At 69.1% G+C, this 53,870-nt stretch carries 61 protein-coding genes, 4 tRNA genes and 1 pseudogene (2 of these 66 cut by a window edge); 15 read left to right on the top strand and 51 right to left on the bottom strand.

The window, feature by feature from the left end; translation table 11 throughout:
* The 23 genes and pseudogenes from rplF to rpsL form a co-directional block, all read right to left on the bottom strand.
* Positions 1–507: the 5' portion of a 50S ribosomal protein L6 gene (gene rplF, locus ACIP94_RS07265; RefSeq protein ID WP_402420792.1), read on the bottom strand. It extends 33 nt beyond the left edge of the window; 507 of the gene's 540 nt are visible here — the first part of the coding sequence; its start codon is at positions 505–507; its stop codon lies beyond the left edge, outside the window.
* 24 nt (positions 508–531) lie between these two features.
* A complete protein-coding gene (gene rpsH, locus ACIP94_RS07260; protein ID WP_030046382.1) occupies positions 532–930 on the bottom strand; it encodes a 30S ribosomal protein S8 in 399 nt (132 codons plus the stop codon).
* Between the two features lie 209 nt (positions 931–1,139).
* Entirely contained in the window at positions 1,140–1,325 is a 186-nt protein-coding gene (locus tag ACIP94_RS07255) for a type Z 30S ribosomal protein S14 (RefSeq protein ID WP_003956452.1), read from the bottom strand.
* A gap of 5 nt (positions 1,326–1,330) precedes the next feature.
* Positions 1,331–1,888, bottom strand: coding sequence for a 50S ribosomal protein L5 (gene rplE / locus ACIP94_RS07250; protein WP_164587869.1), 558 nt, complete (start codon positions 1,886–1,888; stop codon positions 1,331–1,333).
* Positions 1,888–2,211: a 50S ribosomal protein L24 gene (gene rplX / locus ACIP94_RS07245; RefSeq protein ID WP_402420790.1), complete on the bottom strand. Its 324-nt coding sequence runs from the start codon at positions 2,209–2,211 to the stop codon at positions 1,888–1,890. The genes rplE and rplX overlap by 1 nt, the downstream gene beginning before the upstream one ends.
* A 2-nt stretch (positions 2,212–2,213) precedes the next feature.
* Positions 2,214–2,582 (bottom strand): 50S ribosomal protein L14, encoded by a 369-nt coding sequence (rplN, locus tag ACIP94_RS07240; protein ID WP_003998823.1) that lies wholly within the window; start codon positions 2,580–2,582, stop codon positions 2,214–2,216.
* 99 nt (positions 2,583–2,681) lie between these two features.
* Positions 2,682–2,966: a 30S ribosomal protein S17 gene (gene rpsQ, locus ACIP94_RS07235; protein WP_004984524.1), complete on the bottom strand. Its 285-nt coding sequence runs from the start codon at positions 2,964–2,966 to the stop codon at positions 2,682–2,684.
* Complete coding sequence (gene rpmC, locus ACIP94_RS07230) at positions 2,966–3,190, bottom strand: 50S ribosomal protein L29 (RefSeq protein WP_018564811.1); 225 nt, start codon at positions 3,188–3,190, stop codon at positions 2,966–2,968. Before rpmC ends, rpsQ begins: the two co-directional genes overlap by 1 nt.
* Positions 3,190–3,609, bottom strand: a complete 420-nt coding sequence (rplP, locus tag ACIP94_RS07225; RefSeq protein ID WP_018564810.1) for a 50S ribosomal protein L16 — start codon at positions 3,607–3,609, stop codon at positions 3,190–3,192. Before rplP ends, rpmC begins: the two co-directional genes overlap by 1 nt.
* A 5-nt stretch (positions 3,610–3,614) precedes the next feature.
* Positions 3,615–4,436: a 30S ribosomal protein S3 gene (gene rpsC / locus ACIP94_RS07220; protein WP_003998826.1), complete on the bottom strand. Its 822-nt coding sequence runs from the start codon at positions 4,434–4,436 to the stop codon at positions 3,615–3,617.
* A complete protein-coding gene (rplV, locus tag ACIP94_RS07215; RefSeq protein WP_019329637.1) occupies positions 4,436–4,783 on the bottom strand; it encodes a 50S ribosomal protein L22 in 348 nt (115 codons plus the stop codon). Before rplV ends, rpsC begins: the two co-directional genes overlap by 1 nt.
* A gap of 41 nt (positions 4,784–4,824) precedes the next feature.
* On the bottom strand, positions 4,825–5,106 hold the full coding sequence (rpsS, locus tag ACIP94_RS07210) for a 30S ribosomal protein S19 (protein ID WP_311696773.1): 282 nt from the start codon (positions 5,104–5,106) through the stop codon (positions 4,825–4,827).
* Positions 5,107–5,118: 12 nt separating this feature from the next.
* Positions 5,119–5,955, bottom strand: coding sequence for a 50S ribosomal protein L2 (gene rplB / locus ACIP94_RS07205; RefSeq protein WP_402420784.1), 837 nt, complete (start codon positions 5,953–5,955; stop codon positions 5,119–5,121).
* Between the two features lie 40 nt (positions 5,956–5,995).
* Entirely contained in the window at positions 5,996–6,415 is a 420-nt protein-coding gene (rplW, locus tag ACIP94_RS07200) for a 50S ribosomal protein L23 (RefSeq protein ID WP_402420781.1), read from the bottom strand.
* The gene (gene rplD / locus ACIP94_RS07195) at positions 6,415–7,071 is read right to left on the bottom strand and encodes a 50S ribosomal protein L4 (protein WP_329507998.1); all 657 of its coding nucleotides are present in this window, start codon (positions 7,069–7,071) and stop codon (positions 6,415–6,417) included. The genes rplW and rplD overlap by 1 nt, the downstream gene beginning before the upstream one ends.
* A gap of 8 nt (positions 7,072–7,079) precedes the next feature.
* Positions 7,080–7,724 (bottom strand): 50S ribosomal protein L3, encoded by a 645-nt coding sequence (gene rplC / locus ACIP94_RS07190; protein WP_311696777.1) that lies wholly within the window; start codon positions 7,722–7,724, stop codon positions 7,080–7,082.
* A gap of 16 nt (positions 7,725–7,740) precedes the next feature.
* Positions 7,741–8,049 carry a 30S ribosomal protein S10 gene (gene rpsJ / locus ACIP94_RS07185; RefSeq protein ID WP_003948644.1) on the bottom strand — a complete coding sequence of 103 codons (309 nt, stop codon included), beginning with the start codon at positions 8,047–8,049 and terminating at the stop codon, positions 7,741–7,743.
* A gap of 443 nt (positions 8,050–8,492) precedes the next feature.
* Positions 8,493–8,702, bottom strand: a complete 210-nt coding sequence (locus tag ACIP94_RS07180; RefSeq protein WP_402420777.1) for a DUF397 domain-containing protein — start codon at positions 8,700–8,702, stop codon at positions 8,493–8,495.
* Positions 8,699–9,004: pseudogene (locus ACIP94_RS07175) on the bottom strand (Scr1 family TA system antitoxin-like transcriptional regulator); the annotation flags it as partial. The pseudogene ACIP94_RS07175 and the gene ACIP94_RS07180, both read right to left, overlap by 4 nt.
* Positions 9,005–9,312: 308 nt before the next feature.
* Entirely contained in the window at positions 9,313–10,506 is a 1,194-nt protein-coding gene (tuf, locus tag ACIP94_RS07170; protein WP_234513447.1) for an elongation factor Tu, read from the bottom strand.
* A 142-nt stretch (positions 10,507–10,648) separates the two neighbouring features.
* The gene (gene fusA, locus ACIP94_RS07165) at positions 10,649–12,775 is read right to left on the bottom strand and encodes an elongation factor G (RefSeq protein ID WP_402420774.1); all 2,127 of its coding nucleotides are present in this window, start codon (positions 12,773–12,775) and stop codon (positions 10,649–10,651) included.
* A 39-nt stretch (positions 12,776–12,814) separates the two neighbouring features.
* Positions 12,815–13,285 (bottom strand): 30S ribosomal protein S7, encoded by a 471-nt coding sequence (rpsG, locus tag ACIP94_RS07160; protein WP_009330725.1) that lies wholly within the window; start codon positions 13,283–13,285, stop codon positions 12,815–12,817.
* 2 nt (positions 13,286–13,287) lie between these two features.
* On the bottom strand, positions 13,288–13,659 hold the full coding sequence (gene rpsL / locus ACIP94_RS07155; RefSeq protein ID WP_003948652.1) for a 30S ribosomal protein S12: 372 nt from the start codon (positions 13,657–13,659) through the stop codon (positions 13,288–13,290).
* A 454-nt stretch (positions 13,660–14,113) separates the two neighbouring features.
* On the opposite strand from rpsL, the gene ACIP94_RS07150 reads away from it, so the two are divergent.
* The 5 genes from ACIP94_RS07150 to ACIP94_RS07130 all read left to right on the top strand — a co-directional run bounded on the left by ACIP94_RS07150 (position 14,114) and on the right by ACIP94_RS07130 (position 20,879).
* A complete protein-coding gene (locus ACIP94_RS07150) occupies positions 14,114–14,878 on the top strand; it encodes a Crp/Fnr family transcriptional regulator (protein ID WP_402420771.1) in 765 nt (254 codons plus the stop codon).
* Between the two features lie 365 nt (positions 14,879–15,243).
* Positions 15,244–16,146, top strand: a complete 903-nt coding sequence (locus ACIP94_RS07145) for a hypothetical protein (protein WP_402420768.1) — start codon at positions 15,244–15,246, stop codon at positions 16,144–16,146.
* Positions 16,143–18,356, top strand: coding sequence for a hypothetical protein (locus ACIP94_RS07140; protein ID WP_402420765.1), 2,214 nt, complete (start codon positions 16,143–16,145; stop codon positions 18,354–18,356). The genes ACIP94_RS07145 and ACIP94_RS07140 overlap by 4 nt, the downstream gene beginning before the upstream one ends.
* A gap of 133 nt (positions 18,357–18,489) precedes the next feature.
* On the top strand, positions 18,490–20,337 hold the full coding sequence (locus ACIP94_RS07135) for a hypothetical protein (RefSeq protein ID WP_402420763.1): 1,848 nt from the start codon (positions 18,490–18,492) through the stop codon (positions 20,335–20,337).
* Positions 20,334–20,879 (top strand): Pycsar system effector family protein, encoded by a 546-nt coding sequence (locus ACIP94_RS07130; protein WP_402420760.1) that lies wholly within the window; start codon positions 20,334–20,336, stop codon positions 20,877–20,879. The genes ACIP94_RS07135 and ACIP94_RS07130 overlap by 4 nt, the downstream gene beginning before the upstream one ends.
* Positions 20,880–20,971: 92 nt before the next feature.
* Here ACIP94_RS07130 and ACIP94_RS07125 read toward each other — a convergent pair whose 3' ends face one another.
* Positions 20,972–21,175: a hypothetical protein gene (locus tag ACIP94_RS07125; RefSeq protein WP_402420758.1), complete on the bottom strand. Its 204-nt coding sequence runs from the start codon at positions 21,173–21,175 to the stop codon at positions 20,972–20,974.
* A 114-nt stretch (positions 21,176–21,289) separates the two neighbouring features.
* Between ACIP94_RS07125 and ACIP94_RS07120 the strand changes: the two genes are divergently transcribed.
* The gene (locus tag ACIP94_RS07120) at positions 21,290–22,273 is read left to right on the top strand and encodes a M48 family metalloprotease (RefSeq protein ID WP_402420755.1); all 984 of its coding nucleotides are present in this window, start codon (positions 21,290–21,292) and stop codon (positions 22,271–22,273) included.
* 81 nt (positions 22,274–22,354) lie between these two features.
* Here ACIP94_RS07120 and ACIP94_RS07115 read toward each other — a convergent pair whose 3' ends face one another.
* The 11 genes from ACIP94_RS07115 to ACIP94_RS07065 form a co-directional block, all read right to left on the bottom strand.
* Complete coding sequence (locus tag ACIP94_RS07115) at positions 22,355–26,254, bottom strand: DNA-directed RNA polymerase subunit beta' (RefSeq protein ID WP_402420752.1); 3,900 nt, start codon at positions 26,252–26,254, stop codon at positions 22,355–22,357.
* Positions 26,255–26,347: 93 nt separating this feature from the next.
* Positions 26,348–29,833, bottom strand: a complete 3,486-nt coding sequence (gene rpoB / locus ACIP94_RS07110) for a DNA-directed RNA polymerase subunit beta (RefSeq protein WP_402420750.1) — start codon at positions 29,831–29,833, stop codon at positions 26,348–26,350.
* A gap of 706 nt (positions 29,834–30,539) precedes the next feature.
* The gene (gene rplL / locus ACIP94_RS07105; RefSeq protein ID WP_402420747.1) at positions 30,540–30,926 is read right to left on the bottom strand and encodes a 50S ribosomal protein L7/L12; all 387 of its coding nucleotides are present in this window, start codon (positions 30,924–30,926) and stop codon (positions 30,540–30,542) included.
* A gap of 111 nt (positions 30,927–31,037) precedes the next feature.
* On the bottom strand, positions 31,038–31,568 hold the full coding sequence (rplJ, locus tag ACIP94_RS07100; protein WP_234513459.1) for a 50S ribosomal protein L10: 531 nt from the start codon (positions 31,566–31,568) through the stop codon (positions 31,038–31,040).
* 322 nt (positions 31,569–31,890) lie between these two features.
* A complete protein-coding gene (locus ACIP94_RS07095) occupies positions 31,891–32,760 on the bottom strand; it encodes a DUF1396 domain-containing protein (protein ID WP_402420744.1) in 870 nt (289 codons plus the stop codon).
* Positions 32,761–32,869: 109 nt separating this feature from the next.
* Positions 32,870–33,751 carry a hypothetical protein gene (locus ACIP94_RS07090; RefSeq protein ID WP_402420741.1) on the bottom strand — a complete coding sequence of 294 codons (882 nt, stop codon included), beginning with the start codon at positions 33,749–33,751 and terminating at the stop codon, positions 32,870–32,872.
* Positions 33,752–33,941: 190 nt separating this feature from the next.
* The gene (rplA, locus tag ACIP94_RS07085) at positions 33,942–34,667 is read right to left on the bottom strand and encodes a 50S ribosomal protein L1 (protein WP_402420739.1); all 726 of its coding nucleotides are present in this window, start codon (positions 34,665–34,667) and stop codon (positions 33,942–33,944) included.
* 97 nt (positions 34,668–34,764) lie between these two features.
* On the bottom strand, positions 34,765–35,199 hold the full coding sequence (gene rplK, locus ACIP94_RS07080) for a 50S ribosomal protein L11 (RefSeq protein ID WP_365161978.1): 435 nt from the start codon (positions 35,197–35,199) through the stop codon (positions 34,765–34,767).
* Positions 35,200–35,367: 168 nt separating this feature from the next.
* On the bottom strand, positions 35,368–36,195 hold the full coding sequence (nusG, locus tag ACIP94_RS07075; protein ID WP_402420735.1) for a transcription termination/antitermination protein NusG: 828 nt from the start codon (positions 36,193–36,195) through the stop codon (positions 35,368–35,370).
* A gap of 80 nt (positions 36,196–36,275) precedes the next feature.
* Positions 36,276–36,560, bottom strand: coding sequence for a preprotein translocase subunit SecE (gene secE, locus ACIP94_RS07070; RefSeq protein WP_402420732.1), 285 nt, complete (start codon positions 36,558–36,560; stop codon positions 36,276–36,278).
* A 109-nt stretch (positions 36,561–36,669) separates the two neighbouring features.
* Positions 36,670–36,742 (bottom strand) — tRNA-Trp (locus tag ACIP94_RS07065).
* A 263-nt stretch (positions 36,743–37,005) separates the two neighbouring features.
* Between ACIP94_RS07065 and ACIP94_RS07060 the strand changes: the two genes are divergently transcribed.
* From ACIP94_RS07060 to ACIP94_RS07050, 3 genes are all read left to right on the top strand, one after another.
* Positions 37,006–38,232, top strand: coding sequence for a pyridoxal phosphate-dependent aminotransferase (locus tag ACIP94_RS07060; RefSeq protein WP_402420729.1), 1,227 nt, complete (start codon positions 37,006–37,008; stop codon positions 38,230–38,232).
* Positions 38,233–38,324: 92 nt separating this feature from the next.
* Positions 38,325–38,513, top strand: coding sequence for a pentapeptide repeat-containing protein (locus tag ACIP94_RS07055; protein ID WP_402420726.1), 189 nt, complete (start codon positions 38,325–38,327; stop codon positions 38,511–38,513).
* The gene (locus ACIP94_RS07050; RefSeq protein WP_402420723.1) at positions 38,497–39,537 is read left to right on the top strand and encodes an adenosine deaminase; all 1,041 of its coding nucleotides are present in this window, start codon (positions 38,497–38,499) and stop codon (positions 39,535–39,537) included. The genes ACIP94_RS07055 and ACIP94_RS07050 overlap by 17 nt, the downstream gene beginning before the upstream one ends.
* 115 nt (positions 39,538–39,652) lie before the next feature.
* Here the strand turns inward: ACIP94_RS07050 and ACIP94_RS07045 are convergent, their stop codons facing one another.
* Positions 39,653–40,285, bottom strand: a complete 633-nt coding sequence (locus ACIP94_RS07045) for a TetR/AcrR family transcriptional regulator (RefSeq protein ID WP_402420721.1) — start codon at positions 40,283–40,285, stop codon at positions 39,653–39,655.
* A gap of 122 nt (positions 40,286–40,407) precedes the next feature.
* On the opposite strand from ACIP94_RS07045, the gene ACIP94_RS07040 reads away from it, so the two are divergent.
* Positions 40,408–41,040, top strand: a complete 633-nt coding sequence (locus ACIP94_RS07040; RefSeq protein WP_402420718.1) for an NAD(P)-dependent oxidoreductase — start codon at positions 40,408–40,410, stop codon at positions 41,038–41,040.
* A gap of 25 nt (positions 41,041–41,065) precedes the next feature.
* Here the strand turns inward: ACIP94_RS07040 and ACIP94_RS07035 are convergent, their stop codons facing one another.
* The 6 genes from ACIP94_RS07035 to ACIP94_RS07010 form a co-directional block, all read right to left on the bottom strand.
* Positions 41,066–42,121, bottom strand: a complete 1,056-nt coding sequence (locus ACIP94_RS07035; protein WP_402420715.1) for a UDP-N-acetylmuramate dehydrogenase — start codon at positions 42,119–42,121, stop codon at positions 41,066–41,068.
* 140 nt (positions 42,122–42,261) lie between these two features.
* Positions 42,262–42,690: a MaoC family dehydratase gene (locus ACIP94_RS07030; protein ID WP_402420712.1), complete on the bottom strand. Its 429-nt coding sequence runs from the start codon at positions 42,688–42,690 to the stop codon at positions 42,262–42,264.
* Between the two features lie 5 nt (positions 42,691–42,695).
* Positions 42,696–43,151 (bottom strand): MaoC family dehydratase N-terminal domain-containing protein, encoded by a 456-nt coding sequence (locus ACIP94_RS07025; protein ID WP_402420709.1) that lies wholly within the window; start codon positions 43,149–43,151, stop codon positions 42,696–42,698.
* A 206-nt stretch (positions 43,152–43,357) separates the two neighbouring features.
* Positions 43,358–43,522: a 50S ribosomal protein L33 gene (rpmG, locus tag ACIP94_RS07020; RefSeq protein WP_003948671.1), complete on the bottom strand. Its 165-nt coding sequence runs from the start codon at positions 43,520–43,522 to the stop codon at positions 43,358–43,360.
* A gap of 95 nt (positions 43,523–43,617) precedes the next feature.
* A tRNA-Met gene (locus ACIP94_RS07015) sits at positions 43,618–43,690 on the bottom strand.
* Positions 43,691–43,736: 46 nt separating this feature from the next.
* Positions 43,737–43,809: transfer RNA gene (locus tag ACIP94_RS07010), tRNA-Thr, on the bottom strand.
* A 210-nt stretch (positions 43,810–44,019) separates the two neighbouring features.
* Here ACIP94_RS07010 and ACIP94_RS07005 point away from each other — a divergent pair.
* Both ACIP94_RS07005 and ACIP94_RS07000 read left to right on the top strand, forming a co-directional pair.
* Positions 44,020–45,267 (top strand): amidohydrolase family protein, encoded by a 1,248-nt coding sequence (locus ACIP94_RS07005; protein ID WP_402420707.1) that lies wholly within the window; start codon positions 44,020–44,022, stop codon positions 45,265–45,267.
* 309 nt (positions 45,268–45,576) lie between these two features.
* The gene (locus ACIP94_RS07000) at positions 45,577–46,233 is read left to right on the top strand and encodes an SDR family oxidoreductase (protein ID WP_402420704.1); all 657 of its coding nucleotides are present in this window, start codon (positions 45,577–45,579) and stop codon (positions 46,231–46,233) included.
* A gap of 64 nt (positions 46,234–46,297) precedes the next feature.
* Here the strand turns inward: ACIP94_RS07000 and ACIP94_RS06995 are convergent, their stop codons facing one another.
* From ACIP94_RS06995 to ACIP94_RS06970, 6 genes are all read right to left on the bottom strand, one after another.
* Positions 46,298–46,510, bottom strand: coding sequence for a hypothetical protein (locus tag ACIP94_RS06995; protein WP_402420702.1), 213 nt, complete (start codon positions 46,508–46,510; stop codon positions 46,298–46,300).
* A 54-nt stretch (positions 46,511–46,564) separates the two neighbouring features.
* Positions 46,565–47,038 (bottom strand): NUDIX domain-containing protein, encoded by a 474-nt coding sequence (locus tag ACIP94_RS06990; protein WP_402420700.1) that lies wholly within the window; start codon positions 47,036–47,038, stop codon positions 46,565–46,567.
* Between the two features lie 609 nt (positions 47,039–47,647).
* A complete protein-coding gene (locus tag ACIP94_RS06985) occupies positions 47,648–47,854 on the bottom strand; it encodes a hypothetical protein (protein ID WP_402420697.1) in 207 nt (68 codons plus the stop codon).
* A 319-nt stretch (positions 47,855–48,173) separates the two neighbouring features.
* Positions 48,174–48,377: an excisionase family DNA-binding protein gene (locus tag ACIP94_RS06980; protein ID WP_402420694.1), complete on the bottom strand. Its 204-nt coding sequence runs from the start codon at positions 48,375–48,377 to the stop codon at positions 48,174–48,176.
* 382 nt (positions 48,378–48,759) lie between these two features.
* Positions 48,760–49,089: a hypothetical protein gene (locus ACIP94_RS06975; protein WP_402420692.1), complete on the bottom strand. Its 330-nt coding sequence runs from the start codon at positions 49,087–49,089 to the stop codon at positions 48,760–48,762.
* A gap of 233 nt (positions 49,090–49,322) precedes the next feature.
* Positions 49,323–49,404 (bottom strand) — tRNA-Tyr (locus ACIP94_RS06970).
* A 225-nt stretch (positions 49,405–49,629) separates the two neighbouring features.
* Between ACIP94_RS06970 and ACIP94_RS06965 the strand changes: the two genes are divergently transcribed.
* A complete protein-coding gene (locus tag ACIP94_RS06965; protein WP_234513495.1) occupies positions 49,630–50,118 on the top strand; it encodes a YajQ family cyclic di-GMP-binding protein in 489 nt (162 codons plus the stop codon).
* A gap of 97 nt (positions 50,119–50,215) precedes the next feature.
* On the opposite strand, the gene ACIP94_RS06960 is transcribed toward ACIP94_RS06965, so the two are convergent.
* The gene (locus tag ACIP94_RS06960; RefSeq protein WP_402420690.1) at positions 50,216–50,482 is read right to left on the bottom strand and encodes a GlsB/YeaQ/YmgE family stress response membrane protein; all 267 of its coding nucleotides are present in this window, start codon (positions 50,480–50,482) and stop codon (positions 50,216–50,218) included.
* A gap of 178 nt (positions 50,483–50,660) precedes the next feature.
* Here ACIP94_RS06960 and ACIP94_RS06955 point away from each other — a divergent pair, with 178 nt between their 5' ends.
* Positions 50,661–51,923, top strand: coding sequence for an APC family permease (locus tag ACIP94_RS06955; RefSeq protein WP_402420687.1), 1,263 nt, complete (start codon positions 50,661–50,663; stop codon positions 51,921–51,923).
* A gap of 115 nt (positions 51,924–52,038) precedes the next feature.
* Here the strand turns inward: ACIP94_RS06955 and ACIP94_RS06950 are convergent, their stop codons facing one another.
* Complete coding sequence (locus ACIP94_RS06950; protein WP_402420684.1) at positions 52,039–52,605, bottom strand: SMI1/KNR4 family protein; 567 nt, start codon at positions 52,603–52,605, stop codon at positions 52,039–52,041.
* A gap of 396 nt (positions 52,606–53,001) precedes the next feature.
* Here ACIP94_RS06950 and ACIP94_RS06945 point away from each other — a divergent pair, with 396 nt between their 5' ends.
* Complete coding sequence (locus ACIP94_RS06945) at positions 53,002–53,403, top strand: YccF domain-containing protein (RefSeq protein WP_402420681.1); 402 nt, start codon at positions 53,002–53,004, stop codon at positions 53,401–53,403.
* A gap of 389 nt (positions 53,404–53,792) precedes the next feature.
* Here ACIP94_RS06945 and htpX read toward each other — a convergent pair whose 3' ends face one another.
* Positions 53,793–53,870 carry the end of a zinc metalloprotease HtpX gene (gene htpX, locus ACIP94_RS06940; RefSeq protein ID WP_402420679.1) on the bottom strand. It continues 786 nt past the right edge of the window, so only the last 78 of its 864 coding nucleotides appear in the window; the start codon falls outside the window, past its right edge; the stop codon is at positions 53,793–53,795.

Raw genomic sequence — 53,870 nt, 5'->3', positions numbered from 1 at the left:
GACTTCGCCCTCGTACTTGACGCCCTTGGCCTTGTACGGGTCGGGCTTGCGCAGCTTGCGGATGTTGGCCGCAACCTCGCCGACCTTCTGCTTGTCGATGCCCTCGACCTGGAAGCGGGTCGGGGTCTCCACCTTGAAGGTGATGCCCTCGGGGGCCTCGACCAGGATCGGGTGGCTGTAGCCGAGGGCGAACTCGAGGTTCGAACCCTTGGCGGTCACGCGGTAACCGACACCGCTGATCTCGAGCTTCTTCACGTAACCCTGGGTCACGCCGGTGATCATGTTCGCCACCAGCGTGCGGGACAGGCCGTGGAGGGCCTTGTTCTGACGCTCGTCGTTGGGGCGGGTCACCTGGAGGGCGCCGTCCTCGTTCTTGACGATCTCGATCGGCGCGACGAGGGTGTGGGTCAGCTCGCCCTTGGGGCCCTTGACCGAAACCGTGTTGCCGTCGATGGTGACGTCCACGCCGGCGGGAACCGCGATGGGGAGCTTGCCGATGCGCGACATAGCTGTTTCCTCCGTTCCCTTCCGTTACCAGACGTAGGCGAGGACTTCCCCACCCACGCCCTTCTTGCCGGCCTGCTTGTCGGTGAGGAGCCCGTGGGACGTGGAGATGATCGCCACGCCCAGGCCGCCGAGCACCTTCGGCAGGTTGGTGGACTTCGCGTAGACCCGGAGACCGGGCTTGGAGATCCGCTTGATGCCCGCGATGGAGCGCTCACGGTTCGGGCCGAACTTCAGCTCGAGGACGAGGTTCTTGCCGACCTCGGCGTCCTCGACACGCCAGCCCGTGATGAAGCCCTCCTGCTGGAGGATCTCCGCGATGTGAGACTTGATCTTCGATGCCGGCATCGTCACGGAGTCGTGGTACGCCGAGTTCGCGTTCCGCAGACGCGTCAGCATGTCTGCGATCGGATCAGTCATGGTCATGAATTGGCCTTCGGCCTCTCTCGCCGGGGTTTCCTGGTGCGCCATCCCTCTCCCCGATCCGAGACGGGACGGGTGCGGCGCGGTGGACCTACGGCGTAGTAAGTCGTACGGGCGGCAGACGCCCAACCCCACAAGCCTAAGGCATGTGAGGTGGGTCGCCTGCCGACCCAGATGCTTACCGAGAGCCCGGTATCAACCCAACTGGGCTGTTACCAGGAGCTCTTGGTCACGCCCGGCAGCTCGCCACGGTGAGCCATCTCACGAAGGCACACGCGGCACAGGCCGAACTTGCGGTACACGGAGTGCGGACGGCCGCAGCGCTGGCAGCGGGTGTACGCGCGCACACCGAACTTGGGCTTGCGAGCAGCCTTGGCAATCAGAGCCTTCTTCGCCATCTCGCTCACGCCTCCTTGAACGGGAAGCCGAGGTGACGAAGGAGCGCGCGGCCCTCAGCGTCGTTGGTCGCCGTGGTGACCACGGTGATGTCCATACCCCGGACGCGGTCGATCTTGTCCTGGTCGATCTCGTGGAACATGACCTGCTCCGTGAGACCGAAGGTGTAGTTGCCACGGCCGTCGAACTGCTTGGGGGACAGGCCGCGGAAGTCGCGGATGCGCGGAAGCGCCAGCGACAGGGTGCGGTCCAGGAACTCCCACATGCGGTCGCCACGGAGCGTGACGTGGGCACCGATCGGCTGGCCCTCACGCAGCTTGAACTGCGCGATGGACTTGCGGGCCTTGGTGACGGCCGGCTTCTGACCGGTGATCGTGGTGAGGTCGCGGATGGCGCCCTCGATCAGCTTGGAGTCGCGGGCGGCGTCGCCCACACCCATGTTGACCACGATCTTGACGAGGCCCGGGATCTGCATGACGTTCTCGTACTTGAACTCGTCACGCAGCTTGCCGGCGATCTCGTCGCGGTACTTCTGCTTCAGACGCGGGGCAGTGGTGGTAGCCATCAGATGTCCTCACCCGTCCGCTTGGCAACGCGGATCTTGTTGCCTTCGTCGTCGAAGCGGTAACCGACACGCGTGACGACCTTCTGACCGTCCTTCTCCACGACGAGCTGAACGTTGCTCACGTGAATCGGGGCCTCGGTGGTCACGATGCCGCCGGCCTGGGAACCGCCGGCGGCCGGGCCGGCCTTGGTGTGCTTCTTGACCCGGTTGACACCCTCGACCAGGACACGCTCCTCGCGCGGGTAAGCGGCAATGACCTTGCCCTGCTTGCCCTTGTCCTTGCCGGTGATGACCTGGACCAGGTCGCCCTTCTTGATCTTCATGCTTACAGCACCTCCGGCGCGAGCGAGATGATCTTCATGAACTTCTTCTCGCGCAGCTCACGGCCGACGGGGCCGAAGATACGGGTGCCGCGAGGGTCGCCGTCGTTCTTCAGAATGACGGCGGCGTTCTCGTCGAAGCGGATGTACGAGCCGTCCGGACGGCGGCGCTCCTTGACGGTGCGAACGATGACCGCCTTGACGACGTCACCCTTCTTCACGTTGCCACCGGGGATCGCGTCCTTGACGGTGGCGACGATGACGTCACCGATGCCCGCGTAGCGGCGACCGGAGCCACCGAGCACACGGATGCAAAGGATCTCCTTCGCACCAGTGTTGTCGGCGACACGCAGTCGCGACTCCTGCTGGATCACGTCTATCTCCTGTTTGTCTGCCGGTTCCCCGGGGGCCGCTCGGCGAGCGGCCCCCGGAGCCTGGCGGAACTGTCCTGCGAGGGGTGCCTCGCAGGAGAATTACTTGGCCTTCTCGAGGATCTCGACGACGCGCCAGCGCTTGGTCGCGGACAGCGGCCGGGTCTCCATCAGGAGGACGCGGTCGCCGACACCCGCGGCGTTCTGCTCGTCGTGCGCCTTGAGCTTGTTCGTACGGCGGATGACCTTGCCGTACAGCGCGTGCTTGACACGGTCCTCGACGGCGACGACGACGGTCTTGTCCATCTTGTCGCTGACGACGAGACCCTCACGGGTCTTGCGGAAGCCGCGCGCCTCAGTGTTCTCAGTCACGTTGTTCTCGCTCATCAGGCGTTCTCCACCGTTTCGATGCCCAGCTCACGCTCGCGCATCAGGGTGTAGATCCGCGCGATGTCCTTGCGGACCGCCTTCAGACGGCCGTGGTTCTCCAGCTGGCCCGTCGCCGCCTGAAAGCGGAGGTTGAACAGCTCTTCCTTGGCCTCGCGGAGCTTGCCCAGAAGCTCCTCGTTGCCCAGCTCGCGCAGCTCGGACGCCTTGGTACCGGCCGACATCACGCTTCACCTGCCTCGCGCTTGACGATCCGGCACTTCATCGGCAGCTTGTGGGCCGCACGGGTCAGCGCCTCACGGGCGATCTTCTCGTTCGGGTAGGACAGCTCGAACATCACCCGACCGGGCTTGACGTTCGCGATCCACCACTCGGGGGAACCCTTACCGGAACCCATACGGGTCTCGGCGGGCTTCTTGGTCAGCGGACGGTCCGGGTAGATGTTGATCCAGACCTTGCCGCCACGCTTGATGTGGCGGGTCATCGCGATACGAGCCGCCTCGATCTGGCGGTTCGTGACATAGGCCGGGGTCAGCGCCTGGATGCCGTACTCGCCGAACGCAACCTGCGTTCCACCCTTGGCCATTCCATCGCGCTTCGGGTGGTGCTGCTTGCGGTGCTTGACCCTACGGGGGATCAGCATGTCGGTCAGGCCTCCGTTCCGGTGCTCTCAGCCGGAGCGGACGCGGGAGCCTCGGCCTTGGGGGCCTCGGCGCCGGCAGCCTGCTGCGGCTTGCGACCGCGCCGCTCGCCACCGCGGCCACCACGGGCCGGGCGGTCGGCGCCACCGCGGGCCGGGCGGTTACCCGCACGGGCGGCAGCGTTCTCGGCGCGGACCTCGGCGATGTTCTTGACGTCGCCCTTGTAGATCCAGACCTTCACGCCGATGCGGCCGAAGGTCGTCTTGGCCTCGAAGAAGCCGTAGTCCACGTTCGCACGGAGCGTGTGCAGGGGCACACGGCCCTCGCGGTAGAACTCCGAGCGGGACATCTCGGCGCCGCCGAGGCGGCCACCGCACTGGATCTTGATGCCCTTGGCGCCCGCCTTCATCGCCGACTGCATGCTCTTGCGCATGGCGCGGCGGAAGGAGACGCGGGAGGAGAGCTGCTCGGCGACGGCCTGAGCAACCAGCTGAGCGTCGGTCTCGGGGTTCTTGACCTCGAGGATGTTCAGCTGGACCTGCTTGCCCGTGAGCTTCTCGAGGTCGCCGCGGATGCGGTCGGCCTCGGCGCCACGGCGGCCGATGACGATGCCCGGACGCGCGGTGTGGATGTCCACGCGGACGCGGTCACGGGTGCGCTCGATCTCCACCTTGGAGATGCCGGCGCGCTCCATGCCGGACGTCATCATCCGACGGATGGCGACGTCTTCCTTGACGTAGTCCTTGTACAGCTTGTCGGCGTACCAACGCGACTTGAAGTCGGTCGTGACACCGAGCCGGAACCCATGCGGGTTTACCTTCTGGCCCATTACCGGGTTCCTTCCTTGCTGCTGACGACCACGGTGATGTGGCTGGTCCGCTTGCGGATCCGGTAGGCACGGCCCTGGGCACGCGGACGGAACCGCTTCAGGGTCGGGCCCTCGTCGACGTACGCCTCGGAGATGTAGAGGCTGTCGGCGTCGGTGTGGTCGTAGTTGTGCGCGGCGTTGGCGATGGCGCTGTCGAGCACCTTGCCGACCGGCACGGAGGCTGCCTGCGGAGCGAATCGCAGGACGGCCTGGGCCTCCGTGGCGTCCATGCCACGGATGAGGTCCACCACGCGGCGGGCCTTCATGGGCGTGACGCGGATGTACCGCGCCTGGGCCCTGGCTTCCATGGTTGTCCCTTCAGTTACTTACGTGTCTGAATGCGATCCGCTTAGCGGCGCTTCGACTTCCGGTCGTCCTTGACGTGGCCCCGGAAGGTGCGCGTCGGCGAGAACTCGCCGAGCTTGTGGCCGACCATCGACTCGGTGACGAACACCGGGATGTGGGTCTTGCCGTTGTGCACCGCCAGCGTGTGGCCCAGCATGGCCGGGACGATCATCGAGCGGCGGGACCAGGTCTTGATGACGTTCTTGGTGCCGGCTTCGTTCTGGACATCCACCTTCTTCATCAGGTGGTCGTCGACGAAGGGCCCCTTCTTCAGGCTACGAGGCATCTCAACCCGTCCTTAGCGCTTCTTGTTCGTCTTGCGGCGGCGGACGATGTACTTGTTGCTCGCCTTCTTGGCCGAACGAGTACGGCCTTCCTTCTTACCCCACGGGGACACCGGGTGGCGGCCACCGGAGGTACGGCCCTCACCACCACCGTGCGGGTGGTCGACAGGGTTCATGACCACACCACGCACGCTGGGGCGGACGCCCAGCCAGCGCTTGCGGCCGGCCTTGCCCCAGTTGATGTTCGACTGCTCGGCGTTGCCGACCTCGCCAACGGTGGCGCGGCAGCGGACGTCGACCAGGCGGATCTCACCGGACGGCATGCGCAGGTGGGCGTAGGCGCCCTCCTTCGCGAGCAGCTGCACGGACGCACCGGCCGAGCGGGCGAACTTGGCGCCGCCGCCCGGACGCAGCTCGATGGCGTGCAGGGTCGTACCGACCGGGATGTTGCGCAGGGCAAGGTTGTTGCCCGGCTTGATGTCGGCCCCGGGACCGTTCTCGACGCGGTCCCCCTGCTGCAGGTTGCGCGGGGCGAGGATGTAGCGCTTCTCGCCGTCGGCGTAGTGCAGCAGCGCGATACGCGCGGTGCGGTTGGGGTCGTACTCGATGTGCGCGACCTTCGCCGGCACGCCGTCCTTGTCGTGACGACGGAAGTCGATCACTCGGTAGGCGCGCTTGTGTCCGCCACCCTGGTGGCGAACGGTCACACGACCGGTGTTGTTACGGCCGCCCTTGCTGTGCAGGGGGCGGACCAGCGACTTCTCCGGCGTGGACCGCGTGACCTCGACGAAGTCGGCGACGCTGGCGCCACGACGGCCCGGCGTAGTCGGCTTGTACTTGCGGATTCCCATTTCTCAGTCCTCGTCCGATATCGGACGATCCGGACCGCCCTTAGGCGGTCGGACCGCCGAAGATGTCGATACGGTCGCCCTCGGCGAGGGTCACGATCGCGCGCTTGCTGCCGGCACGCTGACCGAAGCCGGTCTTCGTGCGCTTGCGCTTGCCCTGGCGGTTGATCGTGTTGACCCCGGTGACCTTGACCGAGAAGACCGCCTGGACGGCCTGCTTGATCTGGGTCTTGTTGGCGTTCGGGTCGACGATGAACGTGTACTTGTTCTCGTCCAGGAGCGCGTAGCTCTTCTCCGACACGACCGGCTTCAGCAGAACGTCACGGGGGTCCGTGTACGACTTGCTCACCGGGGTGACGACGGTGTTCTTGCCCTCGGCGGCGTGGCGACGCGCCTTGGCGACGCGGGCGGCCTTGGCGGCCTTGGCGGCCTTCGAGGCAATGGCGGGGTGACGGATAGCCATCAGGCCTCGCTCCCTTCGGTGTCAGTGGCCTTCGGGCCGGACACGAAGGACTCGAAAGCGGCCTGGGTGAAGACCACGTCGTCGGAGACGATCACGTCGTACGTGTTCAGCTGGCCCGGCTCCAGGATGTGGACCTGGGGCAGGTTGCGGGCGGACAGCCACGCGGCCTCGTCGGCGCGCTCGACGACCAGGAGCAGGTTCTTGCGCTCCGAGATCTTGCCGAACAGCGTCTTGGCGGCCTTGGTGGAGGGGGTCTCGCCCTCGATCACGCCGGTGACGACGTGGATGCGGTTGTGGCGGGCCCGGTCGGTGAGGGCGTGGCGCAGGGCGGCAGCCTTCATCTTCTTCGGGGTCCGCTGCGAGTAGTCACGCGGCACGGGACCGTGCACGACGCCACCACCGGCGAACTGCGGCGCGCGGGTCGAGCCCTGACGGGCGCGGCCGGTGCCCTTCTGGCGGTACGGCTTCCTGCCACCACCACGGACCTCGGCACGGGTCTTGGTCTTGTGCGTGCCCTGGCGGGCAGCCGCGTTCTGCGCGACGACGACCTGGTGGATCAGCGGAATGCTGACCTTCTCGACGCCGAAGATCTCCGCGGGGAGTTCGACGCTACCGGCCTTCTCGCCGGCAGGCGAAAGGATGTCAACAGTGCTCATCGGTTACCTCAGGCCCCCTTGGCCGCGGTGCGGACCAGGACGAGGCCGCCGTTCGGACCGGGAACCGCGCCCTTGATGAGCAGCAGACCCTTCTCCGCGTCAACGGCGTGGACGGTCAGGTTCTGGGTGGTGACGCGCTCATTGCCCATGCGACCCGCCATGCGGACGCCCTTGAACACACGGCCCGGGGTGGCGCAGCCACCGATGGAACCGGGAGAGCGGTGCTTGCGCTGAACGCCGTGACCGGCGCCGAGGCCCTTGAAGTTGTGACGCTTCATGACACCGGCGAAGCCCTTGCCCTTGCTCTTGCCGGTGACATCCACCTTCACACCGGCCTCGAACACCTCAGCGGTGATCTCCTGGCCGAGGGTGTACTCGGAGGCATCCGACGTGCGGAGCTCGACGAGGTGACGACGCGGGGTGACGTCCGCCTTGGCAAAGTGGCCCTTGAGGGGCTTGTTCACCTTGCGCGGGTCGATCTCGCCGAAGGCGATCTGGACGGACTCGTAGCCGTCGACGTCGTTCGTGCGGACCTGGGTCACGACATTCGGCCCGGCCTTGACGACGGTCACGGGAACAACGCGGTTGTTCTCGTCCCAGACCTGCGTCATGCCGAGCTTCTCGCCCAGGATGCCCTTGATCTGCTTAGCCATTCTCAGATCACCGGCCTCAGAGCTTGATCTCGATGTCGACACCGGCCGGGAGGTCGAGTCGCATCAGAGAGTCAACGGTCTTGGGGGTCGGGTCGAGGATGTCGATCAGGCGCTTGTGCGTGCGCATCTCGAAGTGCTCGCGCGAGTCCTTGTACTTGTGCGGCGACTTGATGACGCAGTACACGTTCTTCTCAGTGGGCAGCGGCACCGGGCCCGCGACCGACGCACCAGTGCGGGTCACCGTCTCGACGATCTTCTTCGCCGAGGAGTCGATGACCTCGTGGTCGTAGGCCTTGAGCCGGATGCGGATCTTCTGTCCCGCCATGGCTACTTCGTAGTCCTGTCTCTTCTTACGCTCTGGAACCCGGTGTTCCAGCCCTCTTCTCCGACCCACGCGGTCGGGCGTGTCGCACCCCCGCTGACATGAATGTCCCTTGTTCGAACATCCCTGCTCGGGGATTGCGCACGGCCCTGCCGGAACCGTGGGACCGAGGGCGGATGGCCCACCGGGTGCCTGGCCGGTGCCGCGCCCACGCTTCCCGGAAGATTCCCGTACGTCCGCCCCAGCGCTGCCGTGAGGCAGTTAGGGCGACGAGTACTGTGGGACTCGCTTCCGGTCCTCCCGGCGGGAGGCGCGCAGCATCAACACTCGACCGAGCAACCCCGCTAGTCTGCCATACGGCACGGGGGCCTGGCCAATCGGGCCGGGAAGAATACCCCGGGAGTGGCATAGGTCAAACTGCGGACCGGCGTGTCCCGCCCCGGAGATCAGCTCCCGGAGACATAGGGCACAAGGGCGGACCACGCGGCACGGGTCAGCGCCAGCCGGGGACCCTCGGACTGCTTGGAGTCACGGACGTGCACAGCACTGGGGGTGACGGCCAGCTCCACACAGGAGTGGCCGTCGTTTCCGCTGCTGTAACTGCTCTTGAACCACGCCGGCTCGGAGGGGTCCCCGGCCGTGGGCTTGCGGATCATGTCTCCCCCAGCAGTTGCTCGATATAGGCCAGCGACTCCCGAGGCGAGAGCGCCTGAGCCCGGATGGTGCCATACCGCAGCTCAAGGATGCGCAGGTGTTTGGGATCGGAGGTCGGTCGGCCGTTGAACGCACCGTCCGAGCGCCCGACTGCCGTGCCGTCTGCGAACTTCAGCAGTTCGATCTTGCCGTCCATCCCGGAGTGTGTCTCGCAGTTCAGCGGCATCACCTGGAGAACGACGTTGTGCAGTCGCCCCGCTTCCGGGAGACGGTCGAGCTGCCGGCGCCGCACCATCCACCTCCCACCCCGGCTCGTCCGCCTCCCCGCGGAGCTGCCCCGCCTCGCCGTCCACCGACATACCGCGCCCCTCCGTAGTCCCGCCGCGTACCGCGACGCTCTGCCCGTGGCAACGAGCCCGACACCCCGGACAGCACTGGACAACCCGCCGACGGTCACCGCACGCAACCGCTCGATCACCCCTCACGGTAGGCGCATTCGGCCACGTTGAGTGAGGTGATCCGAAAATCCGCCGTGGGAACGCGAAGAGGCCCGTACGACCGGAGTCGTACGGGCCTCTTCAGGTCAGCGGGTGACCCTCAAGCAAGCGGTACTTACTTGACGATCTTGGTGACCTGGCCGGCGCCCACGGTGCGGCCACCCTCACGGATGGCGAACTTCAGGCCCTCTTCCATGGCGACGGGCTGGATGAGCTCCACCTTCATCTCGGTGTTGTCACCCGGCATGACCATCTCGGTGCCCTCGGGGAGGGTCACGACGCCGGTCACGTCCGTCGTACGGAAGTAGAACTGCGGACGGTAGTTGTTGAAGAACGGCGTGTGGCGGCCACCCTCGTCCTTGGAGAGGATGTAGGCCTGCGCCTCGAACTCGGTGTGCGGGGTGACCGAGCCCGGCTTGATGATGACCTGGCCGCGCTCGACGTCCTCGCGCTTGATGCCGCGGAGCAGCAGACCGACGTTCTCACCGGCCTGGCCCTCGTCGAGCAGCTTGCGGAACATCTCGATGCCGGTGACCGTGGTGGAGGTCTTCTCCGGCTTGATGCCGATGATGTCGACGGTCTCGTTGACCTTGAGGACACCACGCTCGATACGACCGGTGACGACCGTGCCACGACCGGTGATCGTGAAGACGTCCTCGATCGGCATCAGGAACGGCTTGTCGACGTCGCGCTCCGGCTGCGGGATCGACTCGTCGACGGCGGCCATCAGGTTGAGGACGGAGTCCACCCACTCCTTCTCGCCCTCGAGGGCCTTGAGAGCGGAGACCTTGACGACCGGAACGTCGTCGCCCGGGAACTCGTACTCGGTGAGGAGCTCACGGACCTCGAGCTCGACGAGCTCCAGGATCTCCTCGTCGTCCACCATGTCGGCCTTGTTCAGGGCGACGACGATGTACGGAACGCCGACCTGGCGGGCCAGGAGCACGTGCTCCTTGGTCTGCGGCATCGGGCCGTCGGTCGCGGCGACCACCAGGATCGCGCCGTCCATCTGGGCGGCACCGGTGATCATGTTCTTGATGTAGTCCGCGTGACCCGGGCAGTCGACGTGGGCGTAGTGACGCGACTCGGTCTGGTACTCGACGTGCGCGATGGAGATGGTGATACCGCGCTGGCGCTCCTCGGGCGCCTTGTCGATGTTGTCGAACGGGGTGGCCTCGTTCAGGTCCGGGTACGCGTCGTGCAGCACCTTGGTAATGGCGGCCGTGAGGGTCGTCTTACCGTGGTCGATGTGACCGATGGTGCCGATGTTGACGTGCGGCTTAGTCCGCTCGAACTTCGCCTTCGCCACTGGGGTCCTCCTGTGGAGTGGTTCTGTACGCCTTACTCATCGGCGCCAGGTGATCTTTGCTGGGGTGCCGCCCGCCGGGGCCCTTCACGGGGAAGAATCCCCGGCGGTCGGTGTCAAGCCTAAAGCGTGTAAACGGGGTGCGTTACTCGCCCTTGGCCTTCGCGATGATCTCCTCGGCGACGTTCCGCGGAACCTCGGCGTAGGAGTCGAACTGCATCGAGTAGCTCGCGCGACCCGACGTCTTGCTGCGGAGGTCGCCGACGTAGCCGAACATCTCCGACAGCGGAACCAGGCCCTTCACGACACGGGCGCCGGCACGCTCCTCCATGGCCTGGATCTGGCCACGGCGGGAGTTGATGTCACCGATGACCTCGCCCATGTAGTCCTCGGGCGTGGTGACCTCGACGGCCATCATCGGCTCGAGCAGCACGGGGCTGGCCTTGCGGGCGGCCTCCTTGAAGGCCTGGGAACCGGCGATCTTGAACGCCAGCTCGGAGGAGTCGACCTCGTGGTAGCCACCGTCGAGCAGGATGACACGCACGCCGGTCATCTCGTAACCGGCGAGGATGCCGAACTGCATGGCCTCCTGGGCACCGGCGTCGACCGAAGGGATGTACTCCTTCGGGATACGGCCACCGGTCACCTTGTTCACGAACTCGTACGAGGTGTCGCCGGCCTCGAGCGGCTCGATGCCGATCTGCACCTTGGCAAACTGGCCGGTACCACCAGTCTGCTTCTTGTGCGTGTAGTCGATGCGCTCGACGGCCTTGCGGATCGTCTCACGGTACGCGACCTGAGGCTTGCCGACGTTGGCCTCGACCTTGAACTCACGGCGCATACGGTCGACCAGCACCTCGAGGTGCAGCTCGCCCATGCCACCGATGATGGTCTGGCCGGTCTCCTGGTCCGAGTGGACCTGGAACGACGGGTCCTCCTCGGCCAGGCGCTGGATCGCGATGCCCAGCTTCTCCTGGTCGCCCTTCGACTTGGGCTCGATGGCGACCTGGATCACCGGCGCCGGGAAGTCCATGGACTCCAGGATCACCGGGGCCTTGTCGTCGCACAGCGTCTCGCCCGTCGTGGTCTGCTTCAGACCCATGACGGCGACGATGTCGCCGGCGCCCACCGACTCGATCTCCTCACGCTTGTTGGCGTGCATACGGTAGATCTTGCCGATGCGCTCCTTCTTGCCCTTGACGGAGTTCAGCACCGAAGAGCCGGACTCCAGGCGGCCCGAGTAGACCCGGACGAAGGTGAGCTTGCCGAGGTGCGGGTCGCTCATGATCTTGAACGCCAGGGCGGAGAGGGGCTCCTCGTCGGACGGCTTGCGCTTGACGACCTCCTCCGGGTCGTTGACGGCGTGGCCCTCGATGGCCTCGACGTCGAGCGGGGAGGGGAGGTAGCGCACGACCGCGTCGAGCAGGGGCTGAACGCCCTTGTTCTTGAACGCGGTGCCGCAGAACACCGGGGTGACGGTGGTGCCCGTGCCCTTGCCGGAGGCGATGGTGATACGACGGATCGCCGCGTACAGCTGCTCCACGGAGGGCTCCTCGCCCTCCAGGTACAGCTCCATCAGCTCCTCGTCGTTCTCCGCGACGGCCTCGAGCAGCTTGCCGCGCCACTCCTCGGCAGCCTCGGTGTGCGTGGCCGGGATGTCGACGGTGTCGTACATCTCGCCCTTGGTCGCCTCGGCCGACCAGACCAGGGCCTTCATCGTCACCAGGTCGATGACGCCCTTGAAGTCCGCCTCGGCACCGATCGGCAGCTGCATGACCAGCGGCTGCGCACCCAGGCGGTCGGAGATCATGTCGACGCAGCGGTGGAACTCGGCACCGGTGCGGTCGAGCTTGTTGACGAAGCAGATACGCGGAACGCCGTAGCGGTCCGCCTGACGCCACACCGTCTCGGACTGGGGCTCAACGCCGGCGACGCCGTCGAACACCGTCACGGCACCGTCGAGCACGCGCAGGGAGCGCTCCACCTCGACGGTGAAGTCGACGTGACCCGGGGTGTCGATGATGTTGATGGTGTGGTCGACGTCTTCCAGCGGCCAGTGACAGGTGGTGGCAGCAGAGGTGATCGTGATGCCACGCTCCTGCTCCTGCTCCATCCAGTCCATGGTGGCAGCGCCGTCGTGGACCTCACCGATCTTGTAAGACACACCGGTGTAGAACAGGATCCGCTCGGTGGTGGTCGTCTTGCCCGCGTCGATGTGGGCCATGATGCCGATGTTGCGCACCTTGGCCAGGTCAAGTGAAGTGGTAGCCATAAGGCTTCAGTCTTCTCTCGGTCTCGATGTGGGTAGCGACTACCAGCGGTAGTGCGCGAAGGCCTTGTTGGACTCGGCCATCTTGTGGGTGTCCTCGCGCTTCTTCACGGCCGCACCGAGGCCGTTGGAGGCGTCGAGAAGCTCGTTGAGGAGACGCTCGGTCATGGTCTTCTCGCGACGGGCGCGGGAGTAACCGACCAGCCAGCGCAGCGCCAGGGTGTTGGCACGGCCGGGCTTGACCTCGACCGGGACCTGGTAGGTGGCGCCACCGACACGGCGGGACTTGACCTCGAGGGTCGGCTTGATGTTCTCGAGAGCGCGCTTCAGCGTGATGACCGGGTCGTTGCCCGTCTTGTCACGCAGGCCCTCCATGGCACCGTAAACGATCCGCTCGGCAGTCGAGCGCTTGCCGTTCAGCAGCACCTTGTTGATCAGGGAGGTCACCAGAGGAGAACCGTAGACCGGGTCGATGATGACCGGGCGCTTCGGGGCGGGGCCCTTACGAGGCATTCTTACTTCTCCTTCTTGGCGCCGTAACGGCTGCGAGCCTGCTTGCGGTTCTTGACACCCTGGGTGTCGAGCGAGCCGCGGATGATCTTGTAGCGAACACCCGGCAGGTCCTTCACACGGCCGCCGCGCACGAGCACGATCGAGTGCTCCTGCAGGTTGTGTCCCTCACCCGGAATGTAAGCGGTGACCTCGATGCCGCTGGTCAGACGCACACGCGCGACCTTGCGGAGGGCCGAGTTCGGCTTCTTCGGGGTGGTCGTGAACACACGCGTGCAGACGCCGCGACGCTGAGGGGAACCCTCGAGTGCGGGCGTCTTGTTCTTCTCGACCTTGTCCTGCCGGCCCTTGCGGACCAGCTGCTGGATCGTAGGCACTACTTCTCCGGTTTCTGTGTGCCGATGGGTACAGCTAACCTGGAACGTCTCCGACCCACGCGGTCGGGTGTGTCGAATCCCGCAAACTCCCGCCGCGAGGCGGAAAGGGCGCAGATTACGGTGGCCGGTCTTGACTCCCCGTGCGGTTTGGAGGCACGCGCGAGAGCCAGGGCACACCCCAGGCACAAGGTCTGAGCGTACCTACCGTACGGACTTCGGTCAAAACAAATGGAGTCCCTCCCGACACGCCGATCTCTCCACCTCCCCACCCGGGATTCGTCCTACTTGTCCCGGGACCCCGCCCGGGACGGCGCGGGCCGGCGGGCGGCAGGTCGAAGGCCGCCCCGCGCCCTTCGGACACCCTTGGCCGAATCGCGCGCTTCCCCGCCCCGCGGTCTTGCGCTTTGAGTACGTTGATCCGTCCGCTCGGGCGCGAGAAATCGGGGGACAGGGGATGGCGACGACACCGAGGAGACCGGCGGCGTATCCACCGGACGACGGCGGCCTGGACGACCGGGTGCCCTTTCTGGCGCGCCTGGAGGCCGAGGACCGCTCGGCACTGCTGGGACTCGGCCGTGAGCTGACCTTCAGCCCGCGCATGGTGCTGGTGCACCAGCACGAGCCCTCGTCCCATGTCCTCTTCCTCGTGCACGGCTGGACGAAGGTCACCGCCTCCGCGGCCAACGGCTACGAGGCGCTGCTCGCGCTGCGCGGGCCCGGCGACATCGTGGGCGAGTCGGCCGCGCTGACCGGCCGGCCGCGGTCGGCGACGGTGACCGCGCTGGAGCCGGTGCGGGCGACGGCCGTGGAGCACGAGCGGTTCAAGGAGTTCCTGAACCACTCCCCCGACGTCTCCTTCGCCCTGCTGGGACTGACCGCGGACCGCACCCGCGCGGCCGACCGGCGCCGGCTGGAATTCGCGTCCATGAGCGTGCGGGAGCGCTTCGCGGTCCTGCTGCTGGACCTCGCCCGCACCCACGGCCGCCGCACCGCCGACGGCATCGAGCTGTCCGTGCCGCTGAGCAAGCAGGAGCTGGCCGGATCGGTGGGTGCCTCGCGGGAGATGGTGCAGCGGCTGCTGCGCGAACTGCGCGACAGGGAAGCCGTCGTGACGGGCCGCCGCACCCTGCTGATCCTGCGCCCCGATCTCCTGCGCCGTATCGCGGCCGCGGGGCCCGCACCGGGCATTCCCGCACCGCCGGGGGCACTGGAGGGCTGACGGGCTGACGGGGCCGGCTCCGTCACCGGAGGGGTGAAGGGCCTCGGCATCGGAGGGGTGGAGGGCCTCCGTCACCGGAGGGGTGGAGGGGCTCCGTCACCGGAGGGGTGAAGGGGCTCCGTCACCGGAGGGGTGAGGGGGCCGGCTTCGCCGCCGGAGGGGTGAAGGGGCTCCGTCACCGGAGGGGTGAGGGGGCCGGCTTCGCCGCCGGAGGGGCTGCGGCGGGTGGGATCGGGTTCCCCGTCGTCCCGTCCGACGCTCTGTGCACACGGTCACACTCGGAGTGCGTCATCCGCCCTCACCACTCGGGAAGCCGCCCGGCCAGTCTGCTGCCCTGCACGGCGTTCCCCCCTCGAGAGGCGACCATGACCGATCCCGTGAGCCGCACGATCCTGCTGCTGGACATCGAGAGGTTCAGCGACCGGGACGATGTGGAGCAGGCGTATCTGCGGCGCATGCTCTACGACATCACCGACCGCACGCTGGAAGGCGCCGGCATCGACGAGACCCGGCGGCTGAGGGCCGACCGCGGCGACTCGGTGATGGCGCTCATCGACGCGAACGCCCCGGTCACGGCGCTGCTGCGGGCCCTGCTCACGGATGTCCCGGCGCATCTTCGGACGGTCAACCGCATGGCCTCCCGCTCCGCGCAGATCCGGCTGCGCGGCGTCGTCGCCACCGGCTATGTCGCGGTGGACGAGCACGACGGCTGGGTCGGCTCCGACCTGAACCACGCCTGCCGGCTGCTGGACGCCCGGCTGCTGCGCGAGGCACTGCGCGAGCGGGCCGACGACTTCGCGCTGTGCGTCTCGGACGCCCTCTACACCGGCGTCGTACGCCACGACCACGTCGGCGTCCCGGCCGCCGACTTCCACCCGGTGACGGTGGAGAGCAAGAACGGCCCCCTCAAGGCGTGGCTCCACGGACCGGTACCCGGCGCCACGGTCACGGACGGCCCGGAAGACCACGGTGACACGGGGGCGGGGGAGGCGCCGGGCGGATCGGGGGGCCGCCCGGCGCCGCGGGTGCCCCCACACGGCACCCGGGCCCCCGAGGACCGCCCGGCGCCGGACGGATCAGGGGGAGCCCCGGCGCCGGGCGGATCAGGGGCAGCCCCGGCGCCGGGCCCTGTCGTCACCATCCAGGGCGGCACGTTCAGCGGCGGAGTGATCGGCGGTCCCCAGTACGGCGGCATCAGCGGCGGTCACTTCTCCGGCGATGTCGTCCTCGGCGAGCGCGGCGGTCGTGAGCGGGGCGAACGCGCATGAGCACCTCCGAGGCACAGCCTCCCCCGCATCCCGTACCCGAGCCCGGGAGCGCGGCGAAGGACCAGCTTCCGGGCGACCCGGGTTCCGCCCACGACACCGGGCACGGCGACGAGGGGGAATCCGAGGAGCGCGACCAGCCGCAGAACGCCTGGTCGGCCCGGCGTGACCTGGTCGACCACAGCCCGCGGTCCATGAACGTCGGCGCCCGGGCCCGCTTCAGCGGCGGGCTGCTCGGCGGCGACCAGCACGGCGGCATCAGCGGCGGCCACTTCTCCGGCGATGTCTTCCTGGGCGGCAAGACGGAGATCTACCATCTCGCGGCCCCCGGCCCCACCGCCGCCGCCTCCGCCTCCGGCGAGATCCCGGGGGCCACCCTCGAGGAACTGGCGAGCAGTTTCGTCGCCGACGAGAGGCTCCTGTCCCGGCTGCTTGCCCGGCTGCGCGACGACCGCGTCCTGGTGCTGTCCGGCGGCCGGTTCACCGGGCGGCGCACCGCCGCCCTCGTGCTGCTGCACCGCCTGGGCGCCCTCCCGGTGCGCACCCTGGTGTGCGACACCGGCCCGGGCGGCCTGGCCGATCTGGTCACCGGTGAGCACCAGGCCCGCGGTCATGTCCTGTGCGACCTCGCCCCGCGCCGCGACGACCCGCTGCGCTGGACCCATCTGCTGGCCGCCCGCGACCGTCTCGCCGAACGGGACGCCTATCTGGTCGTCACCCTCGACCCCGGCGCCGCGCTGGACGACGTGACCGCCGAGGAGTGGCGCGCGCCGGCCGCCGCCGAAGTCCTCTCCGCGCATCTGCGCGCCCGCACCGACGAGGAGACCGCCGCCAAGCTGCTCGATCTGCCGCAGGTGGCCGACTTCCTCGGGCGCAGCCACCAGCCGCGCGAGGCCGCCGCGTTCGCACGGTTGCTCGGCGGGTATGCCGCCGGGGAGGTCACCGAGGACGCGATCGGCCGGTTCTCCCTGGTCTCGCTGGAATCCCAGGTCCAGGAGTGGTTCGAGGAGGACGACACCTCCCTGCATCTGCGGGACAAGGCGTTCCTCGTCGCGCTGGCCGCCTTCGACGGCGGCCCGTACGCGCTGACCGCCGAACTCAGCGACCTGCTCTACCGCTTCCTCCAGGAGACCGAGAACCCGGCCCTCGTCCCCGAGGTCCCCGTCTTCGGCACGCACGTCGGCAAGCGGCTCCAACAGGCGCGTGCCGAGCGGTACTCGGAGGACGAGCACACCGAGTGGGGCCCGGTCACCCAGCAGAAGGCGAGGTTCCGCGACGAGCGGGCCTCCCTGGTGCTGCTGCGCGAGGTGTGGGGTGGGCATCCCTCCGCCCGCCCGGCCCTGATCCGCTGGCTGCGGCGGCTCGCCGACGATGGCCGCCCTCTGGTCCGCACCCGCGCCGCCGCCACCGTCGCGGTCCTCGCCCGCACCGATCTGCCGTCGGCGATGGCCCTGGTCATCGAGCCCTGGGGGACCTCCAAGCTGTTCCGGCACCGGCTCGTCGCGGTCAACTCCCTCACCCTCGCCCACCTCATCGACACACCCAACATCCCGCGCGTCCTCGACACCTGGTGCGCGGGCGACGACCCACGGCTGCGCTGGGTTGCCGTGCGGGCGTACGGGCTGATCGGTCCGGAGCGCCCGGAACAGGCCCTGGCGGCGCTGCGCGGCGCCGTACGGCGGCTGTACGAGGACGCGCCCGACGACATCGACGGCGCGCTGGCACAGGAGCTCGCGCAGGCGGTGGAGCTGCTGCTGCTGTCGTCGGCGAGCGAGACGGTCCTCGCCGAGCTGCGCACCCACCTGGACGACGACCGGGCCGTACGCGACCTCACGCTCGGCGGGTTCGTCGGCGCCTGCAAACGCACCGACAACGACGACGAGCGCTACGGAACTCCGCTGGTCCTCGGCTGGTACGCCCGCTCGGCGACCGAGGGCGGGCCGGCCGCGCAGGGCGTTCCGTATCTCTGGCGCGCCGCCCTGGCCGATCCGCGCACCACCCGGCACGCGCTGGAGGCGCTGCGCGGGTGGGTGCTGATCGCCGACCGGTCCACGGCGGTCGAGTGGGCGCTGGCCGCGCTGCTGCCCACGCTCGTCACCACGGCCGCCGAGCACCAGCGGCTGAGCCATCTGCTGCGGACCATGCCCGGCGAGGACGGCGATCCACCGCCGCAGGTCGCGTCCCGTCTGCTCACCACGCTGCCCACCCGTTGAGCCCCCGCGCACCGCACATCCGTCCGCCCGTCCGCCTGCGGTTCGCCCGCACATCCGTCCACCCGTCCGCCTGCGGTTCGCCCGCGCGTTCGTCCGCACGCCCATCGGTACGTCCCGAGGAGCCACACGCACCATGCCCACCTTCCACCGCCAGCCCGAGTGGCAGCAGTCGGCGGACCGGCACACGCAGCTGGTCGACCCGGTGCTCACCGTGCGTCAGCTGTCGCGCTTCGAGTTCAATCTGAGACAGCTCGTCCGCATCGACCACGCACTTGTCTTCTCCACCCCGAAGGGCTCCTACGAGGCGTATCTGCCGCCTCGGCGCCCAACGCGCGCCGAGGTCGCCGCCCACCGGTACACCGCCGTGTACGAGGTGGACATGGGCGTGCATCCCTGGACGGCCGAACTCGCGCTGCCCAGCGACAACGACGCCTTCGAGTTCACGGCCGAGGTCGACCTCTCCTGGCAGGTCCTGGACCCGGCCCGGTTCGTGGCGAGCGGTCACCGGGACGTGCCGGGGCTGGTCCTCGGTGAACTCCAGCAGGCCGCCCGGCCGGTGACCCGCCGCTTCACCATCACCGACAGCGCGGCGGCCGAGCGGGAGCTGCTGGAGGCGGTCACCGTGCTGGGGCCGCTCGGGGCGCCCGCGGGGCTCCAGGTCACCTGGACCCTGCGCATCAAGCGCGACAGGGCCAACATCGAGCACCAGCAGCGGTTGCAGGCCATCGACCACTCCGCCGCCGAACAGGTCCGCGCGAACCGGCGCGGCATGGACGTCGACGCCGAGGCGGACCGCCGCCTGCGGCAACAGGACGCCCTCCAGATCGAGCGGGCGATGGCCTACGGCACACAGCAGCAGGAACTGATGATCCAGCAGCAGCGGTGGCAGTACGAGCAGGCCCTGCTGCACAGCGGACAGCAGCATCAGCTCGCTCTGCAACAGGGGCAGCAGCAACTGGAGCTTCAGCAACTCGAGGCCCAGAAGATCGCCTTCTACCAGTGGCACCTCCAGCAGGGCGGCGTCCACGCCTGGGCACTTCATCTCGCCCAGCACCCGGAGGACTCACGGCTCGTCATGTCCAGCATGCGCGAGGACCAACTCCGCATGATCCAGGCGCAGATGGAACTGGTGCGGCAGCTTCTGAACGGTGACGCGGCGGAGGGCTACGAGCTGGAGGGGCCCAAGCAGCTGGCCCTGCGCACGGTCAACGACATCCTCACCCAGCGGCTCCCGGGCGTCCCCCAGACCCCGGCCCCGCTGCCCGAGGGGGCGGGACCGGCGGGACCGGCCCATCCCGGCTCGCCCGAGCCGCCGGCACACCCGCCGGCGCCCACCCCACCGGCGGGTCCGCCCGTGGGTCCGCCCGCCGGGGCGTGGACGGCGTCGGCCGCCGCGGCGGCGGCCTCGGCAGTCGTTTCGGGCGCGGGAGCCGGCCCGGGAGCGGCCTCGCCGGACGGCGCCGCGCCGGTCGAGGCCCCACCGGCCGCGGCGGCGCCTCGACCGGATGCCCTGCACGGGTTCCCGGGTGCCCAGCCGGGGACGCCCCCGGGCGGGCCAGCGTTCCCACCACCGGTGCCGACCGCCGCCCGGTTCCCACCGCCGACGCCGGGCACGCCGCCCTTCACTCCGCCGCAGCCGGGCATGCCGCCCTTCACCCCGCCGCAGCCGGGCATGCCGCCCTTCACCCCGCCGCTCCCGGGCGTGCCACAGCCGTGGCAGACGGCCGTACCGTACGGAGCCGGCGGGCCACCGCAGGATCCGCGGCACGGCGCGTACGGTCCCCAGACCCCGGCCTGGCAGCCCCCGCCCGGATACGGCACCACACCCGCCGTGCCCCCCGGGCCGGCCCCGGGCGGGGCCATGGTCCCGGGCGCCGACGAGGGTCCCGGGAACACCGCAGACCCCGAGGACGGCGAGGACACCGGAACGTCCACGGGACCCGAGGGGACCGGGAGCGGAACCGAAAGTGGCGGCCCATGACCGCCCCCGGTCCGGCGCCCGCCCCGCCCACCGGCAGCCCCACCGATCCCGTCGCGCGCGCCCAGCTCTGCGAACGGCTCCTGACCGAGCTGCGGGCCGAGATCGCCCGGGCCGACAGCAAGGCGTCGGTCCTGGTCGCCGCCCTCGGCATGACCGCCGGTGTCTTCAGCGGTCTGCTCGCCGGGCGGAGGTGGACCCCCGCCGCGCTGTCCGGACCGGGCACCGTGCTGTGGTGGGCCGGAGCCGTCTGCCTCGCCCTCTCGCTGTTCGCCCTGCTGCTCGCCGTCCTGCCCCGCTACCGCTCCGGGACCTGGGCGCCGGGCCTTCCCCTGTCCTACTTCGGTGACATCCAACAGGCCGTCAGGCAGGGCCACTTGGAGAGCGCGCTCGCCGACACCGAACGCCTTGCCACGCCCGGTCTGACCAGGGCGCTCACCGAGACGAGCCGGATCGCCGCACGCAAGCACCAGTGGATCCGGGCGGGCCTCGTCGCCTTCGGCGCCGGCACGGTCCTGCTGCCCGCCTCCCTGTTGATCGGCTGACCCGCCACACCGCAGTCGTCCCCACACCCGCACCTGAAGGAAGAACGAGCATGTCCCAACCACCGCAACCGGTCCCGCCGGAGTACCCCGGCTCACCGGCGCAGACCCCCGCGCAGCAGCCGATAGCGCCGCAGTACCCGCAGCAGCCTCCCGTCCATCCGCAGCCGGGCCCGGCCCCGCAGTACCCCCAGCCGGGCCCCGCCGCGCAGTACCCTCAGCCGGGCCCCGCCGCGCAGTACCCTCAGCCGGCACCCATGCCCCCGTACCCGGCCTCCACCCAGGCCCCACCCGGCCACCCGCAGTCGGCTCCTCCCCCGTACCCCTCATCAGCCCCGCCCCCCTACCCCCAGGCGGCCACACCGCCCCACCCTCCGCAGGCCGGCCCGACTCCCCCATCCACCGCACCACCCATGACACCGCCCCCGTCCCCCGACGACCCCGCGCACCCGCACCACATCAGCACCGACCACGGTCGCGTGCACCTGTCGAAGGACCAGCGCCGCACGGACGCCACCGCCGTCGGCAACCTACTGCTGCACCTGCCGAACTTCCTGTGCAGCCTCTTCGTGGTCGCCCTTGTCTCGGCCTTCTTCGGCAACCTCGCGTTCCTGGTGATCCTCGCCTGGCTCGCCAGCGGCGCACTCGTGTTCCATCGCCCCACCGAAAGCGCCCTCGCGCGCCGTCTGCTCCGTCTGCGCTACCCCACCCCACAAGAACGAGCCAAACTCGAACCGGTGTGGCGTACGGTCACGGCCCGCGCCGGTATCGAGGGCCGCGCCTATGAGCTGTGGGTGGAGGACAGCGATGACCTCAACGCGGTCGCCGCGGCCGGCCATATCGTCGGCGTCACCCGCTTCGCCATGAACCAGCTGCCCAACGGCGAGCTGGCCGCCGTACTGGCGCACGAGCTGGGCCACCACGTCGGCGGCCACGCGTGGTCCTCGCTGCTCGGCTACTGGTACGCGCTGCCCGGCCGGGTGGCCTGGCGTCTCCTCAAGGCGTTCTCCGGATTCGCGTTCAAGGTGTCGCGGGCGTTCGGCTGCTTCGGCGTCGCCTTCGTGGTGCTGTTCATGGGCGGCCTCGCGCTGGCGACGATCAGCACCCTCTACGGACTGCCGCTGCTGCTCCTGGGCATCCCCTACGCGCTCGCCGCCGTCGGCCGCCGCTCGGAGCTGCGCGCCGACGAGCACGCGGCCGCCCTCGGCTTCGCGCCGATGCTGGCCGCCGTGCTGGACAAGCTGCACCAGCAGGAGCAGCGGACGGCGGCCGAGCTGGCCGCGCACAACGGGGGCGTCCCCGTGGAGGAGGGCGCCCTGGCCAAGCTGCTCTCCTCGCACCCGGACTACCACACCCGGCTGCATCACCTTCAGCCCTACCTCCAGCCGGGCCGCTGAGCCCGGCCGCGGGCCGGTCCCCGGACACGCCGAAGGGCGGTCACCCCACAAGGTGACCGCCCCTCGGTTCAGGCTGCTCGCTTACTGGTTGTACGGACCGTAGTCGTAGTCCTCCAGCGGCACCGCCTGGCCGGAGCCGGCGCCGAACGGCGAGTAGTCGATGTCGTCGTAGCCGACGGCCGAGTACATCGCGGCCTTGGCCTCCTCGGTGGGCTCGACCCGGATGTTGCGGTAACGGGACAGACCCGTACCGGCCGGGATGAGCTTACCGATGATGACGTTCTCCTTGAGGCCGATCAGGGAGTCGGACTTGGCGTTGATCGCCGCGTCCGTGAGGACCCTGGTCGTCTCCTGGAAGGACGCCGCCGACAGCCAGGACTCGGTCGCCAGCGAGGCCTTGGTGATACCCATGAGCTGCGGACGACCGGAGGCCGGGTGACCGCCCTCCTGGACCACACGACGGTTCTCCTGCTCGAACTTCGAGCGCTCGACCAGCTCGCCGGGCAGCAGCTCGGCGTCGCCGGACTCGATGATCGTCACACGGCGGAGCATCTGCCGGATGATGATCTCGATGTGCTTGTCGTGGATCGACACACCCTGCGAGTTGTACACCTTCTGGACCTCGCCGACCAGGTGGACCTGGACGGCACGCTGGCCCAGGATGCGCAGCACGTCGTGCGGGTTGGTGGCACCCACGGTGAGCTTCTGGCCCACCTCGACGTGCTCGCCCTCGCTGACCAGGAGTCGGGCGCGCTTCGAGATCGGGTAGGCCGTCTCGTCGCTGCCGTCGTCCGGCGTGATGACGATCTTCTTGGTCTTCTCGGTCTCCTCGATCCGCACGCGGCCCTGGGCCTCGGAGATCGGGGCGACACCCTTCGGGGTACGGGCCTCGAAGAGCTCGACGACACGCGGCAGACCCTGGGTGATGTCGTCACCGGCCACACCACCGGTGTGGAAGGTACGCATCGTCAGCTGGGTACCGGGCTCACCGATGGACTGGGCGGCGATGATGCCGACCGCCTCACCGATGTCGACCAGCTTGCCGGTGGCGAGCGAGCGGCCGTAGCACATGGCGCAGGTGCCGACGGCGGACTCACAGGTCAGGACCGAGCGGGTCTTGACCTCCGAGATGCCACGGGCGACAAGCTCCTCGATGAGGACGTCACCCAGGTCGGTACCGGCCGGGGCCAGCACCTGACCGTCGACGACGATGTCCTCGGCGAGGCAGCGCGCGTACACGGACGTCTCGACGTTGTCCGCCTTGCGCAGCACGCCGTCCGCGCCGACCTCCGCGATGTGGAGCTTGAGGCCACGGTCGGTGCCGCAGTCCTCCTCGCGGATGATGACGTCCTGGGAGACGTCGACGAGACGACGGGTCAGGTAGCCCGAGTCGGCGGTACGCAGAGCGGTGTCCGCGAGACCCTTACGGGCACCGTGCGTGGAGATGAAGTACTCCAGCACGGACAGGCCCTCACGGAACGACGCCTTGATCGGACGCGGGATCGTCTCGTTCTTCGCGTTCGACACCAGACCACGCATACCGGCAATCTGACGCATCTGCATCATGTTGCCTCGTGCACCCGAGTTCACCATCATGAAGATCGGGTTGGTCTTCGGGAAGTTGTCGTTCATCGCCTCGGCGACCTCGTTGGTCGCCTTGGTCCAGATGTTGATCAGTTCCTGAGTGCGCTCGTCCTTGGTGATCAGACCGCGCTCGTACTGCTTCTGGACCTTCTCGTCCTGGGCCTCGTAACCCTTGACGATCTCCTTCTTCGCCTCGGGAACGACGACGTCGGAGATGGCGACGGTGACGCCGGAACGGGTCGCCCAGTAGAAGCCGGCCGCCTTCAGGTTGTCGAGCGTCGCCGCCACGATGACCTTCGGGTAGCGCTCGGCGAGGTCGTTGACGATCTCGGAGAGCTGCTTCTTGCCGACCTCGTAGTCGACGAACGGGTAGTCCTCGGGCAGCAGCTCGTTGAAGAGCGCACGGCCCAGCGTGGTCTTCAGACGGAAGCTGTCACCCTGCTGCCACTCCGGCTCGCCCTCCTCCTGGGCCGGCGGGGTCCAGCCGCGCGGCGGGATGGTGCCCACCGGGAAGCGGATGTCCACGCGCGACTGCAGCGAGAGCTCGCCGGCGTCGAACGCCATGATCGCCTCGGCCACGGACGCGAAGGAGCGGTCCTCGCCCTTCACGTTCCGCATCTCGCCGTCCGTGGTCAGGAAGAACAGACCGAGGACCATGTCCTGGGTCGGCATCGTGACCGGGCGGCCGTCGGCCGGCTTGAGGATGTTGTTCGAGGACAGCATCAGGATGCGGGCCTCGGCCTGCGCCTCCGCGGACAGCGGCAGGTGCACGGCCATCTGGTCACCGTCGAAGTCCGCGTTGAACGCGGTGCAGACGAGCGGGTGGATCTGGATGGCCTTGCCCTCGACCAGCTGCGGCTCGAAGGCCTGGATGCCGAGACGGTGCAGGGTGGGCGCACGGTTCAGCAGCACCGGGTGCTCGGCGATGACCTCTTCGAGGACGTCGTACACGACGGTGCGGCCGCGCTCCACCATGCGCTTGGCCGACTTGATGTTCTGCGCGTGGTTCAGGTCGACCAGGCGCTTCATCACGAACGGCTTGAACAGCTCCAGCGCCATCGCCTTCGGCAGACCGCACTGGTGCAGCTTCAGCTGCGGACCGACGACGATCACGGAACGCGCCGAGTAGTCGACACGCTTGCCGAGCAGGTTCTGACGGAAGCGACCCTGCTTGCCCTTCAGCATGTCGCTGAGGGACTTCAGCGGGCGGTTGCCGGGGCCCGTGACCGGGCGGCCGCGACGACCGTTGTCGAAGAGGGCGTCAACAGCCTCCTGAAGCATGCGCTTCTCGTTGTTGACGATGATCTCGGGCGCGCCGAGGTCGAGCAGCCTCTTCAGACGGTTGTTGCGGTTGATCACACGGCGGTACAGGTCGTTCAGGTCGGATGTCGCGAAGCGGCCACCGTCCAGCTGCACCATCGGACGCAGGTCCGGCGGGATAACCGGGACGCAGTCCAGGACCATGCCCTTGGGGCTATTGGAGGTCTGCAGGAACGCGGAGACGACCTTCAGCCGCTTCAGGGCACGGGTCTTCTTCTGGCCCTTGCCGGTGCGGATGATCTCCCGGAGCTTCTCGGCCTCCTCCTCGAGGTCGAAGGACTCCAGGCGCTTCTGCAGCGCCGCGGCACCCATCGAGCCGTCGAAGTACGTGCCGAAGCGGTCACGCAGCTCGCGGTAGAGCAGCTCGTCGCCCTCGAGGTCCTGGACCTTGAGGTTCTTGAACCGGGTCCACACCTCGTCGAGGCGGTCGATCTCGCGCTGCGCACGGTCGCGCAGCTGCTTCATCTCGCGCTCGGCACCCTCGCGCACCTTGCGGCGCACATCGGCCTTGGCGCCCTCGGCCTCCAGCTCGGCCAGGTCGGCCTCGAGCTTCTTGGCGCGGGCCTCCAGGTCGGCGTCGCGACGGTTCTCGATCTGCTGCCGCTCGACGGAGACGTGCGCCTCCAGGGAGGGCAGGTCACGCGTACGGCGCTCCTCGTCGACGTACGTGATCATGTACGCCGCGAAGTAGATGACCTTCTCCAGGTCCTTCGGGGCGAGGTCGAGCAGGTAGCCCAGCCGCGACGGAACGCCCTTGAAGTACCAGATGTGCGTGACCGGGGCGGCCAGCTCGATGTGGCCCATCCGCTCACGGCGCACCTTCGCGCGCGTGACCTCGACGCCACAGCGCTCGCAGATGATGCCCTTGAAGCGGACGCGCTTGTACTTGCCGCAGTAGCACTCCCAGTCCCGGGTGGGGCCGAAGATCTTCTCGCAGAAGAGGCCGTCCTTCTCGGGCTTGAGGGTGCGGTAGTTGATGGTCTCGGGCTTCTTGACCTCGCCGTGGCTCCACTGACGGATGTCGTCAGCGGTGGCCAGGCCGATCCGGAGCTCGTCGAAGAAGTTGACGTCGAGCACTATGCGTCAATCCCTCTCAGGGTCGTAAGTCTTTCGGTCTGTACGGGGGTCCCGGGGTCGGCGGGCCTTGGAGTCAGGCCCGCCGGACTCCCGTCAGACCTCTTCGACGCTGCTCGGCTCGCGCCGGGACAGGTCGATGCCGAGCTCCTCCGCAGCGCGGAAGACGTCCTCGTCGGTGTCGCGCATCTCGATGGACATACCGTCGCTGGACAGCACCTCCACGTTGAGGCACAGGGACTGCATCTCCTTGATGAGCACCTTGAAGGACTCGGGGATGCCGGGCTCGGGGATGTTCTCGCCCTTGACGATGGCCTCGTAGACCTTCACGCGGCCGGTGACGTCGTCGGACTTGATGGTCAGCAGCTCCTGGAGGGCGTACGCGGCGCCGTAGGCCTCGAGGGCCCACACCTCCATCTCGCCGAACCGCTGGCCACCGAACTGGGCCTTACCACCCAGCGGCTGCTGGGTGATCATCGAGTACGGACCGGTCGAGCGCGCGTGCAGCTTGTCGTCGACCAGGTGGTGCAGCTTGAGGATGTACATGTAGCCGATGGAGATCGGGTCCGGGAACGGCTCACCCGAGCGGCCGTCGAACAGCCGCGCCTTACCGGTCGGCTGCACCAGGCGGTCACCGTCGCGGTTCGGGATGGTGTGCTGGAGCAGACCCGCCAGCTCGTCCTCACGGGCACCGTCGAACACCGGGGTGGCGACGTTGGTGCGCGGGGCGACCTGGTCGGCGCCGATGGCCTGCAGGCGCTGGGCCCAGTCGTCGGCCAGCCCGGAGACGTCCCAGCCGCGGCTGGCGAGCCAGCCGAGGTGGATCTCCAGGACCTGTCCCGGGTTCATTCGGGACGGGACACCGAGCGGGTTGAGGATGATGTCGACCGGGGTGCCGTCCTCCAGGAACGGCATGTCCTCGATCGGCAGGATCTTGGAGATGACACCCTTGTTGCCGTGGCGGCCGGCGAGCTTGTCACCGTCGGTGATCTTGCGCTTCTGCGCCACGTAGACGCGGACCAGCTGGTTCACGCCCGGCGGCAGCTCGTCGCCCTCCTCGCGGTCGAAGACGCGCACACCGATGACCTTGCCGGTCTCACCGTGCGGCACCTTCAGCGAGGTGTCACGGACCTCACGGGCCTTCTCACCGAAGATCGCGCGCAGCAGACGCTCCTCGGGGGTCAGCTCGGTCTCACCCTTCGGGGTGACCTTGCCGACGAGGATGTCACCGGCGATGACCTCGGCACCGATGCGGATGATGCCGCGCTCGTCCAGGTCGGCGAGGACCTCCTCGGAGACGTTCGGGATGTCCCGGGTGATCTCCTCGGGGCCGAGCTTGGTGTCACGGGCGTCGACCTCGTGCTCCTCGATGTGGATCGAGGAGAGGACGTCGTCCTGCACGAGGCGCTGCGACAGGATGATCGCGTCCTCGTAGTTGTGACCCTCCCACGGCATGAACGCCACGAGCAGGTTCTTGCCGAGGGCCATCTCGCCGTTCTGGGTGGCCGGGCCGTCGGCGAGGACCTGGCCCTCGATGACGCGGTCGCCCTCGTTGACGATGACCTTCTGGTTGACCGAGGTGCCCTGGTTGGAGCGGGCGAACTTGGCCAGGCGGTACGTGATGTACGTGCCGTCGTCGTTGGCGGTGGTGATGTAGTCCGCGGAGACCTCCTGGACCACACCGGCCTTCTCGGCCTTGACGACGTCGCCGGCGTCGACGGCGGAGCGGTACTCCATGCCGGTGCCGACGAGCGGGGCCTCCGACTTAATCAGCGGAACGGCCTGGCGCATCATGTTCGCGCCCATGAGGGCACGGTTGGCGTCGTCGTGCTCGAGGAAGGGGATCATGGCGGTCGCGACCGACACCATCTGGCGCGGCGAGACGTCCATGTAGTCCACGTCCTCGGGGCCGACGTAGTCGACCTCGCCGCCACGGCGGCGGACCAGGACACGGTTCTCGGCGAACCGCAGCTCGTCGGTCAGCGGCGCGTTGGCCTGGGCGATGACGAAGCGGTCCTCCTCGTCGGCGGTCAGGTAGTCGACCTCGTCGGTGACCTGGCCGTCGATGACCTTGCGGTACGGGGTCTCGACGAAGCCGAACGCGTTGACCCGGCCGTAGGAGGCGAGCGAACCGATCAGACCGATGTTCGGGCCTTCAGGGGTCTCGATCGGGCACATACGGCCGTAGTGCGAGGGGTGCACGTCACGGACCTCGAAGCCGGCCCGCTCACGGGACAGACCACCCGGGCCGAGCGCGGACAGACGACGCTTGTGCGTCAGCCCGGACAGCGGGTTGTTCTGGTCCATGAACTGCGACAGCTGGCTGGTGCCGAAGAACTCCTTGATGGAGGCGACGACCGGCCGGATGTTGATCAGGGTCTGCGGCGTGATCGCCTCGACGTCCTGCGTGGTCATGCGCTCGCGCACGACGCGCTCCATGCGGGCCAGACCCGTACGGACCTGGTTCTGGATGAGCTCGCCGACACTGCGCAGGCGGCGGTTGCCGAAGTGGTCGATGTCATCGGTCTCGACGACGATCGTCTGACCGCTGTCGCCGACCGTCTCGGTCTCGCCCGCGTGCAGCTTCACCAGGTACTTGATCGTCGAGATGACGTCCTCGACGGTCAGGACACCCGCGTCGAGCGGAGCGTCCGCACCCAGCTTCTTGTTGACCTTGTAGCGGCCGACCTTGGCGAGGTCGTAGCGCTTCGGGTTGAAGTAGAGGTTCTCCAGGAGCGTCTGCGCGGCCTCACGCGTGGGGGGCTCGCCCGGACGCAGCTTGCGGTAGATGTCGAGCAGCGCGTCGTCCTGGCCCTGGGTGTGGTCCTTCTCCAGGGTGGCGCGCATGGACTCGTACTCGCCGAACTCCTCGAGGATCTGCTCGGTGGTCCAGCCGAGCGCCTTCAGGAGGACGGTCACGGACTGCTTGCGCTTGCGGTCGATGCGTACACCGACCATGTCGCGCTTGTCGATCTCCATCTCGAGCCAGGCACCCCGGGACGGGATGATCTTGGCGGAGAAGATGTCCTTGTCGGACGTCTTGTCGATGGTGGAGTCGAAGTAGACACCCGGCGAACGGACCAGCTGCGACACGACGACACGCTCGGTGCCGTTGATGACGAAGGTGCCCTTGTTCGTCATCAACGGGAAGTCGCCCATGAAGACGGTCTGGGACTTGATCTCGCCGGTCTCGTTGTTGGTGAACTCGGCCGTGACGAAGAGGGGCGCGGCGTAGGTGAAGTCGCGCTCCTTGCACTCGTCGATCGAGTTCTTCGGCGGCTCGAAGCGGTGGTCGCGGAACGTCAGCGACATCGACCCGGAGAAGTCCTCGATCGGGGAGATCTCCTCGAAGATCTCCTCGAGGCCGGACTTGGTGGGGACGTCCTGACCGGACTCCAGAGCCTCCTCGACGCGAGCCTTCCACGCGTCGTTGCCGAGCAGCCAGTCGAAGCTCTCGGTTTGCAGCGCGAGAAGGTTCGGAACCTCGAGGGGCTCCTTGATCTTTGCAAAGGAGATGCGCAGCGGGGCGGTGCTGGCGCCGTTGTTCGTATTCGCGGTCGAGGCAGTGCGCGAGGCGGCCAAGAGGGGGTCCTTCCGAGGGCTCGGACTCACTACGCGCGTACCGGTCCCCACCGGCACAGAGATGGAAAGCCTCAGGTCAGAGACTCTTATCGTCGGTGCTCAAGCGGGGGGCATGCTCCTGGTGACGGGCAGGAGGCAGCTAACAGGCAGCGCAAAGGGTCAGTGTAGCCACTCGGCACACTGATGTCCAGTGCGGGTTTGCAGGCCCACAACGGAAGCCCTCGTTGTCCCTCAACAGCTGCGGCAAGCCACGCCCTCGATGCACATCGATACTGCCCTCTTCGTCGTCGATCCATGCCTCGGATCCGGATCGTTGTGACGACGCGTCCTGAGAATTGCGCGCTGCGTGCAGTTCGTCAAGGCCCCCCATGGCCGAACCGGGTGCTGCCATCGTCACTTGCAACGGTCACCGGGACCCTCGGGAGGCACGACGAAGATCACCATACTCCCCGCGGCGACAGGTGCAAGGCAGCCGCCACCAACCCCACCGGAACGCCGAAGGACGACCACCCGGATGGATGATCGCCCTTCGGTGCGTTCGCGTTACAGCCCTACGAGTGAGCCGTGACCGGAATCCCGAAGGGGCCCGCTGCGGCGTTCGAGTGAACCGGGACCGGCACACGCGGAAGGGCCGCACGGGGCGAAGCCCCGTGCGGCCCGGTGAGCCCTGTACGGGCCCGTGAGTCCGTGCGGACCCGAGGAGGTGTTACTTGACCTCGACGGAGGCGCCGGCGCCCTTGAGGGCCTCGGCAGCCTTGTCCGCGGCCTCCTTGTTGACCTTCTCCAGAACCGGCTTCGGCGCACCGTCGACCAGGTCCTTGGCCTCCTTCAGGCCCAGGGAGGTCAGCTCGCGCACGACCTTGATGACCTGGATCTTCTTGTCGCCGGCGCCGGTGAGGACGACGTCGAACTCGTCCTTCTCCTCAGCGGCCTCGGCAGCCGGGGCACCCGGGACACCGGCGGCGGCGACGGCGACCGGAGCGGCGGCGGTGACGTCGAACTTCTCCTCGAAGGCCTTCACGAACTCGGAGAGCTCGATGAGGGTCATCTCCTCGAACTGCGCGAGCAGGTCTTCCTGGCTGAGCTTCGCCATGATGGGCGATCCTTCCAATAAGTCGGCTGGTGCCGGATGTACATGTATGGCGGGCGTACGTTCGGCCCGCTACGACCGTCGCCTCAGGCGGCGGTCAGTGCGCGAGCCGAATTACTCGGCACCGCCCTGCTCGGCCTGCTTGGCGCGAAGAGCGTCCACGGTGCGGACGAGCTTCGACGGGAGCGCCTGGAAGAGCGCGGCAGCCTGGGACTGCTTGCCCTTCATGGCACCCGCCAGCTTGCTGAGCAGAACCTCGCGGGACTCAAGGTCCGCAAGCTTCTTGATCTCGTCGGCGGACAGCGCCTTGCCTTCAAGGACACCGCCCTTGATGACGAGGTTCGGGTTGTCCTTGGCGAAGTCACGAAGACCCTTCGCCGACTCCACCGGGTCACCGGTGACGAAGGCAACCGCCGTCGGACCGTTGAACAGGTCGTCGAGCGTCGTGATCCCGGCCTCGTTGGCCGCAATCTTGGTCAGCGTGTTCTTCACCACGGCGTACTGGGCGTTCTCACCGAGCGAACGACGCAGCGTCTTGAGCTGCGCCACGGTGAGACCCCGGTACTCGGTCAGCACGGCGGCGTTCGAGCTGCGGAACTGCTCCGCGAGCTCGGCTACCGCGGCAGCCTTGTCGGGCCTTGCCATAGAGCGTCGGCCTCCTTCCGGGTGATGAGGACCGCTCGGAAGGGGCTGGGCTAAAACGAAACGCCCCGGCGCAGGCGCACGGGGCGGACTCGACCGGTCGCACACGCGGTCTACGCGCACACTCCGGGAGTTCTTCCACAGTCACCTACGCGGGTCGTCCGCAGTTCAGCGGATCCTTCGGCCACCGCACTCTCAACCGAGCGCACGGCAACGACCAGCGGTCTTTGGCTTCCGTAGGAGACTACGGGAACGGATCGCCGTCAGGCAAATCCGTTCCCGGCGTCGGCCGGGCTCAGCGCCGTGGAGCTGAGCCCGCCCGGGCTCAGCTCTGCTGCTGGGCGCTCTTCATCATCTCGGCGAGGTCGGCCGTGTCCTTGGCGGCCGGGGCCGTGACCGTCACCGGCTTGTTGTAGTCGAGGAAGGTGATGGTCATGTCCAGCGGACCCTTGGTGGCGTCACCGCGCATACGGAACTGCTTGGTGTGGTCGCTGCCGTCGATCCACATGTCCATGGCCATCTTGTCGGCGCCCATCTTGGCGTACTGGTCGAGGCCCTTCTCGCGCTGCTCGCGGGTGGCCTTGTCCAGCTTCTGGGTCTTGAGCCAGGCACGCATCTGCGCGACGGTGATGTCGCCCTTGTAGTGCGTCGTCTTCACGCCCTCGACGGTCTCGGTGCCGACCTTCGTCACATGCTTGGAGCCGCTCAGGAACGTGGAGTCCTGGGCCGGGTTCTGGTTCGCCTGGCCGGCCCCCATCTGGTCGATGTTCTTCTGCATGTCCGCACCCAGCGCACCCAGATCGAACTTGATCCAGTGCTTGCCGCCCATCTCCTTGGCGGCCTCGGCACCCCCGCCGATGTACATCGCCTTGTCGACGAACCGGACCTCGACCGGCCCTTCGGTCTTCTGCTCCGACGACGTCATCTCCATGCTCATGGCCAGCGGCTTCATCGCCATCCGGGCCTCGGCCTTGATCTGGCCCGCGCCCGGTATGGTGCCGGTCATCCGGTAGTGCAGGGACGTGATGCGCTCGGTGTTCTTCGCGGCCTTGGCGACGGCCGCGGCGGGCGACATCTGCGGCGACTCCTCCGCGTTGCCCTTCGAACAGGCGACCGCTCCGCTCCCCAGGACCAGGGCCGCGAGCACCGCAGCCGCCGCCTTGCGCTCCGCCCGGTTCCGCACAGCAAAGGTCATGATTCCCCCCAGAGAACACATGGTTGATCCATAACAAGACCGCGAGCCTATACCCAAGGACTGACAAAGGCGCGTCGATTCCCGGTGGCAGGCGGTGAACGGGGATGTGCTACGAGCCCCGGGTGCTCAGCAGTTCCCTGAAGTCGGCGGTGTCCGCCGCCGGGGGCCGGCCGGCCGAGACCTTCACTCCGTAGTCGCGGTAGTACGCCGTGGCGGACATCCGGCCGCTGATCAGCTCGCCCCTTTCGACCTTCTTGACCAGCAGGCCGCGGTCGTCGACCCAGATGTCGACGCTCTCCCGGGTGACCCCGGCCTGCTCCAGCCGCTCCCTCAGGCCGGCGGCGTCCGCTCCGCCGAGGGCCGCCGGGGTGATCGTGCCCGCGTAGTGCGTGGTACGCCGGCCGCGCACCGTCTCCTCGCCCACCCTGCGCACATCCCCGCAGGCGCGCAGCAGCCGGACCGGCTGGAGCGGCGCGGTGTCGCGGAGCTGGTCCGTGAGATACGCCCCCGAGCCGCCGGGCAGGGCCGCCAGGTCGCCGTAGCCGTAGCGGATCCAGTGCCGGCCCTGAAGGCGGCGGGCGAACGTGTCGCCGACCTTGGCGTAATAGGCGTCGGGCAGCAGCCGCGCCTCCAAGGAGGTGCTGCTGAGGGCGCGCATGGTGGCGGCGAGCTGTCCACCGGTGTAGGTGATGCGGAGCGTGCCGACCGGGTCGCCGGACCAGCCGAGCGCCCCGTCGGTCCTCAGGGAGAGCATCCCGCCCATGGCGGTCGCGGACTCGATCCGGGCGGAACCGGCCCGCACGGTGGCCTGCTCCACGCCGCGCAGCGCGGCGGCCGCCTGGGGGTCGGCCCGTCCGGCCGCGCTGCCGGAGGGCGCCGCTGGGCCCTTGTGGGAGCCGGTGCCGCCGGAGAGGCTGCACCCCGCCACGGCGGACAGCGCGGCGGCCACCGCGACCGGCAGGATCACTCGCCTGACGATCCTGTCCCTCATCCGTTCCCCCTCGCGCGCTCCGTGATCTTCACGCTAACTCCGACCGGGGGGAAACGGCACGCCCCTCCCGCGAAACGGCATGTGCCGCTCGCCGGGCCCGCCGGGGCGAGGGCACAAAAACACCGGGCCCCGCACCTGCGAAGGTGCGAGGCCCGGCGTCAGCTACGCGTGCCCGCTGCTGCCGTCGGGATCAGACGGCGGCCGGGTCCTCCTCGACGAGGAGGTTGCGGGTGCGGTTCGGGTCGACCGGAACGCCGGGGCCCATCGTGGTGGTGATGGCGGCCTTCTTGATGTAGCGACCCTTGGCGGCGGACGGCTTCAGACGGAGGATCTCCTCCAGCGCCGCGCCGTAGTTCTCCACCAGCTTGGCGTCGTCGAAGGACGTCTTGCCGATGATGAAGTGCAGGTTCGAGTGCTTGTCGACGCGGAACTCGATCTTGCCGCCCTTGATCTCGGTGACGGCCTTCGCCACGTCCGGGGTCACGGTGCCGGTCTTGGGGTTCGGCATCAGACCACGGGGACCGAGCACGCGGCCGAGGCGGCCGACCTTGCCCATGAGGTCCGGGGTGGCGACAACGGCGTCGAAGTCCAGACGGCCCTTCGACACCTCGTCGATCAGCTCGTCGGCGCCGACGATGTCGGCGCCCGCGGCACGAGCGGCCTCGGCACGGTCACCGGTCGCGAAGACCAGGACCCGGGCGGTCTTACCGGTGCCGTGCGGGAGGTTCACGGTGCCACGGACCATCTGGTCGGCCTTGCGCGGGTCGACACCCAGACGGAAGGCGACCTCGACGGTGCCGTCGAACTTGGTCGTGGAGGTCTCCTTGGCGAGACGGACGGCCTCGAGCGGGGCGTACAGCTTCTCCCGGTCGACCTTGGCGTCCGCAGCGCGGAGAGCCTTGCTGCGCTTGCTCACAACTGCTCCTGTGTGTTCTGAAAGGAGTCGTGGTACGGGCCGAGCAGGCCCTGCCACGTGCGGCTTTCTACGGCCGCATGATCTACGAAGGTGGGGTTCAGCCCTCGACCGTGACGCCCATGGAACGCGCGGTACCGGCGATGATCTTCGCGGCGGCGTCCAGGTCGTTGGCATTGAGGTCGGGCAGCTTGGTCTGGGCGATCTCGCGGACCTGCGCCTGGGTGAGCTTGGCGACCTTGGTCTTGTGCGGCTCGCCGGAGCCCTTCTCGATGCCCGCGGCCTTGAGGATCATCTTGGCGGCCGGCGGAGTCTTGGTGATGAAGGTGAAGGAGCGGTCCTCGTAGACCGTGATCTCCACCGGGATGACCCAACCGCGCTGCGACTCGGTCGCGGCGTTGTAGGCCTTGCAGAACTCCATGATGTTGACGCCGTGCTGACCCAGCGCCGGACCGACCGGCGGGGCCGGGTTGGCGGCGCCGGCCTGGATCTGGAGCTTGATGAGCCCCGTGACCTTCTTCTTCTTGGGAGGCATTGCTCTCTCCGGGTCCTTAGTGAGAGTTTTCGCCATCCAATCCGGATCATCCGGATGGAGGCATACCGCACAACGATAACGGGTACCGTTGCGGGGCCAAAAACCGAGCAGGTCAGACCGGCTTTCGCAGCCTGCCTGACCTGATCGGAAGCGGTCGTGCCAGAAGGGTTAGTTCTTCTGGATCTGGTCGAAGCTCAGCTCGACCGGCGTCTCGCGGCCGAAGATCTCCACCAGGCCCTTGACCTTCTTGGAGTCGGCGTTGATCTCGTTGATGGTCGCCTGGAGCGTGGCGAACGGGCCGTCGGTGACGGTGACCGAGTCGCCGACCTCGAAGTCCAGCACCTGGACCTCGACCTTGCGCTGCGGAGCCGGCTTGCCCTCGGCCTCGGCGGCCTCGCGGGCAGCCTTCTCCTCGGCCTCCGGGGCGAGCATCTTGACGATCTCGTCCAGGGTCAGCGGGTACGGGTCGTAGGCGTTGCCCACGAAGCCGGTGACGCCGGGCGTGTTGCGGACGACGCCCCAGGACTCGTTCGTCAGGTCCATGCGCACCAGGACATAGCCCGGGAGCTTGTTCTGACGGATGGTCTTGCGGTCGCCGTTCTTGATCTGGACGACCTCTTCCTGCGGCACCTCGGCCTGGAAGATGTAGTCCTCGACGTTCAGCGACACGGCACGCTGCTCGAGGTTGGTCTTCACGCGGTTCTCGTAGCCGGCGTACGTGTGGATCACGTACCACTCGCCGGGCAGCGAGCGCAGTTCCTCGCGGAGAGCCTCGACAGGGTCGACCGGAGCGGCCTCCTCCTCGGCGGCGGCCTCGTCCTGGCCGGCGACCTCGTCCTCGTCCACGACGCGGACGGCGGCCTTCTCGGCCGGCTCACCCGCCTCGGCTTCGGCAGCCTCGAACTCGTCCTGCTCGTCCGCGCCCTCGACGATGTCGAGCTCGTCATCCACGGACTCGTCCGGCTCGATGGCGTCGTTCAGGTTCGGGTCAGACACGGTGGCTGCTTCTTCCTGGATACATAGGGGTGGAACACGCGAAAGGGACGCCGGGCACCTCGGCGTCCTTCGCTCTCGGCTCAGCCGAAGACGTACTTGGCGGCGTGGTTGAGCCCATAGTCAATCAGAGTCACCAGGGCGATCATGATCGCGACGAAGAAGATCACCACGGTGGTGTACGACGTCAGCTGGTGCCTCGTCGGCCAGACGACCTTGCGAAGCTCCGCGATGATCTGGCGGTAGAAGAGGGCAAGGCGCTTCAGCGGGCCCTTCTTGGCTCGCTTGCCACCCTTGCGGGTCTTCTTCGGCTCCTGCAGTTCGTCCTGGGCGTCAGGCATGTCGATGGAGCCCACGGCGTCCGTCACTCGTCCTCACCTGATTCCCGGGTCGTGGCCGTGCCGCGCCCGGTGGAGCCGCACGGCGAGTGCAATACGTACGTACTGTGCGCACACTTCCTGGTCGGGGAGTGTGTAGCAGGGCCGGAGGGACTTGAACCCCCAACCGCTGGTTTTGGAGACCAGTGCTCTACCAATTGAGCTACGACCCTTCGGTTGTACCCCAACGTACCGCATCCGGCCGGGTGCTCGGTGTGCACCGACGCGATCGCCGCCGCTGGAGGCCAACGAGGTGAGAGTGTACGTGGTCCGGGGCCGGGCGTCGAACAGAAAGTGCCCGTACGGGCTTTGTCAGCCGGAGATCGGCCAGGCCACCCCGCCGGATCCGGACTGATGTCCGGTCGCCGGCCCCGCTCAGGTTCAGTCTGTGAAACCCCGGTGCCGTCGGCGTTTCCGGTCTGAAACGATGGGTTCCATGAGCGCTGCAACCCCTCCCACCGAGCGTCGGGTCTCCGCCCGGATCGGCGCGATCTCCGAGTCCGCCACCCTCGCCGTGGACGCCAAGGCCAAGGCCCTCAAGGCCGCCGGGCGCCCAGTGATCGGCTTCGGCGCCGGAGAGCCCGACTTCCCGACGCCGGACTACATCGTCGAGGCGGCCGTCGAGGCCTGCAAGAACCCGAAGTACCACCGCTACACACCCGCCGGTGGCCTGCCCGAGCTGAAGGCCGCGATCGCCGCGAAGACGCTGCGTGACTCCGGCTACGAGGTCGACGCCTCCCAGGTGCTGGTCACCAACGGCGGCAAGCAGGCCATCTACGAGGCATTCGCCGCGATTCTCGACCCGGGCGACGAGGTGATCGTCCCGGCGCCGTACTGGACGACGTACCCGGAGTCGATCCGGCTGGCCGGTGGTGTCCCGGTGGAGGTCGTGGCGGACGAGACGACCGGCTACCGCGTCTCCGTCGAGCAGCTGGAGGCGGCCCGCACGGAGAAGACGAAGGTCGTCCTCTTCGTCTCCCCCTCCAACCCGACCGGCGCGGTGTACTCCGAGGCCGAGACCGAGGCCATCGGCCGCTGGGCCGTGGAGCACGGCCTGTGGGTGCTGACCGACGAGATCTACGAGCACCTGGTCTACGGCGACGCGACCTCCGTGTCCCTGCCCGCCGTCCTCCCCGAGCTGCGCGACAAGTGCATCGTGGTCAACGGCGTCGCCAAGACGTACGCGATGACGGGCTGGCGCGTGGGCTGGGTCATCGGCCCCAAGGACGTGGTGAAGGCGGCGACGAACCTTCAGTCGCACGCCACGTCCAATGTGTCGAACGTCGCACAGGTGGCGGCCCTGGCGGCCGTGTCGGGCGACCTTGAGGCGGTCGCGAAGATGCGCGAGGCCTTCGACCGGCGCCGCAAGACCATCGTGCGGATGCTGAACGAGATCGACGGCGTGGTCTGCCCCGAGCCGGAGGGCGCGTTCTACGCGTACCCGTCGGTGAAGGCGCTGATCGGCAAGGAGATCCGCGGCAGGCGCCCGCAGAACAGCGTGGAGCTGGCCGCGCTGATCCTGGAGGAGGCCGAGGTCGCGGTCGTCCCGGGCGAGGCTTTCGGCACCCCCGGCTATCTGCGGCTGTCCTACGCCCTCGGTGACGAGGACCTGGTCGAGGGCGTGAGCCGGATCCAGAAGCTGCTCGCGGAGGCCCGGGACTGACGTCGCTCGGACGCACGCCTCAAGGGGGCGCAGGGGAGCCGTCCCCCGCGCCCCCTTCGTGTGAGCGTCGTCGTTTCGCGGGGGCGCCGTTCGTGGGGGCGTCGTTCGTGGGGGCGTCGTTCGTGGGGGCGTCGTTCGTGGGGGCGTCGTTCGTGGGGGCGTCGTTCGTGGGGGCGTCGTTCGTGGGGGCGTCGTTTGTGCGAGCAAGACCACGTCCGGGGAAACCGCTACCGGGACACCCGGGGCGTGCGGCAGGATCCTGGGATGGAGCACGTACGTGATGTCTCTGAGCTGCCGAAGGCCCATCTCCATCTGCACTTCACCGGGTCGATGCGGCCCGCCACCCTCCTGGAACTGGCCGACAAGTACGGCGTACGGCTGCCCGAGGCCCTGACCGAGGCGCTGGTCAGCGGGGAGCCGCCCCGGCTGCGGGCGACGGACGAGCGGGGCTGGTTCCGCTTCCAGCGGCTGTACGACGCGGCCCGCTCGTGCCTGCGGGAACCGGAAGACATCCGGCGGCTGGTGCGGGAGGCCGCGGAGGAGGACATCAGAGACGGGTCGAGATGGCTGGAGATCCAGGTCGACCCGACGTCGTACGCCCCGCGTCTGGGCGGTCTGATCCCGGCGCTGGAGATCATCCTGGACGCGGTGGACTCGGCGATGCGGGAGACCGGGCTCGGGATGCGCGTCCTGGTCGCCGCGAACCGCATGAAGCACCCCCTGGACGCCCGCACCCTGGCGCGCCTGGCGGTGCGCTACCGGGACCGCGGGGTGGTGGGCTTCGGCCTGTCGAACGACGAGCGCCGGGGCATGGCCCGGGACTTCGACCGCGCCTTCGCCATCGCGCGCGAGGGCGGGCTGCTGTCCGCCCCGCATGGCGGCGAGCTGACGGGACCGTCCTCGGTGCGCGACTGCCTGGACGACCTGCACGCCCACCGGGTGGGCCACGGGGTGCGCGCGGCGGAGGACCCGTGGCTGCTGAAGCGCCTGGCGGACCGCGGGGTGACCTGCGAGGTGTGCCCCGCGTCGAACGTCGCGCTCGGCGTCTACGAGAAGCCCGAGGACGTCCCCCTGCGAAAGCTGTTCGACGCGGGCGTCCCCATGGCCCTGGGCGCGGACGACCCGCTGCTGTTCGGCTCGCGCCTCGCGGCCCAGTACGAGATCGCCCGCCACGACCACGGCTTCACGGACGCGGAACTGGCGGAACTCGCGCGGCAGTCGCTCCGCGCGTCCGCGGCACCCGAGGACGAGAAGGCGAGGCTGCTGGCGGGCGTGGACGCGTGGCTGGCGGGCTCGCGGGCCTGACATCACCGTTTCGGGGCGCGGGACGGCACGGCGCCGAGGGGCTGCCGCCCGGGGGCACTGGGGCGGGCCGTCGCCCCATCCCCGAGGCGCTCGGTCGTCCAGGTCCTCGGTCCGGTCAGGCGCCCTGGGCCGAACGGCTCTCCGAGGCGGAGATCCCGCTCAGCAGCGTCCGTGCGAGGCGGTGTGCGAAGTCGTCCACGGGCGGTCGCGCCCCGGTCGCCGTCGCGTCGTAGGCGAACGCGCGCTGCGCGCAGGCACCGAGGAGGAGGGAGGCGGCCGCGAAGGTGTCCGCGTCGGCCCGGACCCGCCCGGCGGCCCGCTCGGCCTCCAGATAGGCGGCGACGCCCTCGATGGGCACGTGCGGCCCCGCCCCCATCTGCCGCATCGCCTCGTCGTGCCGCCGCTTGAGCTGGGTCTCCGCGTAGAGCGAGGCCGCGATCGGGAAGCTCTGCTCGTAGAAGAGGGCCGCCTGGCGGGCGATCTCCGTGAGATTCTCCTCCAGGGCGCGCTGCCCCGGCTCGTCGGTCAGACTGCGCAGCAGCGGGGTGAGCCGCGGCAGGCGCTCGTGGAGGACCTGGATGAACAGCTCCTCCTTGCTCGGGAAGTACTTGTACAGCGCCGCCTCGGAGCAGCCGGCCGCCCTCGCGATCTCCTTGGTGGTGGCCCGGGCGAGCCCGACGGTGAGCATCAGGTCGTGGGCGGCGTCGAGGATACGGACCCGGGCCGGCTTCGGCTGCGTCTGCTGCATGGTCACCAAGGATTCCATGGCCGCCCCCGAGGGGTTGACGGGTGGGTGAGTGCTTACCCACCCTAGAGGGCAGCATGGGTGAGTAAATACTCACCCACCCACATCTGCGTAGGGGAGTACCCATGAAGCTCACCGTCTTCGGTGCCACCGGAGGCATCGGTCAGGAGATCGTGCGGCAGGCGCTGAACGCGGGGCACGAGGTCACCGCGGTGGTCCGGGACCCCGCGCGGCTCCCCGTGACGGGGCCGCATCTGACGGTGTTCCGGGCCGACCTGTCCGCCCCGGAGGCGGTCCGCCCCGCCGTCGCCGGCCGCGACGCGGTGCTGTCCGGGCTCGGCGCGCGCAGCCGCAAGGATGCCGGGGTCGCCACCCGGCTGAGCCGCACGGTGCTGAGCGCCATGGAGGCAGAGGGGGTGCGTCGGCTGCTCGTGGTCAGCGCCGCTCCGGTCGGCCCCGAGCCCGAGGGGGACGGGATGCTCGACCGCACCATGCGCGGTCTGGTCTCGGCGGTGCTCAGGGATGTCTACGCCGACCTGCGGGAGATGGAGGCCGAGCTGGCCCGCAGCGCCACGGACTGGACCGTCGTACGCCCGCCCCGCCTGCAGAACAAGCCGCTCACCGGCTCCTACCGCACGGTCGTCGGCGGCTTCCCGCACCGGGGCCGCTTCATCGCCCGCGCCGACGTGGCCCACGCGATGCTGGCGATGATCGACGACCCGGGGACGGTGAAGCAGGGGTTGGGAGTCGCCTACTAGGCCCCCTGACCGGGACAGGGGCTTCTCAGAGGCTCACGCCCACCGTCACCGGCTCGTTGACCAGCGTGATCCCGAAGGCCTCGCGGACGCCCGCGACGACCTCGCGGGCCAGGGCCAGCAGGTCCTCGGTGGTCGCGGCGCCGCGGTTGGTGAGGGCCAGTGTGTGCTTGGTGGAGATGCGGGCGGGCCCGGTGCCGTAGCCCTTGGTGAAGCCCGCCTTGTCGATGAGCCAGGCCGCGGAGGTCTTGGTGTGGCCGTCGCCCGCCGCGTACGCGGGCGGCGCCGCGTCCTCGCCGAGGCGCTCCCGCACCCGGGCCCGGAAGGCGGCGAACTCCTCGTCCGTGAGGATCGGGTTGGTGAAGAAGGAGCCGGCCGACCAGGTGTCGTGGTCCTCTGGGTCCAGCACCATGCCTTTCCCGGCACGCAGCTTGAGAACGGTCTCCCGGGCGGCGGCCAGCGGCACGCGCTCGCCCGGCTCCACACCGAGGGCGCGGGCCGTCTCGGCGTACTTGATCGGGCCCGACAGTCCCTGCGCGTCCTCCAGCGCGAAGCGGACGCGCAGGACGACATAGCGCTCGGGGTCGGCCTTGAAGCGGCTGTGGCGGTACGAGAACGCGCACTCGGCGTTCCCCAGCGTGACCGTCTCGCCCGCCCTGCGGTCGTAGGCGATCACCTCGGTGATCGTCGAGGAGACCTCCTGGCCGTATGCCCCCACGTTCTGAATCGGGGTCGCACCCGCGGAGCCGGGGATTCCCGCGAGGCACTCGACTCCGGCGAGTCCGGCTTCGACGGTGCGGGCGACGGCGTCGGTCCACACCTCGCCGGCGGCCAGCTCCAGCGCCGTGCCGTCGAGGGAGACGCCCTTCGTGGCGATGCGCAGGGCCGTGCCGTCGAAGCCCTTGTCACCGATGACCAGGTTGGATCCACCGCCGATCACCAGCAGCGGGGTGCCGCAGTCGTCGGCCTCGCGGACGGCGGCGATCACCTCGGCATCGGTGGTGGCGGTGATCAGGCGGGTCGCGGGGCCGCCCAGCCGGAAGGTGGTCAGCGGGGCGAGCGGGGCGTCGTGGAGTTCCTGCACGCGCCAAGACTACGAGACGGCACCGAGGGCCCCGGCAACCCGTGCACGGCCCCGCGCCCCCCTTCTTGGAAGGGCTGAAGGGCCGGGCCGCCCCGGGCGGTGGTCCGGCGACACTCCACCGAACCACCGGAGAGGCGGCCTCAGGCCAGTCGTACGACCGCCCGGGCCATGCCCAGCACCTTCTGGCCCGCGCTCGACGCCGTGAGGTCGACGCGGACGGTCTGGTCGTCGAGCTTGGCCGCGACCTTGCCGCTGACCTCGATGACAGCGCCCTGGTCGTCGTTGGGGACGACGACGGGCCGGGTGAAGCGGACCCCGTACTCGACCACCGCGCCCGGGTCGCCCACCCAGTCGGTCACCACACGGGCGGCCTCGGCCATGGTGAACATGCCGTGCGCGATGACGTCCGGCAGGCCCACCTCCTTGGCGAACCTCTCGTTCCAGTGGATGGGGTTGAAGTCCCCGGAGGCCCCGGCGTACTGCACGAGCGTGGCGCGGGTGACGGGGAAGGTCTGCGTCGGCAGCTCGGTGCCGACCTCGACGGTGTCGTACGCGATCTTCGCGGTCATGCGCCTCATGCCTCCACTTCCGCTGCCCGGGCCACGAGCTTGGTCCAGGCGGTCACCACGTGCTCGCCGGCCTCGTCGTGGACCTCGCCGCGGATGTCCAGGACGTCGTTGCCGGCCAGCGACTTGATCGACTCGATGGTCGAGGTCACGCTCAGCCGGTCACCGGCCCGCACCGGGCGGGCGTAGGCGAACCTCTGGTCACCGTGCACGACCCGGCTGTAGTCGAGGCCGAGCTGGGGGTCCTGGACGACCTGGCCCGCGGCCTTGAACGTGATCGCGAAGACGAAGGTCGGCGGGGCGATCACATCAGGGTGGCCGAGTTCCTTGGCGGCCTCCGGGTCGGTGTAGGCCGGGTTGGCGTCCCCGATCGCCTCCGCGAACTCGCGGATCTTCTCCCGGCCCACCTCGTAGGGGTCGGTCGGCGGGTAGGACCGCCCGACGAAGGACTGGTCGAGCGCCATGAGTTCGGCACCTCCTGGTTGTTCTGCGGGATCCGGCCTCACCGAGGGCCGCTGTCGCCGTTGCGGCCGGCCCTTCGCCGGCCGGTGGGCCGGCAGGCCGGTGCGGCCCATTGTGGCGTCCGCTCGGCGCGGCCCGCGGTTCCGGCCGCCGTAACGACGCGAGGCCGTCCCCTGATGGTGGGGACGGCCTCGCGTACGAGCCTGATTTATCGCGTCTCGCGGTGCGCGGTGTGCGCGTTGCAACGCGGGCAGTGCTTCTTCATCTCAAGACGGTCCGGGTTGTTACGCCGGTTCTTCTTGGTGATGTAGTTCCGCTCCTTGCACTCCACGCAGGCCAGCGTGATCTTCGGGCGGACGTCGGTGGCAGCCACGTGAGTGCTCCTTGACGAACGGATGGACGAAAATGAAATTAACGCAAGAAAGAGTAGCCGATCGAAGGACCGACCCCGCAATCGGCTACTGTGAGTAGCGGTGACCGGACTTGAACCGGTGACACAGCGATTATGAGCCGCTTGCTCTACCGACTGAGCTACACCGCTGCGATGCGATCGGGCCCCGCCTTGCGGCGGGAACCTCTCACACCAGAGCCCCAAAACGGAATCGAACCGTTGACCTTCTCCTTACCATGGAGACGCTCTGCCGACTGAGCTATTGGGGCGAGCGATGAAGACATTACACGGTCGCCGGCCGTTCGCCCAAATCCATTGCCCGGCCCACCTCCGCGGCCCCATGGACCCCGCAGCAGCAAGCACCACACCGGTACGACTATTGCGCTCCTCCCCGCCCCGGCCCGGTCGTCACCCTAGGCTCGACTCACTCTCCGTGATCTTGCCCCCGGTGCGCAGTCGCCCCGAGCCACAGGAGCGCGATGCCCGACAGCCGCCCGCAGCCGCCCCGTTCCTCGCCCTCGCCGCCGGGACCGGCCGACGCGAACCCCCTCCTGCTCTGCGGTGCGCGGCTCACCGACGGGCGGACGGTGGACGTGCGGCTCGGCGGCGGGCGCATCGAGGCCGTCGGCACGGCGGGCAGCCTGGCCTCGGGGGCGGCCGGCACCCGTGTCGACCTCCGCGGCTATCTGCTCCTGCCTGCTCCCGCCGAGCCCCACGCCCACGGGGACACGGCACTGTCCGCGGTCGGCGACGGGCCCGTGTCGCACCACCCCGACGAGGTCCAGCGCCGTGCCACCGAGGCCGCGCTGCTTCAGCTCGGGCACGGCGCCACGGCCCTGCGCTCCCATGTGCACATCGGTGATGTCCAGGGGCTGGAGGGGCTGGCGGCGATCCTGCGGGCGCGGCGCTCACTGAGCGGGCTCGCCGAGCTGACGGCGGTGGCGATGCCGCGGGTGCTGACCGGGGCCGCCGGGGCGGACGGGCTGGCGATACTGCGGGACGCCCTCAAGATGGGCGCGGCGGTGGTGGGCGGCTGCCCGGACACGGACCCCGATCCGACGGGGTACGTGGAGACGGTCCTCGAACTGGCTTCGGAATTCGGCTGCCCGGTCGACCTGCACACGGACGCCGACGACCCGGCACGCCTCACCCGGATCGCCACCATGGCGGGCGGGCTGCGCCCCGGGGTGGCGCTAGGCCCGTGCGGAGGCCTGGCGCGGCTTCCCGCGGGGCCGGCCGCCCGTGCCGCGGACCGGCTCGCCGCCGCCGGCGTGACGGTGGTCTGCCTGCCCCAGGGCGGCTGTGGCGGCGTCGACCGGCGCGACACGGCTCCGGTACGGCTGCTGCGGTCGGCCGGGGTCCGGGTGGCGGCGGGCAGCGGGACCCTCAGGGACGTGGCGAACCCGGTGGGGCGCGGGGACCCACTGGAGGCGGCGTATCTGCTGGCATCGCGGTACGGCTTCCGTCCCGAGGAGGCCTACGACATGGTGAGCGCGTCGGCGCGGGCCGCGCTCGGGCTGCCGGAGGTACGCGTCGAGGCGGGCTTCCCGGCGGAGCTGCTCGCCGTGCGGGGCGAGCAGCTGGCGGGGGCGCTGTCGCTCGCGTACAGCCGGATCGTGGTGCACAGGGGGCGGGTGGTCGCCCGTACGAGCGCGGTACGGGAGTACTGCGGCTCGGCGGCGGTGGCGCTGGATCTGCCGCGCCAGGGGCGAGCCCAGCCGTCGTAGACCGCAGGGCCCGGCCGCGACTGAACGGCGGTTCGATATTGGGCCGTAGGCGAACATCAGTGCCGAGGGGTGGACGAACGTCGGTGCGGGACTGAGACGAACGCCGGCATGGGGCCGTGGACGAACGTCGGTGCGGGACCGGTACTAACGCCGGTGCGGGGCCGTTGACGAACGTCGGTGCGGGGCCGTTGACGAACGTCGGTGTGGGGCCGGGACGAACGTCGATATGGGGCCGTGGACGAACGTCGGTAGCGAGCCGGGCGTGAGGTTGTGCGGCAAAGGCGGCCCCGTGAGCGTACGGTCGGAAACATGCGCATTGTCATCGCTGGTGGTCATGGTCAGATCGCGCTGCGGCTGGAGCGGTTGCTCGCCGCGCGCGGTGACGAGGTCGCGGGAATCATCCGTCGTGCGGAACAGGCCGACGATCTGCGTGCGGCGGGCGCCGAAGCGATCGTCTGCGACCTGGAGCCGGCCTCGGTCGAGGAGATCGCCGGGCGCCTGGAAGGGGCTGACGCGGCCGTCTTCGCGGCGGGTGCCGGTCCGGGCAGTGGCGTGGAGCGCAAGTTCACGGTGGACCGGGATGCGGCGATCAAGTTCGCGGACGCGGCGGAGCGCGCGGGCGTACGCCGTTTCGTCATCGTCTCCTCGATGGGCGCGGACCCGGAGCACCCGGGCAACGAGGTCTTCGACGTGTATCTGCGGGCCAAGGGCGAGGCCGACGCGTATGTACGCGCGCACCAGTCCCTGGACTGGACGATCCTGCGCCCCGGCACCCTGACGAACGACCCCGGCAAGGGCCTCGTACGTCTGGAGGCCCACACCGGCCGCGGCACGATCCCGCGTGACGACGTGGCGGCGCTCCTCGCGGAACTCGTCGACACACCCGCGACGGCCGGTCTGACCCTGGAAGCGATCAGCGGCTCGATCCCCGTGTCGGTGGCGGTGAAGTCCGTGGCGGGGAACTGAGTGAGCCGGGAGCGCGAGTGGCGGCCGACCACGCTCGGACACCTTCGGCGGCCCGGGTGACGTCTCAGAAGAGCGGCAGCTGACCGGGGAACTCCGGTACGACGTACCCGGCCAGGGTGGGCTGGGCGGCGCCTATATGCGCGAGCCGACGCGAGCCGGGGCACGAGACGAGCGCCCCGTCGGCGCGCGCCCCCGGCGGGTCGTGCCGCGCGAACCGCCCCGCCACGACGGCGATGTCCCGATGGCACTCGGGACACGTCCTGCGGGGCGACGACATGGCCTCAGCGTAGGAGAACCCGGCCGGACGGGTCAGCCGATAGAGCCGGACGGGTCAGCCGATATAGGGCGCGCCCCGGCTCTCGTCCATCGCGTGCTCGATCCGCAACCGCATGGTGGGGTGCACGTCCAGCCCCCGAAGGTCCACCGGCTCGACCCAACGGACCTGCGTCGTCTCGGAACTGGTCCGCAACCGCCCGCCGACCGGCCGCGCCCGGAAGCAGAGACTGAACTGCTGGCGCACCTCTCCGTCGTCGTACCGCATGACGTGCCCCGGATCGGTGTAGATCCCGCTGAGGCCGGCGACCTCGACCTCGATCCCGGTCTCCTCCCGCACCTCCCGGACGACGGTGTCCGCGATGGTCTCCCCGATGTCGTGCCCACCGCCCGGCAGCGCCCAACGCCCGTTGTCCGACCGCTGAATCATCAGCACTCGCCCGGCCCCGTCCCGCACGAGGGCCACGACCGAGGGCACGACGGAGTTGGCGGGCGGGGCATCCGGATCATGCAGATAGTCGACACGACCCATGGCTCGGGCTCCCCTGAACGACGGCGACGAACGGGCACCTGCTCGCCCTGGGGCCAGGCCGGCCGCCGTCGGACGGCGATACGGCCGAAGGGCGCGTTCCGACGATAACCGCGGCGCGACGCACCACCCCGCGCCCGGCCCGGCACCCGCTCACCCCGGGCCTCCGACGGCACCGCGTGCGGCACGTCACCGGACTGCCGACCTACCCGCGCGCCACGCACCCCGTTCCACGAAGAAACCCCCCTCCGACCTGCGTTCACAGATCAGAGCGGGCTTACCCCAGTGTGGCGGCGCCAGGATTCGAACCTGGGTAGGCCAAGCCGACAGATTCACAGACCGCGCGATCACTCCGCGCTGAGTTGGCCGTTCCCGCAGTGCGCCGCTCCGTGCCCCACGATGCGCCCGCAAGCGTCGCCCTCGCATTCGAGCGGAACCTTCTTGCTGCGTGGACTCCCTCGACTTGCCACGCCCCAACCGGCCTCAGACTGCGGCCGGGATCGGGTGGCGTCCAGGGCGTGTTCGACGGGCCGGCACAGTCCCTGCGACTCCCCGGCTACGCTCGCGCGGGAGCGCCCCGCGGCGCGTGGCTGCGGGGCGCCTTGTGGGGGTTTAGTCGACCGCCTGGCCGTCGTATTTTCCGCCCACACAGGGATTGCCCGGCAAGTCGACCCGGGGCGTTCCGCCGCCCTGCTCGCACTGACCTGGGGTGACGGCGGATGGGGCACCCTGTGCCGTGGCGGTTGCGGCGCCTGTGAGGCCGAGTCCGGCGAGGGCTGCCGTGGCGATGACGGCGGCGAGGATTCGTCGACTGCGCATTCGGTTCCCCTTTCACGGATTACCTCGGTTGGGGGCACTAGCCAGCTTGAGCTTCGCCCATGTGGGTGGCACATCATGTTGCGCCATTCAGGTGACATGGCTGTCGGGAGCGGGGGCGCTGACCGGCCCGCCCAAGGCCTTCGCGTGATCTCCCCCTCAGTGGTCCTGAGCAACACGTCGGCGTCGGTCTTGGTCTCGAAGGTGTACGGCACGGACCGGAGAAGGCCGGTGGCCGGATCGCGGTAGCGCGCCCGCCAACGCCCGGACTTCAGTTGCCGGACGGCACCAAAGCGCCGGCGCCTGCCTCGGTTGTTCGGCATCAGGCCACCGCCTTCAAGCGCGGCCCAGGCACCCGGACCGGCTCAACCGTGTTGGCGCGGATGTACGCAGCTACCGCACTCTCGGGGATGCGGACATGGCGGCCCACTTTCACGAAGGTGATCCGTCGTTCTTCGATGAGTCGCCGGGGGAAACGGATCGTCGTCCCGAGCAGTGGGATCGTCGTCCCGAGCAGTTCGGCCACTCCTTCCGCACGGGTCCCATGAAGGTCTCCGCATCCTGGGAGCTTGCCGGCACCTGGTACGTGTCCATCGACGGGGCGGCATCGCTGGAAGCAGCTGACTCGACCGTGGCGGAGACAGCACGGAGAACCGGTGGCAGCCACCACCCCGGTGCCCGCTACGTGCCCGTTCCGACGGCACGCAGCGGAGACCCACGGGGAACGACGGACTGGCCTACGGTCCCTCCCAGGTCAGCAAATTGGCAGGTCAGCCGAGACCCGCATACGCCGTCTCCCAAACTGGTGCCCCAGAATCCGAGCGCGTCTGCGCTCGACTGGGTCAGGGAAACTCCAGCCCAAAGCCGTTCCGCGACCACGAGGGCACTGTGCGGCGAGGGGCCGGAGGTTAGTCCTCCCGGTCATCCTCCGGTCCGAGTGCACGAAGGGCTCCTTTGTAGTCGCCGGTGGCAACGAGGTCATCGACGACTCGGACCATGGCGGGGATGCCGGCCTCCCGGACGATGAGCCCGTCCCAGCACCAGAAGTAGCTGCCGTCCAGACACTCGCCCGTGCCCTTCCAGCGGTCCATCAGACGCTGCACCTCATCCAGGGTGAAGACCGTCCCGGACCACCGGTTGCCATCGGCGAACGTCACCCACATATCGACGTTGCATACCTCGTCCAGGTCTTCGCCTGCCCCTGGCACGAAGCAGATCTCATATCCGTCGCGCTTCACGCGGTAGAACGGGCCATCCCACACAGTGCCCCCAAGATGCTGTCACCACTCGTAGCTGGCTCGATCGGCGCGGAGCAGAGCCGGCGCCTCCCGCGTGATCAAGGTCACCGAGGCGTGCCACAAGCGTGCCGGATCAAGCGAAGAACGACGGGGAATCACAGGGACTCACAGCAGGCCCAAACTAGAACGGCCCCCGACCAAATGTGCTGGTCAGGGGCCGATTCCCACTAGCGTGGCGGCGCCAGGATTCGAACCTGGGTAGGCTAAGCCGACAGATTTACAGTCTGCTCCCTTTGGCCGCTCGGGCACACCGCCGGGGATTGTCGCCGTGGGGCCGCTTTTCCGCGGTGCCCCCTGGCAACGACGTAAACGATACCTGATGCGCAGGGGTGCTTCGCCACCCGATAGATCGGCACCCTGAGCGGGACGGGATGACTAGGCTTAAGCGGATGCGGCCCGGGATCCAAGCCGGGCCAGGCGGCCGCGCTCCCGCACGCCGATACGCACCCCGATCCATCCCGATACAAGGAGCCACAGGACATGGCCGACTCCAGTTTCGACATCGTCTCGAAGGTCGAGCGGCAGGAGGTCGACAACGCCCTCAACCAGGCCGCCAAGGAGATCTCGCAGCGCTACGACTTCAAGAACGTCGGCGCCTCGATCGCCTGGTCCGGCGACAAGATCCTGATGCAGGCCAACTCCGAGGACCGGGTGAAGGCCATCCTCGATGTCTTCGAGTCGAAGCTGGTCAAGCGCGGAGTCTCCCTGAAGTCACTGGACGCCGGTGAACCGCAGCTCTCCGGCAAGGAGTACAAGATCTTCGCGTCGATCGAGGAGGGCATCTCCCAGGAGAACGCGAAGAAGGTGGCGAAGATCATCCGCGACGAGGGCCCGAAGGGCGTCAAGGCGCAGGTGCAGGGCGACGAGCTGCGCGTCAGCTCCAAGAGCCGCGACGACCTGCAGGCCGTGATTGCCCTGCTGAAGGGCAAGGACTTCGACTTCGCCCTGCAGTTCGTGAACTACCGCTAGGCCTCCGCGGCCCGTCGCTCGAGACGAGGAAGGGTGGGCTGCCCCGAGCCGGGCTGCCCACCCTTCGCCGCTGCCGGCTGCGGCTTCAGAGGTGGGGTCAGCGTCGTGAGTCGCCGAACAGCACGCGGTAGATGATCAGCAGCACCAGGGAGCCGCCGATCGCGGCGGCCCAGGTCGGGCCGTCGTAGAAGTGCTTGCTGATCGGGTGGTGGAGCCAGCGGGCGGAGACCCAGCCGCCGATGAACGCGCCCGCGATACCGATGAGGGTCGTGCCGATGAAGCCGCCGGGGTCCTTGCCCGGCAGCAGAAACTTCGCGATGGCGCCCGCCAACAACCCCAGAATGATCCAGCCGACGATGCTCATGCCCTGAACCTGCCTCTCCGTGCTGTGTCTGTGCTGTGTTCCTGCTCCGGCCAGGCCGTGTGCATGCGTTGACGCCGCCGCCTGATGCTGCTGGTCGCGCGGTTTCCTGCGGCCGTGTCTGTCATCGGGGAGGACGCCCCGGGACCGGCGGCGGTTGCGGCTCGATAGGCTGCGATCCATGACTCGGTCGGGGGCACAAGGGCCCGGTGACGTGGGGTTGCGCCGGACCCTCGGGCTTGGTGACGCCGTCGTCATCGGTCTGGGATCGATGATCGGGGCCGGGATCTTCGCCGCTCTCGCCCCGGCGGCACGCGCGGCCGGGTCCGGGTTGCTGGTCGGGCTGGCGGTCGCGGCGGTGGTCGCCTACTGCAACGCGACGTCCTCGGCACGGCTTGCCGCGCTGTATCCCGCCTCGGGCGGCACTTACGTGTACGGGCGGGAGCGGCTCAGCGCGTTCTGGGGATATCTGGCGGGCTGGTCGTTCGTCGTCGGGAAGACCGCGTCCTGCGCTGCGATGGCACTCACCGTGGGCGCGTACGTCTGGCCGGGGCAGGCGCACGCGGTGGCGGTCGCCGCCGTGGTGGTGCTCACCGCCGTGAACTACGGCGGCATGCAGAAGTCGGCCCTGCTGACGCGGGTGATCGTGGCGCTGGTCCTGGCTGTCCTCGCTTCCGTGGTCGTCGTGTGTCTCGGGTCCGGGGCGGCCGACGCGTCGCGTCTCGACGTGGGCCGCTCGGGCGGCGCCGCCGGGGTGCTCGAGGCGGCCGGGCTGCTCTTCTTCGCGTTCGCGGGGTACGCACGGATCGCCACCCTCGGCGAGGAGGTCCGGGATCCGGAGCGCACCATCCCTCGCGCGATCCCGCTGGCACTGGGCATGGCGCTGGTGGTGTACGCGGCGGTGGCTGTCGCCGTCCTTTCCGTGCTGGGTACTGAGGGGCTGGGGCATGCGGCGGCGCCGCTGGCGGACGCGGTGCGGGCGGCGGGCGTGCCCGGTCTTGTCCCGGTGGTGCGGGCGGGCGCCGCGGTGGCCGCGCTGGGCTCGCTGCTGGCGCTGATCCTGGGTGTCTCGCGGACGACCCTGGCCATGGCCCGGGACCGGCATCTGCCGGGCGCCCTGGCGGCCGTGCACCCGCGCTTCCAGGTACCGCACCGGGCCGAGCTGACCGTGGGTGTCGTGGTGGCCGCGCTCGCCGCGACGGTGGACGTCCGGGGCGCGATCGGTTTCTCCTCCTTCGGGGTTCTGGCGTACTACGCGATCGCCAACGCGTCCGCGTGGACACCGAGTCCGGCGCCGGCTTCGCGCGTCGTACCGGCCGTCGGGCTCGTCGGCTGCGTCGTCCTGGCGTTCGCGCTGCCCGCCGTGTCCGTGGCTGTGGGCGCGGGGGTGCTGGTGCTGGGCGTGGTGGCGTACGGCGTACGACGGTGGGGTGTCGTGCGGTAGCCACCATCGGCGTGTCAGCGCGTTGGAGGGGACAGTTCGGCTTGGAGGGGCCGCCCGGCGGTGGCGCGAGTCCCCGGCAGTGCCGAGAGGCGGTACGGGTGCGGGCGCTCCCCGGTTATGCCGCCCGCGTGACGCCCGCCCGTATGCGGAAGTCCGGCCATGGGGTCGGGTCCGGGCCGTCGTGGGACTCCTCGTACCAGCCCGTGCCGTCGAGCCAGACCTGGAGCCATTCCGTGAGGGCGGGGGCGTCCACATACCAGGCGCGGTCGGCCTCGTCGGCGTTCGGCTCGTAGAGCAGGACCGTGGCGTGCGGGGTGCGGCAGTCCACGCACGCGTACATTCCGCAGCCCCAGTGGGATATCGGCAGGATGCCCTCGGGCCAGGGCCACTCGGGGTCCTTGCGGCCGCTCTCGCGGTTGGCGAGGTACTGCGGGACGGCGGCCGGCTCGCTGGACGGAGGGCTGTCGAGCAGGGGCAACAGGCCGTACCCTGGGCCGAATCCGCCGTCCCCTATCCGCAGGTACAACTCGGCGAGGAGCGGCGGCAGAGAGAAGCCCAGGGCCTCCTCGGCACGGGTGAGTGCGGCCTTCTCCACGGGCTCGGGCAGCGAAGGCCAGCCCCACGGGCGGGTGTTGCGGGCCTGGTCCGCCACCCTGTCCAGCAACTGCTCGATTTCGGTCATGGGTTCATGATGCAGGGCACCACCGACAATCGGGCGGCCTGTGGAAAACCCTGCCCGCCACTGCGCGGCACCGGACGGCCGACCGGCCGGCGGCCCCCGGCGCGGGCCGGGCCTGGGCCCGGACGCGGTCCGACCGCAGTCCGGGGCGGGTCCGGCGGCGGTCCGCCGCTCCGCCCGCGAGCGCGTCGCGAAGGGCTGGTCCATGGGCACGATGTCGCGGCCGAGCGGCAGCCATCGAGACCGGGACGAGCTTCGAAGTCCGCGATGCCGAACGGGATCGTCTCGGTACGTTCCTGATAGCGCTACAGGGCCGTTGCGGTTCCGCCCGAACTCCTGACCAGCTGATACTTGTCTTGGCAGGCAGTGCCGGCGGAGCGACCTGGAAAGGTGCCGATCATGAAGCTGATCAACCTGCTACTGAACATCCTCTGGCTGTTCCTCTGTGGCATCTGGATGGCGCTGGGCTACCTGATCGCCGCGCTGATCTGCTTCATCCTGATCGTCACCATCCCGTTCGGCGTCGCGTCGCTGCGTATCGCCGGGTTCGTCCTGTGGCCGTTCGGCCGCACCACTGTGGAGCGGCCGGACGCCGGGGCGCCGTCGTTCATCGGCAACGTGATCTGGGTGATCCTCGCGGGATGGTGGCTGGCCCTGGGGCACCTGATCACGAGTATCCCGCTCTTCTTGTCGATCATCGGTATCCCCTTCGGCTGGGCGAACCTCAAACTCATCCCGATCTCACTCATGCCGCTGGGACGTGAGGTAGTGCAGTCCGATCAGGGATTTGCCGGGCGCTGATCTCTCAACCACCCACGGTTGAGGCCGCCGCCGGCGAGTGCGACCGACCCATCCGTACGCGGATGCATACGGTCGGTGAGGACTGACAGCGATTGGGGGGACGGGTCGTCGTCAGCGCGGGCGGCGGTGACGGGTGCGGACTCCGTCGACGTCGGGAGACTCAGTCAGGGACCGCGAAGTGGTCGGCGGTACCCCCGTGCCACTCGATCATGAAAATGGCGGCGTCGTCGGTGGTGCGCCCAACTCCTTGCCCGGCGAGCGTCTGCCCGAGGGGACGATCAAGATGCTGAAACGTAGGAGCCTGCGGCACGTCACTGGTGCCGGATAGAGAAGGAGTGGGCCGCAGGAGGGCGCGAGGCGGAGTTGAGAGGCAACGCGGGAAGTCCTCTTCAACGGTGGCGACCTGCCATCTGTTCGAGCCGGGCGATGCGCTCCGCCATCGGCGGGTGCGTGGAGAACATCTTGGA

The organism is Streptomyces sp. NPDC093261, assembly GCF_044753645.1.
In the GTDB taxonomy this organism is placed as follows: Bacteria; Actinomycetota; Actinomycetes; order Streptomycetales; family Streptomycetaceae; genus Streptomyces.
This window is presented reverse-complemented; position numbering and strand designations above follow the sequence as displayed.

Bases quoted from the DNA above. Each gene is read 5' to 3' on its own strand.
- rpsG (WP_009330725.1), bottom strand. From the start codon at position 13,285: ATGCCTCGTAAGGGCCCCGCCCCGAAGCGCCCGGTCATCATCGACCCG.
- ACIP94_RS07140 (WP_402420765.1), top strand. From the start codon at position 16,143: ATGAGCACCTCCGAGGCACAGCCTCCCCCGCATCCCGTACCCGAGCCC.
- ACIP94_RS07000 (WP_402420704.1), top strand. From the start codon at position 45,577: ATGCGCATTGTCATCGCTGGTGGTCATGGTCAGATCGCGCTGCGGCTG.
- ACIP94_RS06960 (WP_402420690.1), bottom strand. From the start codon at position 50,482: ATGAGCATCGTCGGCTGGATCATTCTGGGGTTGTTGGCGGGCGCCATC.
- rplP (WP_018564810.1), bottom strand. From the start codon at position 3,609: ATGCTGATCCCCCGTAGGGTCAAGCACCGCAAGCAGCACCACCCGAAG.
- rplJ (WP_234513459.1), bottom strand. From the start codon at position 31,568: ATGGCAAGGCCCGACAAGGCTGCCGCGGTAGCCGAGCTCGCGGAGCAG.
- rplE (WP_164587869.1), bottom strand. From the start codon at position 1,888: ATGGCTACCACCACTGCCCCGCGTCTGAAGCAGAAGTACCGCGACGAG.
- ACIP94_RS06985 (WP_402420697.1), bottom strand. From the start codon at position 47,854: ATGCGCAGTCGACGAATCCTCGCCGCCGTCATCGCCACGGCAGCCCTC.
- ACIP94_RS07090 (WP_402420741.1), bottom strand. From the start codon at position 33,751: ATGAGGGACAGGATCGTCAGGCGAGTGATCCTGCCGGTCGCGGTGGCC.
- ACIP94_RS06990 (WP_402420700.1), bottom strand. From the start codon at position 47,038: ATGGGTCGTGTCGACTATCTGCATGATCCGGATGCCCCGCCCGCCAAC.
- rplC (WP_311696777.1), bottom strand. From the start codon at position 7,724: ATGGCTAAGCAGATCAAGGGCATCCTGGGCGAGAAGCTCGGCATGACG.
- ACIP94_RS06995 (WP_402420702.1), bottom strand. From the start codon at position 46,510: ATGTCGTCGCCCCGCAGGACGTGTCCCGAGTGCCATCGGGACATCGCC.
- ACIP94_RS07025 (WP_402420709.1), bottom strand. From the start codon at position 43,151: ATGGCGCTCGACCAGTCCTTCGTCGGGCGGTCCTACCCGCCGACCGAC.
- ACIP94_RS06950 (WP_402420684.1), bottom strand. From the start codon at position 52,605: ATGACCGAAATCGAGCAGTTGCTGGACAGGGTGGCGGACCAGGCCCGC.
- rplW (WP_402420781.1), bottom strand. From the start codon at position 6,415: ATGGCTATCCGTCACCCCGCCATTGCCTCGAAGGCCGCCAAGGCCGCC.
- rpsH (WP_030046382.1), bottom strand. From the start codon at position 930: ATGACCATGACTGATCCGATCGCAGACATGCTGACGCGTCTGCGGAAC.
- ACIP94_RS07150 (WP_402420771.1), top strand. From the start codon at position 14,114: ATGGCGACGACACCGAGGAGACCGGCGGCGTATCCACCGGACGACGGC.
- ACIP94_RS07145 (WP_402420768.1), top strand. From the start codon at position 15,244: ATGACCGATCCCGTGAGCCGCACGATCCTGCTGCTGGACATCGAGAGG.
- ACIP94_RS06955 (WP_402420687.1), top strand. From the start codon at position 50,661: ATGACTCGGTCGGGGGCACAAGGGCCCGGTGACGTGGGGTTGCGCCGG.
- ACIP94_RS07130 (WP_402420760.1), top strand. From the start codon at position 20,334: ATGACCGCCCCCGGTCCGGCGCCCGCCCCGCCCACCGGCAGCCCCACC.
- rplB (WP_402420784.1), bottom strand. From the start codon at position 5,955: ATGGGAATCCGCAAGTACAAGCCGACTACGCCGGGCCGTCGTGGCGCC.
- ACIP94_RS07040 (WP_402420718.1), top strand. From the start codon at position 40,408: ATGAAGCTCACCGTCTTCGGTGCCACCGGAGGCATCGGTCAGGAGATC.
- ACIP94_RS06945 (WP_402420681.1), top strand. From the start codon at position 53,002: ATGAAGCTGATCAACCTGCTACTGAACATCCTCTGGCTGTTCCTCTGT.
- rpsJ (WP_003948644.1), bottom strand. From the start codon at position 8,049: ATGGCGGGACAGAAGATCCGCATCCGGCTCAAGGCCTACGACCACGAG.
- ACIP94_RS07005 (WP_402420707.1), top strand. From the start codon at position 44,020: ATGCCCGACAGCCGCCCGCAGCCGCCCCGTTCCTCGCCCTCGCCGCCG.
- ACIP94_RS07120 (WP_402420755.1), top strand. From the start codon at position 21,290: ATGACACCGCCCCCGTCCCCCGACGACCCCGCGCACCCGCACCACATC.
- rpmC (WP_018564811.1), bottom strand. From the start codon at position 3,190: ATGTCGGCCGGTACCAAGGCGTCCGAGCTGCGCGAGCTGGGCAACGAG.
- ACIP94_RS07180 (WP_402420777.1), bottom strand. From the start codon at position 8,702: ATGATCCGCAAGCCCACGGCCGGGGACCCCTCCGAGCCGGCGTGGTTC.
- rplV (WP_019329637.1), bottom strand. From the start codon at position 4,783: ATGGAAGCCAGGGCCCAGGCGCGGTACATCCGCGTCACGCCCATGAAG.
- rpsC (WP_003998826.1), bottom strand. From the start codon at position 4,436: ATGGGCCAGAAGGTAAACCCGCATGGGTTCCGGCTCGGTGTCACGACC.
- rpsS (WP_311696773.1), bottom strand. From the start codon at position 5,106: ATGCCTCGTAGCCTGAAGAAGGGGCCCTTCGTCGACGACCACCTGATG.
- ACIP94_RS07135 (WP_402420763.1), top strand. From the start codon at position 18,490: ATGCCCACCTTCCACCGCCAGCCCGAGTGGCAGCAGTCGGCGGACCGG.
- ACIP94_RS06965 (WP_234513495.1), top strand. From the start codon at position 49,630: ATGGCCGACTCCAGTTTCGACATCGTCTCGAAGGTCGAGCGGCAGGAG.
- rplX (WP_402420790.1), bottom strand. From the start codon at position 2,211: ATGAAGATCAAGAAGGGCGACCTGGTCCAGGTCATCACCGGCAAGGAC.
- ACIP94_RS07060 (WP_402420729.1), top strand. From the start codon at position 37,006: ATGAGCGCTGCAACCCCTCCCACCGAGCGTCGGGTCTCCGCCCGGATC.
- rplK (WP_365161978.1), bottom strand. From the start codon at position 35,199: ATGCCTCCCAAGAAGAAGAAGGTCACGGGGCTCATCAAGCTCCAGATC.
- rpsQ (WP_004984524.1), bottom strand. From the start codon at position 2,966: ATGAGCGAGAACAACGTGACTGAGAACACTGAGGCGCGCGGCTTCCGC.
- ACIP94_RS07030 (WP_402420712.1), bottom strand. From the start codon at position 42,690: ATGACCGCGAAGATCGCGTACGACACCGTCGAGGTCGGCACCGAGCTG.
- ACIP94_RS07095 (WP_402420744.1), bottom strand. From the start codon at position 32,760: ATGACCTTTGCTGTGCGGAACCGGGCGGAGCGCAAGGCGGCGGCTGCG.
- rplD (WP_329507998.1), bottom strand. From the start codon at position 7,071: ATGAGCACTGTTGACATCCTTTCGCCTGCCGGCGAGAAGGCCGGTAGC.
- fusA (WP_402420774.1), bottom strand. From the start codon at position 12,775: ATGGCTACCACTTCACTTGACCTGGCCAAGGTGCGCAACATCGGCATC.
- ACIP94_RS07045 (WP_402420721.1), bottom strand. From the start codon at position 40,285: ATGCAGCAGACGCAGCCGAAGCCGGCCCGGGTCCGTATCCTCGACGCC.
- ACIP94_RS07255 (WP_003956452.1), bottom strand. From the start codon at position 1,325: ATGGCGAAGAAGGCTCTGATTGCCAAGGCTGCTCGCAAGCCCAAGTTC.
- ACIP94_RS07050 (WP_402420723.1), top strand. From the start codon at position 38,497: ATGGAGCACGTACGTGATGTCTCTGAGCTGCCGAAGGCCCATCTCCAT.
- rplL (WP_402420747.1), bottom strand. From the start codon at position 30,926: ATGGCGAAGCTCAGCCAGGAAGACCTGCTCGCGCAGTTCGAGGAGATG.